This window comes from Thalassospira lucentensis (genome assembly GCF_050516545.1).
GTDB classification, from domain to species: Bacteria; Pseudomonadota; Alphaproteobacteria; order Rhodospirillales; family Thalassospiraceae; genus Thalassospira; species Thalassospira lucentensis_C.
This window is the reverse complement of the sequence record NZ_CP191544.1, coordinates 2,861,823-2,919,493: the sequence shown is the minus strand read 5'-3', so window position 1 is coordinate 2,919,493 and position 57,671 is coordinate 2,861,823. Positions and strand designations below refer to the sequence as shown.

Sequence of the window (57,671 nt, the reverse complement as noted above, 5' to 3'; positions counted from 1 at the left end):
CACCGGCGGACGACTTCAGCGGTTCGTTTGATCTCGGTGTGACGGCGCAATCTGCCGATGGTGAAGATGTTGCGACCACGACCGGTTCGATCACGGTTGATGTTGCTGGCGTTGCAGATGCGCCGACACTTGATGTCGCTGACGCTTCTGGCTCAGAAGACAGCGCGATTGCGCTCGATATCGATGCCGGCTTGACAGATTCCAGTGAGGTTCTCACTGTGACCATCTCCGGCGTTCCGGACGGTGCGACTTTGTCGGCTGGTACGGATAATGGCGATGGCACCTGGACGTTGGGGTCGGATGATCTTGAAGGTCTGACGATTACGCCGGCCGATGACTTCAGCGGATCGTTCGATCTTGGTGTTACGGCTCAGTCGGAAGACGGCGAAGATGTTGCCTCTATCAGCGATACAGTTACCGTCGATGTTGCTGGTGTTGCCGATGCGCCAACCCTTGACGTTGCAGACGCAAGTGGCAACGAAGACAGTGCCATTGCGCTCGATATCGATGCGGGCCTGGCGGATTCCAGTGAGGTTCTGACGGTTACCATCTCCGGCGTTCCGGATGGCGCAACTCTGTCTGCAGGTACGGATAATGGTGACGGCACCTGGACATTGGGGTCGGATGATCTTGAAGGTCTGACGATCACGCCGGCCGATGACTTCTCTGGGTCGTTTGATCTTGGTGTGACGGCGCAGTCTGCCGACGGTGGAGATGTTGCGACGACCTCTGGTTCGATTACCGTCGATGTTGCTGGTGTTGCCGATGCGCCAACCCTTGACGTTGCAGACGCAAGTGGCAACGAAGACAGTGCCATTGCGCTCGATATCGATGCGGGCCTGGCGGATTCCAGTGAGGTTCTGACGGTTACCATCTCCGGCGTTCCGGATGGCGCAACTCTGTCTGCAGGTACGGATAATGGTGACGGCACCTGGACATTGGGGTCGGATGATCTTGAAGGTCTGACGATCACGCCGGCCGATGACTTCTCTGGGTCGTTTGATCTTGGTGTGACGGCGCAGTCTGCCGACGGTGGAGATGTTGCGACGACCTCTGGTTCGATTACGGTTGATGTTACCGGTGTTGCCGATGCACCGACTTTGGATGTCACGGATGCCAGTGGCTCAGAAGACAGCGCGATTGCACTCGACATTGATGCTGGTCTTACCGACAGCTCGGAAGTTCTGACAGTCACGATCTCCGGTGTTCCAGATGGCGCGACTTTGTCGGCAGGTACGGATAACGGTGACGGCACTTGGACTTTGGGTTCGGATGATCTTGAAGGTCTGACGATCACCCCGGCCGATGACTTCTCTGGTTCGTTTGATCTTGGTGTGACGGCGCAGTCTGCGGATGGCGCAGATGTTGCGACGACCTCTGGTTCGATTACGGTTGATGTTACCGGTGTTGCCGATGCACCGACTTTGGATGTTGCGGATGCCAGTGGCTCAGAAGACAGCGCGATTGCACTCGACATTGATGCTGGTCTTACCGACAGCTCGGAAGTTCTGACAGTCACGATCTCCGGTGTTCCGGACGGTGCGACCCTGTCTGCCGGTACGGATAATGGTGATGGCACCTGGACTTTGGGGTCGGATGATCTTGAAGGTCTGACGATCACGCCGGCCGATGACTTCTCTGGTTCGTTTGATCTTGGCGTTACCGCTCAGTCGGCGGATGGTGAAGACATCGCCTCTGTAAGTGATACGGTTACCGTCGATGTTACGGGTGTTGCGGATGCGCCAACCCTTGACGTTGCAGACGCAAGTGGCAACGAAGACAGTGCCATTGCGCTCGATATCGATGCTGGCCTGACAGATTCCAGTGAGGTTCTGACGGTTACCATCTCTGGTGTTCCGGATGGCGCGACTTTGTCGGCTGGTACCGATAATGGCGATGGTACCTGGACGTTGGGGTCGGATGATCTTGAAGGTCTGACGATCACGCCTGCGGATGACTTTAGCGGATCGTTTGATCTGGGTGTTACCGCTCAGTCGGCTGACGGTTCAGATGTTGCGGTTACGACAGACAGCCTGACGGTTGATGTTGCGGGTGTTGCTGATGCGCCGACTTTGGATGTTGCAGACGCAAGTGGCAACGAAGACAGCGCGATTGCACTTGATATCGATGCCGGTCTGACAGATTCCAGTGAGGTTCTGACGGTTACCATCTCCGGCGTTCCGGATGGCGCAACTCTGTCTGCAGGTACGGATAATGGTGACGGCACCTGGACATTGGGGTCGGATGATCTTGAAGGTCTGACGATCACGCCTGTGGATGACTTTAGCGGATCGTTTGATCTGGGTGTTACCGCTCAGTCGGCTGACGGTTCAGATGTTGCGGTTACGACAGACAGCCTGACGGTTGATGTTGCGGGTGTTGCTGATGCGCCGACTTTGGATGTTGCAGACGCCAGCGGTAATGAAGATTCAGCGATTGCGCTGGACATTGATGCTGGTCTTACCGACAGCTCGGAAGTTCTGAGTGTGACCATCTCCGGTGTTCCGGACGGTGCAACTCTGTCGGCTGGTACCGATAATGGCGATGGCACCTGGACGCTGGGCTCGGATGACCTTGAAGGTCTGACGATCACGCCTGCTGATGACTTCAGCGGATCATTTGATCTTGGTGTGACTGCTCAGTCTGCGGACGGCGAAGATGTTGCCTCTGTAAGCGATACTGTTACCGTCGATGTTGCAGGCGTTGCTGATGCGCCGACTTTGGATGTTGCAGACGCAAGTGGCAACGAAGACAGCGCGATTGCGCTTGATATCGATGCCGGTCTGACAGATTCCAGTGAGGTTCTGACGGTTACCATCTCTGGCGTGCCGGACGGTGCGACCCTGTCTGCGGGTACGGATAATGGCGATGGTACCTGGACGCTGGGCTCGGATGACCTTGAAGGTCTGACGATTACCCCTGCCGATGACTTCTCTGGTTCGTTTGACCTGGGCGTGACGGCACAGTCGGCTGACGGTGAAGACGTTGCCGATGTTAGCGGTAACATCACAGTCGATGTTGCCGGTGTTGCCGATGCGCCGACTTTGGATGTTGTTGACGCAAGCGGGAATGAAGATTCTGCGATTGCACTCGATATTGACGCCGGTCTCACCGACAGCTCGGAAGTTCTGACGGTCACCATCTCCGGTGTTCCGGATGGTGCGACTTTGTCTGCAGGTACCGATAATGGTGACGGCACCTGGACGTTGGGCTCGGACGATCTTGAAGGTTTGACGATCACACCGGCGGACGACTTCAGCGGTTCGTTTGATCTCGGTGTGACGGCGCAATCTGCCGATGGTGAAGATGTTGCGACCACGACCGGTTCGATCACGGTTGATGTTGCTGGCGTTGCAGATGCGCCGACACTTGATGTCGCTGACGCTTCTGGCTCAGAAGACAGCGCGATTGCGCTTGATATCGATGCCGGTCTGACAGATTCCAGTGAGGTTCTGACGGTTACCATCTCTGGCGTGCCGGACGGTGCGACCCTGTCTGCGGGTACGGATAATGGCGATGGTACCTGGACGCTGGGCTCGGATGACCTTGAAGGTCTGACGATTACCCCTGCCGATGACTTCTCTGGTTCGTTTGACCTGGGCGTGACGGCACAGTCGGCTGACGGTGAAGACGTTGCCGATGTTAGCGGTAACATCACAGTCGATGTTGCCGGTGTTGCCGATGCGCCGACTTTGGATGTTGTTGACGCAAGCGGGAATGAAGATTCTGCGATTGCACTCGATATTGACGCCGGTCTCACCGACAGCTCGGAAGTTCTGACGGTCACCATCTCCGGTGTTCCGGATGGTGCGACTTTGTCTGCAGGTACCGATAATGGTGACGGCACCTGGACGTTGGGCTCGGACGATCTTGAAGGTTTGACGATCACACCGGCGGACGACTTCAGCGGTTCGTTTGATCTCGGTGTGACGGCGCAATCTGCCGATGGTGAAGATGTTGCGACCACGACCGGTTCGATCACGGTTGATGTTGCTGGCGTTGCAGATGCGCCGACACTTGATGTCGCTGACGCTTCTGGCTCAGAAGACAGTGCCATTGCGCTTGATATCGATGCCGGTCTGACAGATTCCAGTGAGGTTCTCACGGTCACCATCTCCGGCGTTCCGGATGGTGCGACTTTGTCGGCTGGTACGGATAATGGTGATGGCACCTGGACGTTGGGATCGAATGATCTTGAAGGTCTGACGATCACGCCTGCGGATGACTTTAGCGGTTCGTTTGATCTGGGCGTTACAGCTCAGTCAGCGGATGGTGAAGACATCGCCTCTGTAAGTGATACGGTTACCGTCGATGTTACGGGTGTTGCGGATGCGCCAACCCTTGACGTTGCGGATGCTTCTGGCAATGAAGATTCAGCGATTGCGCTTGATATTGATGCAGGCCTGACAGATTCCAGTGAAGTTCTGACAGTCACGATCTCCGGCGTTCCGGATGGTGCGACTTTGTCGGCTGGTACGGATAATGGGGATGGCACCTGGACGTTGGGATCGGATGATCTTGAAGGTCTGACGATTACGCCGGCGGATGACTTCTCTGGCAGCTTTGATCTTGGTGTAACGGCACAGTCGGCCGACGGCGAAGATGTTGCCTCTGTAAGTGATACGGTTACCGTCGATGTTACGGGTGTTGCGGATGCGCCAACCCTTGACGTTGCGGATGCTTCTGGCAATGAAGATTCAGCGATTGCGCTCGATATCGATGCCGGCTTGACAGATTCCAGTGAGGTTCTCACTGTGACCATCTCCGGCGTTCCGGACGGTGCGACTTTGTCGGCTGGTACGGATAATGGCGATGGCACCTGGACGTTGGGGTCGGATGATCTTGAAGGTCTGACGATTACGCCGGCCGATGACTTCAGCGGATCGTTCGATCTTGGTGTTACGGCTCAGTCGGAAGACGGCGAAGATGTTGCCTCTATCAGCGATACAGTTACCGTCGATGTTGCTGGTGTTGCCGATGCGCCAACCCTTGACGTTGCAGACGCAAGTGGCAACGAAGACAGTGCCATTGCGCTCGATATCGATGCGGGCCTGGCGGATTCCAGTGAGGTTCTGACGGTTACCATCTCCGGCGTTCCGGATGGCGCAACTCTGTCTGCAGGTACGGATAATGGTGACGGCACCTGGACATTGGGGTCGGATGATCTTGAAGGTCTGACGATCACGCCGGCCGATGACTTCTCTGGGTCGTTTGATCTTGGTGTGACGGCGCAGTCTGCCGACGGTGGAGATGTTGCGACGACCTCTGGTTCGATTACGGTTGATGTTACCGGTGTTGCCGATGCACCGACTTTGGATGTCACGGATGCCAGTGGCTCAGAAGACAGCGCGATTGCACTCGACATTGATGCTGGTCTTACCGACAGCTCGGAAGTTCTGACAGTCACGATCTCCGGTGTTCCAGATGGCGCGACTTTGTCGGCAGGTACGGATAACGGTGACGGCACTTGGACTTTGGGTTCGGATGATCTTGAAGGTCTGACGATCACCCCGGCCGATGACTTCTCTGGTTCGTTTGATCTTGGTGTGACGGCGCAGTCTGCGGATGGCGCAGATGTTGCGACGACCTCTGGTTCGATTACGGTTGATGTTACCGGTGTTGCCGATGCACCGACTTTGGATGTTGCGGATGCCAGTGGCTCAGAAGACAGCGCGATTGCACTCGACATTGATGCTGGTCTTACCGACAGCTCGGAAGTTCTGACAGTCACGATCTCCGGTGTTCCGGACGGTGCGACCCTGTCTGCCGGTACGGATAATGGTGATGGCACCTGGACTTTGGGGTCGGATGATCTTGAAGGTCTGACGATCACGCCGGCCGATGACTTCTCTGGTTCGTTTGATCTTGGCGTTACGGCGCAATCGGCAGACGGCGAAGATGTTGCGACGACGTCCGGTTCGATCACAGTTGATGTTGCGGGTGTCGCTGATGCGCCAACGCTTGAAACTTCAAATGCGTCTGGCAATGAAGACAGTGCCATTGCTCTCGATATTGATGCGGCTCTGACAGATTCCAGTGAAGTTCTCACTGTGACCATCTCCGGTGTTCCGGATGGTGCGACCCTCTCAGCTGGTACCGATAATGGCGATGGCACCTGGACGCTGGGTTCGGATGATCTTGAAGGTCTGACGATCACGCCGGCCGATGACTTCTCTGGCAGCTTTGATCTGGGCGTCACCGCTCAGTCTGCGGATGGCGAAGATGTTGCAGTTACGACCGACAGCCTGACAGTTGATGTCGCGGGTGTCGCTGATGCGCCAACGCTTGAAACTTCAAATGCGTCTGGCAATGAAGACAGTGCCATTGCACTCAATATTGATGCCGGCCTGACGGATTCCAGTGAAGTTCTGACAGTTACGATCTCTGGCGTTCCGGATGGTGCGACCTTGTCAGCGGGTACCGATAATGGCGACGGCACCTGGACGTTGGGATCGGATGACCTTGAAGGTCTGACGATTACGCCTGCCGATGACTTCAGCGGGGCGTTTGATCTGAGCGTTACCGCTCAGTCGGCGGATGGTGAAGACATCGCCTCTGTAAGTGATACGGTTACCGTCGATGTTACGGGTGTTGCGGATGCGCCAACCCTTGACGTTGCAGACGCAAGTGGCAACGAAGACAGTGCCATTGCGCTCGATATCGATGCTGGCCTGACAGATTCCAGTGAGGTTCTGACGGTTACCATCTCTGGTGTTCCGGATGGCGCGACTTTGTCGGCTGGTACCGATAATGGCGATGGTACCTGGACGTTGGGGTCGGATGATCTTGAAGGTCTGACGATTACCCCGGCGGATGACTTCTCTGGCAGCTTTGATCTGGGCGTTACCGCTCAGTCGGCAGACGGCGAGGATGTTGCGGTTACCACCGACAGCCTGACAGTTGATGTTGCCGGTGTTGCGGATGCTCCGACTTTGGATGTTGCGGATGCCAGCGGTTCCGAAGATTCGGCCATAGCGTTGGATATTGACGCCGGTCTCACTGATAGCTCGGAAGTCCTGACGGTCACCATCTCCGGTGTGCCGGACGGGGCGACTTTGTCTGCGGGTACGGACAACGGTGACGGCACCTGGACGTTGGGATCAGATGATCTTGAAGGTTTGACGATTACACCTGCCGATGACTTCAGCGGGTCGTTCGATCTGGGCGTTACTGCCCAGTCAGCTGATGGCGAAGATGTTGCGGTTACGACCGACAGCCTGACCGTTGATGTTGCTGGGGTTGCCGATGCGCCAACCCTTGAGACGTCGAACGCTTCCGGCAATGAAGATTCAGCGATCGCGCTTGATATTGATGCCGGTCTGACAGATTCCAGTGAAGTTCTAACTGTGACCATCTCTGGCGTTCCGGATGGCGCAACCTTGTCGGCTGGTATCGATAATGGCGATGGCACCTGGACGTTGGGATCGGATGACCTTGACGGTTTGACAATTACGCCAGCTGATGACTTCAGCGGATCGTTTGATCTTGGCGTGACGGCACAGTCTGCTGATGGCGAAGATGTTGCGACGACCTCTGGTTCAATCACAGTTGATGTTGCGGGTGTGGCAGATGCGCCAACCCTCGAGACGTCGAATGCTTCTGGCTCTGAAGACAGTGCGATTGCGCTGGACATTGACGCAGGCCTGACAGATTCGAGCGAAGTTCTGACGGTTACGATTAGTGGCGTGCCGGACGGCGCGACCTTGTCGGCTGGTACGGATAATGGGGATGGTACCTGGACGTTGGGATCGGATGACCTTGAAGGTCTGACAATTACACCAGCGGATGACTTCTCTGGCAGCTTTGATCTGGGTGTTACCGCTCAGTCGGCGGATGGTGAAGACGTTGCGACCACGACCGGTTCGATCACCCTTGATGTTGCGGGTGTCGCCGATGCGCCAACACTCGAAACCTCAAACGCCTCTGGCAATGAAGACAGCGCGATTGCGCTCGACGTTGATGCCGGTCTTACCGACAGCTCGGAAGTTCTGACAGTCACCATCTCTGGTGTGCCGGATGGCGCGACTTTGTCGGCTGGTACGGACAATGGTGACGGCACCTGGACGCTGGGCTCGGATGATCTTGAAGGTCTGACGATTACGCCAGCTGATGACTTCAGCGGGTCGTTTGACTTGGGTGTCACCGCTCAGTCGGCAGACGGTGAAGATATTGCCACCACGACCAGGTCGATCACGGTTGACGTTGCGGGTGTCGCTGATGCCCCGACCTTGGATGTTGCCGACGCAAGCGGTTCTGAAGACTCAGCGATTGCGCTGGATATCGGTGCCGGTCTTACCGACAGTTCAGAAGTCCTGACGGTTACGATCAGTGGTGTACCGGACGGGGCGATCTTGTCTGCTGGTACCGATAATGGTGATGGTACCTGGACGTTGGGCTCGGATGATCTTGAAGGTCTGACGATTACCCCGACGGACGATTTCAGCGGTTCGTTCGATCTGGGTGTGAGTGCTCAGTCGGCGGATGGCGAAGATGTTGCCACCACGACCGGTTCGATTACGGTTGATGTTGCCGGCGTTGCCGATGCCCCGACCTTGGATGTCGCGGACGCAAGCGGCTCCGAAGACAGCGCGATCACGCTCGATATTGACGCAGGCCTTACCGACAACTCGGAAGTTCTGACAGTCACGATCTCCGGTGTGCCGGACGGCGCGACCTTGTCGGCTGGTACGGATAATGGGGATGGCACCTGGACGTTGGGCTCGGACGATCTTGAAGGTCTGACGATTACACCTGCTGATGACTTCTCTGGCAGCTTTGATCTGGGTGTTACCGCTCAGTCGGCGGATGGCGAAGATGTTGCCACCACGACCGGTTCGATTACGGTTGATGTTGCGGGTGTTGCAGATGCCCCAACTTTGGATGTTGCGGACGCAAGTGGTTCCGAAGATTCGGCCATAGCGTTGGATATTGACGCAGGCCTAACGGACAGTTCGGAAGTTCTGACGGTTACGATCAGTGGTGTACCGGACGGTGCAACCTTGTCGGCGGGTACGGATAATGGTGACGGCACCTGGACGCTGGGCTCGGATAATCTTGAAGGTCTGACGATTACACCAGCTGATGACTTCTCTGGCAGCTTTGATCTTGGTGTTACGGCGCAGTCCGCAGATGGTGAAGATGTTGAGACCACGTCCGGTTCCATCACGGTTGATGTTGCGGGTGTTGCGGATGCACCGACTTTGGATGTTGCTGATGCCAGTGGTTCCGAAGACAGCGCGATTGCACTTGATATCGATGCTGGCCTGACAGATTCCAGTGAGGTTCTGACGGTTACCATCTCTGGTGTGCCGGACGGTGCGACCTTGTCGGCGGGTACGGATAATGGCGACGGCACCTGGACGCTGGGGTCGGATGATCTTGAAGGTCTGACGATTACCCCGGCGGATGACTTCTCTGGCAGCTTTGATCTGGGCGTTACCGCTCAGTCGGCAGACGGCGAGGATGTTGCGGTTACCACCGACAGCCTGACAGTTGATGTTGCCGGTGTTGCGGATGCTCCGACTTTGGATGTTGCGGATGCCAGCGGTTCCGAAGATTCGGCCATAGCGTTGGATATTGACGCCGGTCTCACTGATAGCTCGGAAGTCCTGACGGTCACCATCTCCGGTGTGCCGGACGGGGCGACTTTGTCTGCGGGTACGGACAACGGTGACGGCACCTGGACGTTGGGATCAGATGATCTTGAAGGTTTGACGATTACACCTGCCGATGACTTCAGCGGGTCGTTCGATCTGGGCGTTACTGCCCAGTCTGCCGATGGCGAAGATGTTGCGACGGCGTCTGGCTCCATCACAGTTGATGTTGCCGGTGTTGCGGATACGCCGACTTTAGATGTGGCGGACGCAAGCGGGAATGAAGATTCGGCCATAGCGCTCGACATCGATGCCGGTCTGACGGACAGCTCGGAAGTTCTGACAGTTACGATCAGTGGTGTTCCGGATGGGGCAACCTTGTCAGCCGGTACGGATAATGGTCACGGCACCTGGACACTGGGGTCGGATGACCTTGAAGGTCTGACGATCACCCCGGCCGATGACTTCAGCGGATCGTTCGATCTCGGTGTGACAGCGCAATCGGCTGACGGCGAAGATGTTGCCACCACGACGGGTTCGATCACGGTTGATGTTACCGGTGTTGCGGATGCCCCGACCTTGGATGTTGCGGACGCCAGCGGTTCTGAAGATTCTGCAATTGCGCTGGATATCGATGCAGGCCTTACTGACAGCTCGGAAGTTCTGACGGTCACCATCTCCGGTGTTCCGGATGGCGCGACCCTGTCGGCGGGTACGGATAATGGTGATGGCACCTGGACGCTGGGATCGGATGATCTTGAAGGTCTGACGATTACCCCGGCCGATGACTTCAGCGGGTCGTTTGACTTGGGCGTTACCGCGCAGTCTGCGGACGGTGAAGACATCGCCTCTGTAAGCGACAGCATCACGGTCGATGTTGCTGGTGTTGCGGATGCGCCAACCCTTGAGACCTCGAATGCCTCGGGTTCGGAAGACAGTGCGATTGCGCTTGATATTGATGCCGGTCTGACGGACAGCTCGGAAGTTCTGACAGTCACGATCTCCGGCGTGCCGGATGGTGCAACCCTGTCGGCGGGTACGGATAATGGTGATGGTACATGGACGCTGGGATCGGATGATCTTGAAGGTCTGACGATTACACCGGCTGATGACTTCAGCGGTTCGTTCGATCTGGGTGTTACCGCCCAGTCGGCAGATGGCGAAGATGTTGCGACGACTTCTGGTTCGATCACGGTTGACGTTGCTGGCGTTGCGGATGCGCCGACTTTGGAAACTTCAGATGCTTCTGGCAATGAAGACATCGCGATTGCACTTGATATCGATGCTGGTCTGACAGATTCCAGCGAAGTTCTTACTGTGACCATCTCCGGTGTTCCGGACGGAGCGACTTTGTCTGCGGGGACCGATAACGGTGATGGTACCTGGACGCTGGTCTCGGATGATCTTGAAGGTCTGACGATTACACCGGCCGATGACTTTAGCGGTTCGTTCGATCTGGGCGTGACCGCCCAGTCGGCTGATGGTGAAGATGTCGCCATGACTTCGGGTTCGATCACGGTTGACGTTGCGGGTGTGGCCGATGCGCCGACGCTCGAAACCTCAAATGCCAGTGGTTCGGAAGACAGCGCGATTGCGCTTGATATTGATGCCGGTCTTACCGACAGCTCGGAAGTTCTGACAGTCACGATCTCTGGTGTTCCGGATGGCGCGACTTTGTCGGCTGGTACCGATAATGGCGATGGTACCTGGACGTTGGGGTCGGATGATCTTGAAGGTCTGACGATTACCCCGGCGGATGACTTCTCTGGCAGCTTTGATCTGGGCGTTACCGCTCAGTCGGCAGACGGCGAGGATGTTGCGGTTACCACCGACAGCCTGACAGTTGATGTTGCCGGTGTTGCGGATGCTCCGACTTTGGATGTTGCGGATGCCAGCGGTTCCGAAGATTCGGCCATAGCGTTGGATATTGACGCCGGTCTCACTGATAGCTCGGAAGTCCTGACGGTCACCATCTCCGGTGTGCCGGACGGGGCGACTTTGTCTGCGGGTACGGACAACGGTGACGGCACCTGGACGTTGGGATCAGATGATCTTGAAGGTTTGACGATTACACCTGCCGATGACTTCAGCGGGTCGTTCGATCTGGGCGTTACTGCCCAGTCTGCCGATGGCGAAGATGTTGCGACGGCGTCTGGCTCCATCACAGTTGATGTTGCCGGTGTTGCGGATACGCCGACTTTAGATGTGGCGGACGCAAGCGGGAATGAAGATTCGGCCATAGCGCTCGACATCGATGCCGGTCTGACGGACAGCTCGGAAGTTCTGACAGTTACGATCAGTGGTGTTCCGGATGGGGCAACCTTGTCAGCCGGTACGGATAATGGTCACGGCACCTGGACACTGGGGTCGGATGACCTTGAAGGTCTGACGATCACCCCGGCCGATGACTTCAGCGGATCGTTCGATCTCGGTGTGACAGCGCAATCGGCTGACGGCGAAGATGTTGCCACCACGACGGGTTCGATCACGGTTGATGTTACCGGTGTTGCGGATGCCCCGACCTTGGATGTTGCGGACGCCAGCGGTTCTGAAGATTCTGCAATTGCGCTGGATATCGATGCAGGCCTTACTGACAGCTCGGAAGTTCTGACGGTCACCATCTCCGGTGTTCCGGATGGCGCGACCCTGTCGGCGGGTACGGATAATGGTGATGGCACCTGGACGCTGGGATCGGATGATCTTGAAGGTCTGACGATTACCCCGGCCGATGACTTCAGCGGGTCGTTTGACTTGGGCGTTACCGCGCAGTCTGCGGACGGTGAAGACATCGCCTCTGTAAGCGACAGCATCACGGTCGATGTTGCTGGTGTTGCGGATGCGCCGACTTTAGATGTGGCGGACGCAAGCGGGAATGAAGATTCGGCCATAGCGCTCGACATCGATGCCGGTCTGACGGACAGCTCGGAAGTTCTGACAGTTACGATCAGTGGTGTTCCGGATGGGGCAACCTTGTCAGCCGGTACGGATAATGGTCACGGCACCTGGACACTGGGGTCGGATGACCTTGAAGGTCTGACGATTACACCGGCTGATGACTTCAGCGGTTCGTTCGATCTGGGTGTTACCGCCCAGTCGGCAGATGGCGAAGATGTTGCGACGACTTCTGGTTCGATCACGGTTGACGTTGCTGGCGTTGCGGATGCGCCGACTTTGGAAACTTCAGATGCTTCTGGCAATGAAGACATCGCGATTGCACTTGATATCGATGCTGGTCTGACAGATTCCAGCGAAGTTCTTACTGTGACCATCTCCGGTGTTCCGGACGGAGCGACTTTGTCTGCGGGGACCGATAACGGTGATGGTACCTGGACGCTGGTCTCGGATGATCTTGAAGGTCTGACGATTACACCGGCCGATGACTTTAGCGGTTCGTTCGATCTGGGCGTGACCGCCCAGTCGGCTGATGGTGAAGATGTCGCCATGACTTCGGGTTCGATCACGGTTGACGTTGCGGGTGTGGCCGATGCGCCGACGCTCGAAACCTCAAATGCCAGTGGTTCGGAAGACAGCGCGATTGCGCTTGATATTGATGCCGGTCTTACCGACAGCTCGGAAGTTCTGACAGTCACGATCTCTGGCGTTCCGGATGGCGCAACCTTGTCGGCTGGTACGGATAATGGCGATGGCACCTGGACGTTGGGATCGGATGACCTTGAAGGTCTGACGATCACCCCGGCGGATGACTTCAGCGGATCGTTTGACTTGGGCGTTACCGCGCAGTCTGCGGATGGTGAAGACATTGCCTCCGTAAGCGACAGCATCACAGTTGATGTTGTCGGTGTGGCAGATGCGCCAACCCTTGAGACGTCGAATGCCTCTGGCAATGAAGACAGTGCGATTGCGCTCGACATTGATGCTGGTCTTACCGATAGCTCCGAAGTTCTTACGGTTACGATCAGTGGTGTTCCGGATGGTGCGACCCTGTCGGCTGGTACGGATAATGGTGATGGTACCTGGACGCTGGGATCGGACGATCTTGAAGGTCTGACGATTACGCCTGCTGATGACTTCTCTGGCAGCTTCGATCTCGGCGTTACTGCCCAGTCGGCCGATGGCGAAGATGTTGCGACGACTTCCGGTTCGATTACGGTTGATGTTGCGGGTGTCGCTGACGCGCCAACGCTGGAAACCTCCAATGCGTCGGGCAATGAAGACAGCGCGATTGCGCTTGATATCGATGCGGGCCTGACAGATTCCAGTGAGGTTCTCACTGTGACCATCTCCGGCGTACCGGATGGTGCAACCTTGTCGGCGGGTACGGATAATGGTGACGGCACCTGGACGCTGGGCTCGGATAATCTTGAAGGTCTGACGATTACACCAGCTGATGACTTCTCTGGCAGCTTTGATCTTGGTGTTACGGCGCAGTCCGCAGATGGTGAAGATGTTGAGACCACGTCCGGTTCCATCACGGTTGATGTTGCGGGTGTTGCGGATGCACCGACTTTGGATGTTGCTGATGCCAGTGGTTCCGAAGACAGCGCGATTGCACTTGATATCGATGCTGGCCTGACAGATTCCAGTGAGGTTCTGACGGTTACCATCTCTGGTGTGCCGGACGGTGCGACCTTGTCGGCGGGTACGGATAATGGCGACGGCACCTGGACGCTGGGGTCGGATGATCTTGAGGGTCTGACGATTACACCGGCCGATGACTTCTCTGGCAGCTTTGATCTTGGTGTGACGGCACAGTCTGCCGATGGTGAAGATGTTGCGACGACCTCTGGGTCGATCACGGTGGATGTTGCTGGTGTTGCTGATGCTCCGACGCTGGAAACCTCCAATGCCAGCGGTTCTGAAGATTCAGCGATTGCGCTTGATATTGACGCCGATCTCACTGACAGCTCCGAAGTTCTCACAGTCACGATCAGTGGTGTTCCGGATGGCGCAACCTTGTCAGCAGGTACCGATAATGGCGATGGTACCTGGACGTTGGGCTCGGATGATCTTGAAGGTTTGACGATTACACCAGCCGATGACTTCAGCGGTTCGTTTGATCTTGGTGTAACGGTGCAGTCTGCGGATGGCGAAGATATTGCGACGACGTCGGGTTCGATTACGGTTGATGTTGCCGGTGTGGCAGATGCGCCAACGCTCGAATTAACAGACGCGATGGGTGCGGAAGATTCAGCGATTGCACTCGACATTGATGCTGGTCTGACAGATTCCAGTGAGGTTCTGACAGTCACCATTTCCGGTGTTCCGGATGGCGCAACCTTGTCTGCTGGTACCGATAATGGCGATGGCACCTGGACGTTGGGGTCGGATGACCTTGAAGGTCTGACGATCACCCCGGCGGATGACTTCAGCGGTTCGTTTGACTTGGGTGTGACCGCCCAGTCTGCCGACGGTGAAGACATTGCCTCTGTAAGCGACAGCATCACGGTTGATGTTGCCGGTGTGGCAGATGCGCCAACCCTTGAGACGTCGAATGCTTCCGGCAATGAAGACAGTGCGATTGCACTCGACATCGATGCCGGTCTCACTGACAGTTCCGAAGTTCTGACGGTCACCATCTCTGGCGTTCCGGACGGTGCGACCTTGTCGGCAGGGACCGATAATGGCGACGGCACCTGGACGCTAGGATCGGACGATCTTGAAGGTCTGACGATTACGCCTGCAGATGACTTCTCTGGCAGCTTTGATCTTGGTGTTACGGCACAGTCGGCGGATGGCGAAGATGTTGCAGTTACGACCGACAGTTTGACCGTTGATGTTGCGGGCGTCGCGGATGCGCCAACATTGGAAACTTCCGATGCTTCGGGCAATGAAGACAGTGCCATCGCGCTCGACATTGATGCCGGTCTGACAGATTCCAGTGAAGTTCTGACGGTCACGATCTCCGGTGTTCCGGATGGCGCAACCTTGTCAGCAGGTACCGATAATGGTGACGGTACCTGGACGCTGGGATCGGATGACCTTGAAGGTCTGACGATTACACCGGCTGAGAATTTCAGCGGGTCGTTTGATCTTGATGTAACGGCGCAGTCAGCGGACGGCGAAGATGTTGCAGTTACGACCGACAGCCTGACGGTTGATGTTACCGGTGTTGCAGATAAACCAACACTCGAAGTGTCTGATGCTACCGGCTTTGAAGACAGTGCGATTGCGCTCGATATTGATGCGGCTCTGACAGATTCCAGTGAAGTTCTGACAGTCACGATCTCCGGTGTTCCGGATGGTGCGACCTTGTCGGCTGGTACAGACAATGGCAATGGTAAGTGGACCCTTTCAGCGGATGACCTTGAGGGCCTGACCATTACCCCGCCAGAAGATTTCAGCGGCTCATTTGATCTTCGTGTGGTGGCTCAGTCTGCCGATGGCGATGATGTTGCGACAACAGCGGAAATCGTCAGACCGACAAGAGGTTCTCTGTCGAGCGCCAATACGATTACAGTCGATGTTGTTGGGGTGGCTGACGCACCGACACTCGAATTAACAGACGCGATGGGCGCGGAAGATTCAGCAATTGCGCTCGATATCGATGCAGGCCTGACAGATTCCAGCGAAGTTCTCACGGTCACCATCTCCGGTGTTCCGGACGGTGCAACCTTGTCGGCTGGTACCGATAATGGTGATGGCACCTGGACGTTGGGGGCGGACGATCTTGAAGGTCTGACGATCATACCGGCGGATGACTTCTCTGGCAGCTTTGATCTGGGTGTGAGTGCTCAGTCTGCGGACGGTGAAGATGTTGCAGTTACCTCCGACAGTTTGACAGTTGATGTTGCCGGTGTCGCGGATGCGCCAACGCTTGAGACCTCGAACGCTTCGGGCAACGAAGACAGTGCCATCGCACTTGATATCGATGCAGGCCTGACAGATTCCAGTGAAGTTCTCACTGTGACCATCTCTGGCGTGCCGGACGGGGCGACCCTGTCTGCGGGTACGGATAATGGTGATGGTACATGGACGCTGAGTTCCGGTGATCTTGAAGGTCTGACAATTACCCCGGCGGATGACTTCAGCGGGTCGTTTGATCTGGGGGTGGCCGCCCAGTCTGCGGACGGTGAAGATGTTGCCACCACGACCGGTTCGATTACGGTTGATGTTGCCGGTGTGGCCGATGCGCCGACGCTCGAAACCTCGAATGCTTCGGGCTCTGAAGACAGTGCGATTGCACTCGACATCGACGCAGGCCTCACTGACAGCTCGGAAACCCTGACAATCACGATTGGTGGCGTGCCGGATGGTGCGACTTTGTCTGCCGGTACTGATAATGGTGATGGCACATGGTCGCTGACATCAGATGATCTTGACGGGCTTACTGTTACACCGCCTGCGGATTACAGTGGCTCTTTCGATCTGGAAATTACGGCAAGCACCCAGGACGGTGTTGATATCGCAACTGTTACTGACACCGTCATGGTGAATGTAATTGGTGAAGCGGATCTGCCGACCCTTGAAGTTTCGGATGCCTCGGGCAATGAAGAGAGTGCCATCGCGCTCGATATTGATGCCGGATTGAGCGATGCCTCGGAAGTATTGTCTGTAACGATTTCTGGTGTGCCAGAAGACGCTACATTGTCGGCAGGGATTAACAATAATGATGGTTCATGGACATTGTCGGCGGCGGATCTTGAAGGTCTGACGATCACACCGGGCGATGATTATTCCGGCTCGTTTGATCTGAGCGTGACTGTGACCTCGACCGATGGCGAAGACACAGCAAGTGTGAGCGATACGATTACGGTTGATGTTGCCGGTGTCGCAGATACGCCAACACTTGTTGTTGCCAATGCAAGCGGAGATGAAGGCAATAGCGTTGCCCTTGATATCGATGCAGGTCTGACAGATTCCAGCGAAATTTTGACTGTTACCATCGCGGGTGTGCCAGACGGTGCGGTTCTGTCTGCGGGAACCAATAACAATGATGGTACCTGGACACTGAATCCGGGTGATCTTGAAGGTCTGACGATTACGCCGGCAAATGATTATTCCGGTAGTTTTGATCTGACGGTTACAGCGACCTCAGTTGATGGGGATGACAGCGCAAGTATTGAGCAGAGCCTACGGGTCGACATCATTGATAACCCGAACGAAACAGTTATTGGAACCAGCGGCACGGATGAAATTACTACCGGCGACGGCAATGATTACATTGAAGGCCAAGGTGGTCATGACACGATCGCGTCCGGATCAGGTGACGACACTATTTATGGCGGCAGTGGCAATGATGTCATCAATAGCGGCAGCGGTGACGATACCGTCATCGGCGGCGGCGGCCGCGATACGATTAACGCCGGCGACGGTGATGATTACGTCAATGCGGGCGGATCACATGACATTGTCGATGGCGGTGCCGGCGATGATACGATCTTTGGTGGCGGCGGTAAGGATACGATTTCGGGTGGAGATGGTGACGACTATATCGATGCAGGAAATAGCAACGATACGGTAACCGGCGGTGCTGGAAATGACACCATTCTTGGTGGTGCAGGCAGGGATACCCTTGATGGCGGAGAAGGAACTGACACACTTTATGGTGGAAGTTCTGATGATATCCTGACGGGGTCAGGTGATGATCAGCTTTATGGCGATTCTGGAAACGACGAAATTCGCTATAGCGTTGATCTGTCTGCCGAAGGAACCGGACTTATTGATGGTGGTAGTAATACCGATAATCTGAAGCTGTATCTAAGTTCAGATCAACTGTCGGGCGATGGCGTCATTGATGCGTTGCAGGACCTGCAGGATCATATCGATTCGGGCCAAGAGGGAAGCCTTACACTCGATGCGTTGGGTGTTGAAGTCGACAATATTGAAAATGTCGAAATCTATGTCGACGGCGTTCTTTATGACCCGGCAGCAGAAGCACCGACTTTGTCAGTGTCGGACACAAGTGGCCGTGAAGATAATGCAATCGCTCTTGATATCGACGCCGGGCTCAGCGACAGCACAGAAATCCTTTCGATCACCATTTCCGGCGTTCCTGACGGGGCAATACTGTCTGCGGGTACGGATAATGGCGACGGTACCTGGACCTTGGGACCAGATGACCTTGACGGTCTGACGATCACGCCGGCCGATGACTACAGCGGTTCGTTTGATCTTGATGTGACGGCAATGTCCGCTGTCGGTGATGACAGTGCTTCGATCAGTGATGTTATTACAGTTGATATAGCCGGTGTTGCAGATACGCCGAGCCTTGAGGTGTCTGATGCCTCTGGCAACGAAGATGCAACCATTGCACTTGATATCGGAGCCGGGCTGAGTGACACATCGGAAGTTCTGTCGGTGACCATTTCAGGTGTTCCGGATGGCGCAACCCTGTCGGCCGGTACAGATAGTGGCGATGGCACTTGGACGCTGTCAGCAGCGGACCTTGAAGGTCTGACGATCACACCGAGCGATGATTATTCCGGATCGTTTGACCTGAGCGTTACGGTGACTTCGACCGATGGCGAGGACACTGCGAGTGTCAGTGATACGATCACGGTTGATGTAGCCGGTGTTGCCGATACACCGACCTTTGATGCATCTGATGCGTCAGGTGATGAAGATACAAGCTTCGCACTTGATGTCGATGCGAGCCTGAGTGATGCATCTGAGGTTCTGTCGGTGACCATTTCGGGTGTGCCTGATGGCGCAACGCTGTCTGCTGGCACCAACAATGGGAATGGCACCTGGACGCTGTCAGCAACGGACCTTGAAGGCCTGAGCATTACGCCACCGGATGACTATTCCGGATCGTTTGATCTGAGTGTTACGGTTACTTCGACCGACGGTGCAGACACTGCAAGTGTCAATGACACAATCACAATTGATGTTGCCGGTGTTGCCGATACACCAACCCTTGAAGTGTCCGACGCCAGCGGAGATGAAGGCAATAGCGTTGCCCTTGATATTGATGCTGCCGTTACCGATAGCAGTGAAACGCTGACGGTTACGATCAGTGGTGTACCAACCGGTGCGACCCTGTCGGCAGGGACCAACAACGGGAATGGGACCTGGACACTAGGTGCAGCCCAACTGGTCGGGCTGACGATTATGGCGGGCAGTGATTATGCTGGTACGTTTGAGCTGACCGTGTCTGTTCAGTCTCAGGATGGTGATGATACGGCCACCACCACGGCCATTCTTGAAGTCACCATAGAAGAGACCGTCGACAGCGATGAAACCCGCTGGGGATCAGATAACAATGACGAGTTCGAGACCGGGTCAGGGAATGACACTGTTGGCGCCGGTGGTGGTAATGATACGATATCGACAAATCCCGGTAATGACACCATCTGGGCCGGGAACGGTAACGACGTGATCTATGCCGGTGACGGAGATGATAGTGTTACCGGTGATGGCGGCAACGACTATATTGATGCTGGTGCCGGTAACGATACCGTTCACGGCGGGGAAGGGAACAACACCATCCTTGGCGGAACCGGCAATGATTACATTACGGCAGGAAGCGGTAACGACAGCATCTATGCCAGTGATGGAGACAACATCATCTATGCCAATGAAGGTAATAACCACATTGAAACCGGCGCGGGCAATGACAGCCTCTATGCGGGGAGTGGCGATGACACGATCCTTGGCGGAGATGGTAACAACTATGTCAATGCTGGTGAAGGGAAGAACTATATTGCGACTGGCAGCGGGGATGACAGCATCACTGTCGGCAGTGGTAATGACACGATCATTGGTGGGAGCGGCAACAATAATGTCAGCGCAGGTGAGGGGGATAACCTTGTCTGGACCGGTACGGGTAATGACAGCATCACAAGTGGTTCTGGCGACGACATTATCTATGACGAAGGTGGCAATAACACCATATCTGCTGGTGAAGGGCGCAACACCATTTGGACCGGAAGTGGTGACGACACCATTTCGACCGGCAGTGAGAATGACACCGTTTCGGCAGGTGATGGCAATGATAGTATTAATGTCGGTGATGGTAAGAACACGGTCTGGGGCGGTGGGGGAGATGACTCCATTCACGGCGCCTATGGTGATGACACCTTCCTTGGTGGCGATGGTAACGACATTCTTGTCGCTGACGGCGGGGACAACTATTTCGATGGCGGGGCGGATAACGACACCCTGACCGGCGGATGGGGCAAGGACACCTTCTATGGCGGGTCAGGCAATGACACGCTTGATAGCGGCGGTGGTGATGACAAGCTGTATGGCGACGACGGGGATGACACCCTGAGTGGTGGTGCAGGCAAGGATACACTGAGCGGCGGTGACGGTAATGACTTGCTGCTGGGGGGCGATGACAACGACACCCTGATGGGCGGGTTCGGTGATGACGCGCTGTATGGCGGCGGGGGATCCGATCTGTTCATCTTTAACATGGGTGAAGGCAATGACACTGTGGATGGTGGTGCCAATGGATGGACCACCGATACCATTGAACTTAACGGCTTGGGTGGCGGGAAAATCGACTCGAGTGACTGGACCTTGATCCTTGATGAAGGCGAGATCACCGATTCGAAAAAACACCATCTTGAACTTTCCACCGATTCGTCTGGAACAATCGTCTTTTCCGATGGTTCTGAGTTGACATTCTCCAATGTCGAACGTATCGAGTGGTGACGAATTCGCATTTCGGGTGCCGTCGGGACGAAATCCTGACGGCATTGCCGGTTTTCTGGGGGTAAGTGCCTTGTCACGAGTTGACAGCTCAGGTGTGAAGCCCTATACAGCGGACCTCGAATTTAATCGGATTACCTTATTTAGAACGGAGTAAGTGCAGTGAAGCGCACCTACCAGCCTAGCAATCTCGTACGGAAACGCCGTCACGGCTTCCGTTCCCGCAGCGCGACCGTCGGTGGACGCCGTGTGCTTACCGCACGCCGTGCCAAGGGCCGCAAGCGTCTGTCGGCCTAATGTTGTGACCATTTCGGTGGAACGCCTTAAAAAGCGTACGGAATTCCTCCGTGTTGCGGGCACCCGCCGAAAATGGGTTACACAGGGATTGATCCTTCAGGGCGCTCCGCGTCCCGGGATCAAGCCGGATACAGAATACGCCGGTGAAGACCAACTCGTACGAGTCGGATTTACCGTCACCAAGAAGGTGGGAAAGGCCGTCGTCCGCAATCGCGTTCGGCGGCGTTTGCGTGCTGTGGCAGAGCAATTGATGAGCGAACACGCATTGCCCGGTTGGGATTATGTCGTGATCGGTCGCAACCAGACCATCGACCGGCCGTTTGAAAAGCTGATTGATGATATGCGGTTTGCCCTGCGCCGTGTCCCTGATGCCAAGCCGTCTGCACCTGATACACGCCGTTCCCGCAAGGGACACGGTGGGAACCCGTCAGGCGGATCGACGAAGGCAAGAGGCCAAGCCAAATGATTTCTTCCAATCCTGCGCCCGGTCCCCTTGCCCGTCTTCTTCAAATCGCAGTTCGCGGTTACCAGCTCTTTTTATCGCCTTATATCGGGTGGTCATGCCGCTATCAGCCGACCTGTTCGGCTTTTATGATGGAAGCATTGGCTCGTCATGGGGCAATAAAAGGCGGCTGGATGGGAATTAAACGGATAATGCGTTGCCATCCATGGGGTGGTCATGGTTATGATCCCGTGCCCGGATGTGGCTGCGAACAAAACAAAGCGTCGTCGGATGGTGAAAACCGGTCCCCGGCGCTTTCGTCATGTAAATAGAATGCGGTCAGTATTTGCTGACTGAACAAAGCGGAAAGAGGCGATGAACGAACAACGTAACCTGTGGGTGGCAATTGCATCGGCAGTTGTGATTCTTATCGGGTGGCAATTCTTCTTTGCGCCCGAACCTGATATGCAGGTTCGCGAAGCGCAAGTTCGTGAACAGCTTGATGCAAACGGCAGCACTGCGCCGCAAGTATCAACCGGCGGGCCAAGTGTCCCGGGAGGGCAGCTTTCTGTCCCGACGGTCAAACGCGAAGACGCATTGGCGAAATCGCCGCGTATCGTGATCGATACTCCGCGCGTCGAAGGTTCGATTCGCCTTGTTGGTGGTGTCATTGACGATATCCAGCTTCAGGATTATCACGAGACCGAAGAACCCGACAGTCCGCTGATCCATGTTTTGAACCCGACGGGCAGCAGTGATGCCTATTTTGCCGAGTTCGGCTGGGTTGCTGGCGATAAGGGCGTTGCTCTTCCCACCAGCGAGACCCGCTGGACCGCAAGTGGCGAAACACTGACGGCCGATAGCCCGATTACCCTGACTTGGGATAATGGCGCGGGCCTGACCTTTAAACGCGAGATTGCGATTGACGAGAACTACATGTTCACCGTCAACCAGTCGGTTGTGAATAACAGCGGTGGCGACGTCACCCTGTATCCATACGGCCTGATTTCGCGCAAGAACAAGCCGGTGACGGCTGGATTTTACATCCTGCACGAAGGCCCGCTTGGTGTGATCGATGGCACCCTGACCGAGATCGACTATGACGATCTTGCCGATGACGGGGCAATCACAAAGAAAACCACCGGCGGCTGGCTTGGCATTACCGACAAGTATTGGCTGGTTGCGCTGGCACCTTCCTCGGACGAGGAAATGACCACGCGCTTTAGCCATCATGTCGCGGACAATGCCGACAAGTATCAGACCGATTACCTCGGTGCCGCCCGTACCATTGCAAATGGTAGCGAAGGCGTTGCCGAAACCCGTCTGTTTGCCGGTGCAAAGGAAGTAACCCTGCTTGATAGCTATGCAGAGGATTACGGCATCACCAACTTCGATCTCGCGATTGACTTTGGCTGGTTCTACTTCCTGACCAAACCATTCTTCCTGGTTCTGCAGTGGATGTATCATCTGGTTGGCAACTTTGGCGTTGCGATCCTGTTGATCACGGTTGCCGTTAAGGCAATCATGTTCCCGCTGGCGAACAAGTCGTACAAATCCATGAGTGCGATGAAAAAGCTGCAGCCGCAGATCACTGAAATGCGCGAGCAGTTCAAGGATGATCGTCAGCGTCAGCAACAGGAAATGATGGCTCTGTACAAGCGTGAGAAAATCAATCCGGCTTCGGGTTGCTTGCCGATCATTGTACAAATTCCGGTCTTCTTTGCGCTGTATAAAGTTCTGTTTGTCAGCATCGAAATGCGCCATGCGCCGTTCTTTGGCTGGATTCAGGATTTGTCCGCACCGGACCCGACGTCGCTGTTCAATCTGTTTGGTCTGATCCCGTTTGATCCGCCGCAGATGCTGATGATCGGTATTTGGCCGTTGATCATGGGCCTGACCATGTTCCTTCAGCAGAAACTGAACCCGGCACCGGCTGATCCGACCCAGGCAAAGATCATGATGTTCTTGCCATTGATCTTTACCTTTATGCTGGCAAGTTTCCCGGCAGGTCTTGTGATCTATTGGGCCTGGAACAACACGTTGTCGATCCTTCAGCAGCGTTACATCATGTACAAGATGGGGATGTAAATCCCCATCTACCCTTCACGGGTTGATATTTCCTTTGGGGAATATCCCCGTGTTACGGGGAAGGAATAACGATGACAGACGAAATCTTGCCGTCGGTAACTGCGATACCGACATACGAAGCATCCGAAATCGAAGCCGGGCGGAAACTTTTTTCCCGCCCGGTTACGTTTCTTCTTGGTGTGGCTCAGCTTGAACAATTGCCGCCGGAAGACAAAACGGAAATCTGTTTTGCCGGTCGGTCCAATGTGGGCAAATCCAGCCTGATCAATGCGGTCACGGGCCGCAAGGATCTTGCGCGGACGTCCAATACGCCGGGCCGTACCCAGCAGCTTAACTATTTTGATCTTGATGGGGCTTGCCACATTGTCGATTTGCCGGGTTATGGCTTTGCACAAGCGCCCAAAGACATCGTTGAAACGTGGCAAAACCTGATCAAGCAGTATCTGCGTGGACGGGTAACCTTGCGGCGTGTCTTTGTGCTGATCGATTCGAGACATGGCTTTATGAAGGCCGATCTTGAAATGATGAAGGTGCTTGATGAAAGTGCCGTGACCTATCAGGTTGTGCTGACCAAAGCAGATAAGCTAAAAAAGGGACAGCTCGAAAAACGTATCAAGGAAGTGGTTAAAGCACTGGTGAAACATCCAGCCGCCTTGCCAAAAATCTTTGCAACGTCGAGCGAAAAGAATACTGGACTGGGCGAATTGCGCGCCGAGATATCGTCGCTGCTGTAAAATTGCCTGCCTGATGCGTCAATATGGGGAAATAGGATGAACGAAGAAATCCGTTCTGAAGAAGACCAGTCGGAATCCAGCGCGTACCGGACGTTGGCACGCGCAAAAGTTTTGTCCGAGGCGCTTCCCTATATGCGACGATTTAACGGTCAGAAGATCGTGATCAAGTATGGCGGGCATGCGATGGGTGATCCCGAACTGGCGCGTTTGTTTGCTCAGGATGTGGTTCTTTTGAAGCAGGTCGGTATGAACCCGATTGTGGTGCATGGCGGTGGGCCGCAGATTGGCCTGATGCTTAAGCAACTTAACATCCAGTCTGAATTTGTGGATGGCCTTCGGGTGACCGATCAGCAGACCATCGATGTCGTCGAAATGGTGCTGGCGGGCAAAATCAACAAGGAAATCGTTTCGAACATCAATGCGGCTGGTGGTATTGCTGTTGGTCTGTGCGGTAAGGATGCCAATCTTATCACCGCACGCAAGCTGACACGTACCAAACGGGACCCGGAAAGTAATATCGAGAAGGTTCTTGATCTTGGTTTTGTTGGCGAGCCGGTAAACGTCAATCCGCATGTTCTTGATTGCTTTGCGAATACCGACATTATTCCGGTTATTTCGCCAATTGGTGTTGGCGAAGACGGTCAGACATACAATATCAATGCTGATACGGCCGCGGGTGCCATTGCAAAAGCGGTTGGCGCGCGCCGCCTTTATATGCTGACCGACGTAAAAGGTATCCTTGATGCGGACAAGAACCTTGTACGGGATGCTGACACTGACCACATAAATGCAATGATCGCCGATGGTACAATTCAAGGTGGCATGATTCCGAAGACCGAAACCTGTATGGATGCGGTTCAGAACGGGGTTGAAGCTGCTGTTATTGTCGACGGGCGTGCCCCACATGCCGTCTTGCTCGAACTGTTTACCGAGCGCGGTGCCGGGACCATGATTCGCGGAAGCTGATCGTCGAGGACGAACCACCACTTTAGTATAGTTTAGTATGGCGTATATCTGGTTCCGTAAGATAAATTGAGATATGTTGATGCCAATTATAACGCAAAAATCGCGTAATACATTGACTTAACGATCACATTACCAGTTGGAGCACCCGTTGTGACCACGACGGAACAACAGATATCTCGCCATTGGGACTATGCGAACGCTACTCTTAAGGCGTTGCGTGATCGAGGCTTACGTCCGACTCCCGAGCTTTACCATGTGTGGTTCGTCTATTTCGCCGAAGAAAATCCCGAGATATTGCGCGTAATCGATGCCGTACAGGCCAGTGGTGACCACTTGCCTGAAGACACACTTCTGCAGCTTTACTACCGCTATATTTTCGACCGTCAGGCGGCTGATTTCCTTCAGCGCGGTATGGAAGATTTTTCCGAGCTTGTCGAAAATAGCGACGACTGTCTGACCACAGCGCGATCAGGGATGAAAGAGTATGCCGAGTTGCTTGGCCGGTCGTTAAAGACCCTCAAAAAACATGAAAACGTCGGCCCGGTTCTGAGCGAAGTGCTCGAACAGACTGACGAGATGAAGCAGACGATTGAAAACCTGCATAAGCGTCTTGATAGCTATTTGAACCGCGTCACATTGCTACAGCGTGAGCTGGATGAAACCCGTGAACGGTCTTATACGGACGGCCTGACACGTGTATCGAACCGCATGTATTTTGAAGAACAGCTTTCCCTGCTTGCAGCGGAATATGATTCTTCAGAAACGCCGGAAGTGTTCTGCGTGATGATGGTTGATCTTGATCAGTTCAAAGCTGTCAACGATCAGTTTGGTCATCGCATCGGCGATGAAATCCTCGTTCTGATTGCCTCCATGCTCAAAGCCAATATCAAGGGACGCGACATTGTCGCCCGGTATGGTGGCGATGAGTTTGCAATCTTGTTGCCGCAAACACCGCTTTTGGATGCGATGAATCTGGCTGCCGATATGAGCAAGCGTATCGCTGCACGTGAGATCAAAGCAAAAAGCTCTGGTACGTCTTATGGTCAGATGACCATATCTGTTGGTGCTGCCGAATATGTTGCCAATGAAGGCGGGGCCAAATTGATTGACCGTGCCGACAGTGCGCTTTATCGGGCCAAGAAAGACGGTCGCAACCGTCATTTCGCTGCCGAGTAACAGTTGTTTCTACCGCCAATACCGGCAGGTGACATTGTTTTCGCGTCCAATGCATGCGTGCCATGACGGTGCCGGACTTGCATTGAAACGTTCAAAAGCGTATGTAACCAGCGCCCGGCACGGTCACTGACTTTGCCGGGCATTCCGCTCTTGCTGCACCGGAATGCGGGGCGCAGGTGGAATGTTTCCCAAATCCAAGATTGATCGCAGAATGCCGAGCATGAAAGAGCCGCGCGTCGTTACATTTGGTTGTCGCCTTAACACCTATGAATCCGAGGTGATGCGCGATCATGCCAAAAATGCAGGCCTTGATGATGCGATCATTATTAATACCTGTGCGGTTACGACCGAGGCCGAACGTCAGGCACGGCAAAGCATTCGCCGCCTGCGCCGTGAGAACCCGGATGCCAAGATTTTCGTGACCGGCTGTGCGGTGCAGGTCAATCCCGACAAATTCGCCAAAATGGGCGAAATTGATCGCATCTTTGGCAACGATGCCAAGATGAAGGCCGAAACGTTCCTGATGCCGGATCATGAACGTGTTGTCGTCAATGACATCATGTCGGTCGAAGAAACGGCAAGTCATCTTGTTTCCGGGTTTGAGGGCCGTGCGCGCGCCTTTGTTCAGGTTCAGAACGGCTGTGACCATCGCTGTACTTTTTGCATCATCCCGTTTGGTCGCGGCAATTCGCGCAGTGTTCCGATGGGCGAGATCGTTGACCAGGTTCGCGAACTGGTTGCCAATGGCTATGGCGAGGTTGTTCTGACCGGGGTTGATATCACATCCTACGGCCATGATTTGCCGGGCAAGCCGACATTGGGCCAGATGTCGCGCCGGTTGCTTGCACAGGTGCCAGAACTGCCGCGTTTGCGCATTTCATCAATCGATCCGGTTGAAGTCGACGAAGATCTGTTCCGGTTGATTGAAACCGAACCACGTTTGATGCCGCATATGCATATCAGTCTGCAGGCAGGGGATGACATGGTGCTTAAGCGCATGAAGCGCCGCCATTTGCGTCAGGACGTAATTGATTTTTGTAAAAAAGTCCGCGATCTACGCCCCGATGTGACGTTTGGTGCGGATATCATTGCCGGTTTCCCGACGGAAACCGATGAGATGGCCGACAATACCTTGCGTCTGGTTGATGAATGCGGGCTGATTTATTTGCATGTTTTCCCGTATTCTTCCCGTCCGGGAACGCCCGCGGCACGGATGCCACAGGTGCGCAAGGATTTGCGTAAGGAACGCGCATCGGCCCTTCGTGCGGCCGGTGATGTTCAGTTGACCGGTTTCCTTAAATCACGCATCGGCATGACCGAGAATGTGTTGGTTGAAAAGGAAAATACTGGTCATACGGAGCATTTTGCTCCCGTTATGCTTGATCGCGTGATAGAACCGGGCACGATAGCGAAAGCCAAGGTCGTCGGCCTTGAAGATGGAAAACTGATAGCGGAGCTTGTGGGATGAGTGAAGAGGGGAAAACGAGCTGGTTTGCCCGGTTGAAAAACGGGCTGAAACGCTCCTCCTCAAAGCTAACCACCGGGATTGCAGATATCTTCACCAAGCGCCGTCTTGATGACGATGCGCTTGAAGAATTCGAAGATCTTCTTATTACATCGGATTTGGGTGTTACGACTGCTGCTAAACTTAGCGCGGAACTGGCGAAAACCCGCTTCGACAAAGAAGTCGATACGGCGGAAATTCAGGAATTCATTTCTGAAGAAGTCGCCAAAATCCTTGAGCCAGTCGCAAAGCCGCTTGTCATTGATGCAGGCAAGAAACCCCATGTGATTTTGGTGGTAGGTGTCAATGGATCGGGGAAAACCACGACAATTGGCAAACTTGCAAAAACATACAAAGATCAAGGCCTTAAGGTCATGATGGCGGCAGGTGATACGTTCCGTGCCGCAGCGGTCGAACAATTGAAAGTCTGGGGCGATCGTACCGGTTGTCCCGTGATGTCCCGTGATACCGGTGCAGACGCGGCTGGTCTTGCCTTCGATGCAATTGATCAGGCCCAGCGCGAAGGGTATGACCTTTTGCTGATCGATACTGCTGGTCGTTTGCAGAACAAAGCCCATCTGATGGACGAGTTGAAAAAGATCGTTCGGGTGATCAAGAAGCGCGATGAAACGGCACCGCATGACACGCTTTTGGTCCTTGATGCGACCACCGGCCAAAATGCCCATTCACAGGTCGAAACCTTTAGTCAGGCGACGGATGTTTCCGGCCTGATCGTGACCAAGCTTGATGGTACGGCGAAGGGCGGCGTTGTTGTGGCCTTGGCAGAGAAATTTGGCAAACCGGTTCACGCAATCGGGGTTGGTGAGGCGGCAGAAGATTTACGTCCGTTTGACGCCAAATCCTTTGCGCGCAGCTTGGCGGGTCTTGAAGGATAAGACCGCCAAGCCGATTTTGTGTTAAAGATAGTGCGGTCTTGCCGTCTATTGAAGATTATCTAAAATGGACGAGGGCGATTTCCGTCAACGAGAGATCGCCCTTCTATGCGGTTTAAATTTGTGCGTAGCCGCCATCGACGAAGATTTCACTTCCCGTCATGAAGCTGCTGTCGTCAGAGGCGAGAAAAGCAGCAACCGCGGCCGTTTCGGTTGGGTCGCCAACGCGACCAAGCGGGGCACCATTTGCAAGACCTTCTAGAATTTCCGGGTTAAGAAGATCCATCACCTTGTCGGTTTTTGTCGCGCCGGGGCTAAGAACGTTTACCCGGATCGTGGTTCCACGAAGGTCCTGCGCCCAACTGCGGGCCAAATTGCGCACAGCCGCCTTTGAGGCGCTATAAACACTCATCATCGGGGTGCCCATGACGCCGACGGTTGAACCTGTCAGAATGACGGAACTGCCCGGTTTAAGTAGCGGTAGGGCCTTCTGAACCGTGAACAATGTGCCTTTGACGTTGATATCAAAGGTGTAGTCAAAGTGTTTGGATGAAATCTCGCCAAGAGGGACAAGTTCACCAACGCCGGCATTTGCAAACAAGATGTCAAGGTGGCCCTTCTCCGACTTTATCACCGAAAACAGGCGGTCGAGATCATCCTGACTGGTGATGTCAGCCTGAATGCCACGCACATTTGCGCCAATCTCTGCGACTGCTGCATCAATGACGTCTTTGCGACGTCCGGATATGTAAACAAAGGCACCTTCTGCGACGAAACGTTTTGCAGATGCAAGGCCAATGCCGCTTGCGCCACCCGTAATGAGGGCGATCTTTCCTGTAAGTTTGGTCATTTCATTGATCTCCTGAATTGGGGTTGACCAACGATATGTTTGTGCATACTTTTTGACAAGTATGCACCTTTTGGTAAGTAGGGTTATGGCAACATTGAACTCCCCTGTTTCGCCTTTTATCTGCGGTCTTGATGCAGCACTTCGTGTGGTTTCGGGAAAGTGGAAGCCGTTGATATTGTTCTTTCTTGCCAAGGATCCCAAGCGCTATGGCGAGCTTAAGCGGTGTGTGCAGGGGGTGAGCGATAAAATGCTTATTCAGCAGCTCAAAGAACTGGAGTCCGACGGAATTGTGACGCGAATCGACTTTAAGGAAATTCCACCAAGAGTCGTTTACGAGTTGTCACCATTTGGTCTTACGCTGGCCTCGGCATTGGTCCCGCTATGCGAATGGGGGACTGAGCATTCTGATAATATTGAGAAAATTCTCATGCGCCGGGCATAAAGCGCATAGTCTGGATTTTGATTGGCGGGATGAGACACAAAGGCAGCCTCAACCGGCTGCCTTTATGATTTAGAGATCGCCAAGAATGTCGCCAAGCTTTCCCTTGATCCGGGCAATTTCCTGATGAAGGGCGGTCAAGTGGGCCTTGATGTCTTTTGGCAGTGGCTCTGCCGGAATATCGCTTAACTGATCAGCAAGCTGCCCCGCACGGGTTTTGAGGCCGTTTGCAAGGCATATATCGGCATCTTGCAGGAGCCATCCGATCACGCGGTCGCGCAATTCTTCCAGACTGTGCAGGTCAGGATCAGGTGATGCGGCAAGAATCCCGTATGGATGAAGGTCCTGTTCGAGTTGGCGATAGATGTTGCGTAAGGCGCGTGTTCCGTCATGGCACAATGATTTGAGTTCACTATGTTGTGCGACAGGATAAGTGGCCTGCAGCCGTAAAGCGAGGTCAAGCGTACCACGCATGACATCGTTGATCTCGTTTGCATGAACAAGCGTGGCTGTGTGTTCTTCGCCTTGGGTCTGATCCGGTAGGCCGACAAAGCTGTTCGGCGCAAACACCGCCAAGGCACCGGCGCGAATGGAAAATTTGGCGGGAAGTTTGCTGATGATTTCACCATCGGCAAGGATCGGTGCGCCATCTTCGCCGTTAATTGTGATCGCATCACATTCCATGGTCATGGCAAATTCACTGTCATCAACCGATCCAAACAAAAGTTCGGCCGCAACATCAAGCCCGCTTAGCGTATCGACACTGTCGCGAATGGCGAACATATGTAAAAGCCCATCTTCGGGACTTTTCCGTTCACTGGGGCGCAGCCCACCGCCAAAGTAGCGACCGTTGGTTATGGTTAACTGCCGTAGTTTAAGGTTCTGCGGGCTGTTGGTGCCGCATGTGATCGAAAGGTCCATTGGTGCCATTTCATGCCAGCTTTGCCAATTGGCAACGGCATAGCTGATGGCACCAAGATTGCGTTTCAGATCCGGGTTAATGCGTTTACGGGCATCTGCAGGGACGCCGATGCTTGCGGCATTGATAAAGCTTTGATCATTGGCATAGCCGACATCCAGCATCCTGATCTGACCATGAATGGACGCACGTGCTGCATCTATTAAATCATCAGGCAGGGTCAATGTACGGGCAAAGTCATTAGCCGTGCCAAGCGGAATGGGGATCAAGACAGCCTGCTTGGATATCACCGCATCAAGAATGGCATTAATGGTGCCATCACCGCCACCAACGGCGACAATGTCGCCGGGTTTGCTATTGTTTGTGATCTGCTCGCGAATGGTGTTGGGATCATCACACAGGGTGAGTTCCGTTCGATACCCGGCATCCTCAAACACGTCGCGCAATGCCTGTGCGCCATTCTGGCGCCATTCATCAGGCAGCTTTGCCTTGGTCAAAAGCAGACGGACATTACCAGTCAGATCAGAACTTTTCACGGCGTGTACCTTTAAATGAATGAAGGAAGATGGTTTGAACCGGCGCCTGATGGCACCGGTTCAACAAACGGTCCTGGTTATGAAATGGTGGCGCGAAGCATCCATGCGGCTTCTTCGTGCACCCCAATTCGTTCGGTCAGAAGGTCGGCGGTTTTCACGTCATCGACTTCCTCGGCGGCAGAGACACCTTCACGGATCAGGCGGGCCATTTTTTCATGATCTTCGACAAGTTCCTTGATCATATCATTGGCCGGAAGAAGTTTTTCCTGATCAGAAATCACGGAATTTTCCATCATCTCTTTTAGGCCAGTTGGTGCCGCAAAACCGATGGCCCGAATACGTTCTGCCATATCATCGATGGCAACATTAAGGTCTTCATATTCCTCTTCGGTCATTTTGTGCAGGGAATAGAAGGCCGGGCCAACCACGTTCCAGTGAACGCCACGGACTTTGGCATAGAGTACGTGCGAGGATCCAATGATCTGTGTCAGCATCTTGGCCAGTTCGCGGCGATCCTTGCGGTCCATGCCGGTTTCGACGGGAAATTCCTGCGCAACGGTCTGCATATTGCTATGTGCCATGAGTAAACTCCTTTGGTTTTGGTGCGTCTCCAACATGGGCGGCACGTATGTGTCGTGCGGCCTTTTATTTTGTTAGATGGACGCTTTCCCCCGATAACGCCGGTATTCATCAAAAGTTCCACTAAATAAAATGAACACATTTGGAACATTCTTTTGCTGCATCCGTTGTGGATAGTAAGCAGCGTGCAAGTAATTGTACCGCTTTTTGACAAACTAGGAGGTTGTGATGTTGAGCAAGAAGATGTTGATGATTGGTACTGTTGTTGTGTCTATGGTTGGGGCCGTACCGGCCTATGCCGGATCGGCGACGCCAACCGATGCATCCGGCACAATGGCAACCGATGATACGATGAAGTCTGATACGGACAAAATGGGCAATAAAATTTCCGTCCAGTATGAAGAAGCCAAGGACTTCACGTTCGAGCAGAAAGAAGATTTTCTGGCATGGGTTGATGAAAAATCCAGCCAGCTTGGCGAAAAATATGACGAAGTTTCCGCACGTGTCGGAAGTGATAGCGAAGAAGCTGTTGAAGATTTGGCAAGTGCCTGGAATCGCGCAAGCGACGAGCTGAGTATGGCATTCGATAATGCAAAAGATGCATCTGCCGATACTTGGGAAGATGTCAAAGCCAATACAGTGAATGCGCTTGAAGATGCGCAGAAGGCTATCTCGGACAGCGAAACCGTCGAGTAAGACGTCACAACCTGAACTCGGCGGCGTGACGTCCGGGGAAAGCAGCCCGCCCAAAATGGCGGGCTGTTTTTGTTTTACATGCCTGTGATTTACCGTGCACCGGCACAGATAAGCGGAGGAAGAATGACGCAGCAAAGCGTGCCGAAAGGATCGCGTGTGAAGCGGGCTTTGAAAAGTATCCAGGAACGATTGGCGGGACTTGCTGCCGGGCGGCGAGGACTTAGTGGGATTACGGTCGCATCCTTTTTGGAAACCACAATCATCCCAGTGCCAATTGAAATCATCATTGCTCCGATTATGGCTGCTTCGCGGGCGCGGGGCTTCATCATTGCAACAGTTACCTTGATCGGAAGTGTTGCCGGTGCGCTGTCACTTTATCTGCTGGCGTGGACATTATTTGACGATCTTGCACAGCCCTTGATTGATGTGATGGGCTGGCAGGGGAAATTTGATAGTCTGGAAGCGAAATTCGAAGAAGGTGGTTTCTGGGTGGTGTTTGCCATCAGTATTACACCGGTTCCGATGCAGATCGCGGCCCTTGCTGCCGGGGCAGCATCCTATCCGGTTTGGTTGTTCCTGATTGCGATAATGCTTTCCCGGGCGCTGCGATATTACGGATTATGGTTGCTGGTTCTTGGCTTTGGTGCGGGGATTTCGCGAATCTTTGCCGGTGAAAAACCAAAATTAAATCCTGATACACCCCGTTGATGTTCTGATTTTTCGATCAAAAAGACAAAAGGCCCGGCAAATCTGCCGGGCCTTTTGTTTGGTTGTGTGTGGTTTTATTCCGACTCAACCCGGAAATCAGTCGTGCTTTTGCCTTCGGTATCAGGCTCTGCGACGTCTTCGGACACCAAACCGCGGCGGATCAGTTCGCGGATTGCGGCCGCGCGGGTTGGCATACGATGCTCAAAACGCCAATCATCAATAAGCTTCAGCTCCTCATCATCAAGCATGATCTGGAGCTTTTCTGTTCTTTTCGGCGTTACCACGTGGGGATTCCTGTCAATTTCAGGTGTTATTAAAACCGTCTGAAGCCATTGAAAATCAATGCGTTCAAAAATTTTAGAGTAACTTACGTTACCGCCATTTCCTCCATAAAACAACCATCTTGCTCTACTGGTGTATCCGCAGTCTGTGATGGAAGTACTGTAAAGTAATTATAGAATGTACTTAATGTAGAGTGTTGATGTTATCTACAATGTGTCAGATGTGTGTCTTGATAATGTTAAGTATGTTCTGTTTGTTCACTGTATTACCTTAGTTAATCATGCGATTTTACTTTCAATTATATTTTGTTTTGTTACGGTTGGGACATCCGAACAAGGAGGTTGTGATGTCTAAACAAGTGATGAACGAAATCGAAGACCATGTACCCGCGTTGCGCCGCCACGCTTATCGTCTGGCTGGTAGCATGGATCGGGCACAGGATCTGGTTCAGGACACATTGTTGAAAGCCATCAGCAAGAAGGATCAGTTTGAAGAGGGCACCAGCCTTAAAGCTTGGTTGCACCGTATTCTGTTCAACACGTTCATTTCAGGAAAGCGCCGCGAAAAAACACGCGGCCCGCAAGTCGACTGGGATGATTTGGGTGACGTGTATGGTCATGGAAGCAACCAGATGGCGCGTCTGCAGCTTCGTGATGCCGACCGTGTTCTGGATGAACTGCCTGAGCAGGAGCGCCAAGCGATTATGCTGACTGCTGTTGAAGAAGTGTCCTATCAGGATGCGGCGGATCAGATGTCGGTTGAGATCGGTACAGTTAAGTCCCGCGTTGGCCGCGCACGCCGTAAACTGCGTGAATCAGTCGGTCGAATCGAAGCACGGGAGCATGCATCACGTTTCATGTCGGAGGCAGCCTGATATGACCCTTGTTCTTGCAGTATATGGCAAGGAGGACATTCTTTGTTATGTGCGCGGAACACTTGAAGATGACGCAGAAAAACAGGAAATCGAAAGCCTTGTCGAAAGTGACCCGCGTGCTGCCAGTATTGTCTGTAAATTACATTCTATCGAGTTAGGTGACGCATGGGCATTTGATGGCCGCGCCCGGTGCCGACTGGAAAGATTGCAAAGAATTGCCGAAAAATCAGGTGTATTAGCGCAAGCTATGCATTGAGAGAATACAAGATACGCATCAAATAATATTGACTTTGATGACCGGTGGTCAGATACTTGCCTATATCAGGGTTGATCGTCTTTTCCCTCAACGTCTAAGGCCCTTCCCTGAAATTGCCGAAACCGTCCCCCGGTTTCGGCACTTTTTTTGTCTAAATTCCATCGCAGTTGCACTGTGTTAGCTCTCAGTGTTCTTTTGCTGGGACGATGGTTATGGGCAGCATGTCAAAACTGTCATTTTGAATTTTTGAAAATAAATCCGACATATAAGATGTAACCATCTGAAACCGACAGAAAATTGGGCTTGAGGGTCGCATTCATGTTTTTGCATGAACGGGTTTTCACCTTCAGATTGAGAAATTCTGAAAATTTTTCGGTTGTCAGATGGCGGGCGGGCGGTGATAAATCTCTCGCTCCAAGGGCTTTTGTTATTGATCGGGCGCGATTTCGCGCACCTGGATCAGATGAAAGAACCCAAACAACAATAACAAAAAGGAGCATCTATTATGGTTTCAGGAGTCCACGGATCGGTCCGCGATCTGTTTGAATTCACCGATGCTGAACAGGCAATTGCGCGCATCAAAGATATTTATGTGACCGGTGCCCAATCTGTCCAAGAAGCCTTTGAGCGTTTTGGCAAAGGTCAGCAATCATCCCCTGTGCGCGCCTACTACCCGTATCTTGGGATCGAAGTGCCGCCAGAAAAGTTGCATGTCGAAAGCACCTTGTCATTTGGCGCGCCGCGCGACCCGGGTGTGTATGGCACAACACTGACCCGTCCAGACCTGTTTGAAGAATATTACCGTGAGCAAATCCAGCTTTTGCTTAAAAACCATGACGTTCCGGTCGTGGTTGGCGTATCGGACCGTCCGATTCCATTGCCGTTTCTGGTTGAATCGGCAACCGATAGCATTGGGCCTACCGATATACGTCCAATGCAGTTGATCTTTGATATGCCCGATTTGGCACGGACCGATGATGATGTCGCCAATGGTGTTCATTATGGTCACAATGCCAGCCCCGGGCCAAAGCCGCTGTCGCTGTTTTCGGGCGAACGGGTGGATTATTCGTTGGCACGCTTGCGGCATTATACCGCGACAGCGCCGGAACATTTCCAGAAGTTCGTGCTGTTCACCAACTATCAGCGTTACGTCGATGAGTTTATCGAATTCGCCAAAGAACAGCTGGAAGATCCCAAAAGCCCCTATATCGCGTTTGTCGAACCGGGGCCAAAGGTGCATGTCCGTAAAAATCCCCCCAAAGGGTGGAAGAAAATGGGCGAGGCGGTCAAACAACTGCCCCAGATGCCGTCCTATCATTTGATCCGCGAAGACGGCCTTGGTGTGACGCTGGTGAATATTGGTGTTGGCCCGTCAAATGCGAAAACGGCGACGGACCATATAGCCGTGATGCGCCCGCATTGTTGGTTGATGCTGGGCCACTGTGCCGGGCTTCGCCGCAGTCAGCTTCTGGGTGATTATGTTCTGGCCCACGGTTATGTGCGTGATGATCATGTGCTCGATTCCGATCTGCCGTTATGGATACCGGTCCCGCCGATTGCTGAAGTACAGGTTGCCTTGGCTGATTCGGTTGCAAAGATCACCGGTCTTAAAGGCCGCGAGATGAAAGCACGCATGCGGACAGGGACGGTGGCGACCACGGATAACCGGAACTGGGAACTGCGCTATAGCGAATTGTTTGTCCGGCTTAACCAGTCACGGGCGATTGCCGTTGATATGGAAAGTGCGACGATTGCTGCGAACGGTTTCAGGTTCCGTGTGCCTTACGGAACGCTTTTGTGCGTATCGGACAAACCGGTCCATGGGGAGTTGAAGCTGCCGGGCATGGCGAATAACTTCTACCGTCAGCGCATCGGTCAGCATCTTCAGGTTGGTCTCGATACGATTGACACCCTGCGTCAGGACGTCAATCAGCTCCATTCCCGTAAATTGCGTTCTTTGGACGAGCCTGCTTTCCGTTAAATGCATGTCCCGTTTTCGGGCGGGATTTGGCGATATCTTTGCCCCTTGCCATTGGTTGATCACGATGGCAGGGGTTTTGTTATGGTTTAATGACGAATATTTATCCGGTCCGGTTTTGCCTTTGTGCCCATAGTTTGTTTGCGTATGGTCAGAAAAATTGACGCATGCCATCTGATCAAAAGGCCATAAACCGCAATGTCCAACCCGATAAAAACGAACCAATCCGTGACAGATCAGGGCCTCGCGTCTGCGCCGGGTGTGGGTGTCGGGTTGTGGCAAATCTTTTTGATTTTCCTGCGTCTTGGCCTGACCAGTTTTGGCGGGCCGGTTGCCCATATCAGTTATTTCCGCGAAGAATTTGTCGCACGCCGTAAATGGCTCAGCGATGCGCGCTATGCCGATCTGGTCGCCCTGTGTCAGTTCGTGCCGGGTCCCGCCAGTTCACAGGTTGGCATGGGGATTGGGATGGCGCTGGGTGGTGTGCGCGGATCTCTTGTTGCGTGGTTTGGGTTCACCATGCCATCGGCCATCGTTTTGGCCATCCTTGGCATGGCCTTTGTCAGCGTTGATCTGGCAGCGGTTGATGGCGTCATTCGTGGACTGAAACTGATTGCCGTCGGGGTGGTTGCCCATGCGCTTTTGGGGATGGCCCGCACCCTTTGCCCGGATATCCCGCGTATTCTTTTTGCAATATTTGCTGCGGTCATCATGATTGCCAGTGACACCGTGCTTGCCCAGTTTATCGTCATTCTTGGCGGAATGGTCGCGGGGTTTACCCTTTTAAGGCACAAGGTAACTGATGATGACGGCGAACATCCTGTGGCGCGTTCGGCAAAGGGGGCTGTTCTTGCACTTGGTGTTTTCTTTGGCCTATTGATCATTTTGCCGATTGCGGCCGGGCTTGATCCAAGCGGTCTTTTTGCGGTGATTGACGGGTTTTATCGCAGCGGGGCCTTGGTGTTTGGCGGCGGGCATGTTGTTTTGCCCTTGCTACAAAATGCGGTGGTTGATCCGGGGTGGGTTGATCCTGAAACCTTCCTTGCCGGATATGGGGCGACACAGGCGGTGCCGGGGCCCATCTTTACCTTTGCCGCCTATCTCGGTGCGGCCCTTCATACCGGGGCAGGTCAGACTGGCATTTTAACCAGTGCGATTACGGCTTGCGTGACGCTGATTGCGATCTTTTTACCGGCATGGTTGTTGGTGATCGGATTGCTGCCGTTCTGGGATCGTGTCCGCCATATTTCATTCATGCGGGCCGGTTTGATGGGGGTGAATGCCGCGGTTGTCGGATTGCTGGCGGCTGTTTTATATGACCCGATCTGGACCGGGGCCATTCATGATGTCTTTGACATTGGCTGTGTGATTTTGGCCTTTGCCATTTTGCAATGGCGGGTCATACCGGTTTGGGCCTTGGTCGGCCTTGGGGCGTTGGTGGGATATCTGGCCGGTCTTATTTAACGTCGTCTGCCGATGCGTTTTCAGTATCATCACCATCAATGATCTCGCCATCGGCTTCATCCGGCATATCAGGGAAAACGGCACTGATATCCGAGATGAATTTACGCAGGCTAAAGGCGTCTCTTTTGCGGGTCACACCCAAACGAACAATAACCAGTTCCTTTGACGGGATGATCGTCATGGATTGACCATCATGGCCAAGCGCAAAAAACGCATCGTCGGGAAGTGTGGGCACATCACGGCGCGGATTGCCGTCATCATCACGCCCCCCCGGCAGATCAAGCCACCAATGCGCACCATAAATCCCGTCAGGGTCATTTTCGGCAGGGCTGGTTGAATATTTCACCCATCCTTCAGGCAGAAGGCGGGTTTCCTCCCACACACCGTCCTGCAGGAATAACTGGCCGATTTTGGCCCAGTCGCGTGCGGTGGCATGCATAAAGCTTGATGGAATAAAATAGCCATCCGGGTCGGTTTCAATCACGGCATTGTCGATGCCAAGCGGGCGAAACAAAAGATCGGTCGGGCGGACAAGATAGGTTGATCGTGATCCGCTTAGATTGCGAACGGCCGCCGACAGGATATTGGTCGCCCCGGAATTATATGAAAAAACTTCACCCGGTGTGTTTTCCAATGGCATTGAAACGGCATAACCCGCCGCAGCCTGTTCGATAAACAGCATCTGCACCACATCGGAAAGCGGGTTCCAGTAGCTTTCATCAAATTCAAGACCGCTTCGCATATGCAAAAGATCATCATAGGTAATCAGCGCACGCGGATCGTTGGTTTGGGCCTGCCATTCATTGATCAAAACCGGGCTTTTGACATCTGGCATCATGCCTTCGTTGCGCATCCGGCCCAGCACTGCGTTCCAGACACTTTTGGTCATTGACCAACCGGGCAGGGGCGTTTGCGACGAGATGCCATCCGCATAGCGTTCGGCAACGACCTTGCCTTGATGAAGGATTAAAACCGCACGGGTGCGGCGTTCGGGCTGAGGACCGGGTTCATCCATCACATCAAACAGGATGTTGTTCAACGCACGGCGATCAACATTCCCCGGCAAGCTGGTTGTCAGAAGCGATTTTGCGGCAACTTGGCGGATGATCGGGGTGGAGTTACGCAGCTGTGTGATGTGGGCCTGATCATTGGCCAGCGTGCATCCAAGGTTCGGGCGATACACCGCAAAGCGTTTGCGAAATCCAAACGCATGCGCACTGACAGTCTGGTTGCGTAAATCAACATTGGTGGTGATCAGCGATAACAGGGGGCTGTTATCGGCCAGAACGTCTTCGGCCCGTGCCCGGCTTGATGTCAGACCGTTCACAAAGATGGCCGAACACATGATCTTTGCGCCATAAGCCGCACCGACTGGTGCCAGCCAGATAAAGAAAGCAGATACAACAGAAAGGCCAATCAATATCAGTCCGATAAAGATGGCCTTGATCAACTGCATTCCACGTCCCTGCCTTGCGTTTATATCGCTCCTCAAAACTTAAGGAAATGGAGGGTCGCCTGCTTCGCGGGATAGGTCAAGTCATCGTATCGTATAGGTTGGGCTGAGGTCAGTGGCAGCTTAGGTCGCGAAACGCCTGAATGGTGACTTGCCAACTGAAATCAGGAAACCTGCAAAATAGAAACCGCCAAGGATACCGGCCGCCCCCGTCCATCCGTTCCAGTCAATCATCGCCCCCGTTATCGGCGGGACAATAACAACGAAGATTTCGGCAAACTGGGCGAGCATCCCTTGCAGGGCAGGCATCGAAAGGCCGCCCTTGGCAATGCCCGGAAGCATGGCAAAGCATGTGCCCGCAACGGCACCCTGACCAATGTTGAAAATGATCAGGCAGGTGATGCTCAGCATGATGTTTGTGCTTGAAAACAGGGCTGCAATCGCAATCGCCATCATCGGCAGGAAGGTCATCAGAATTGCCCGGCCTTGCACGTCACGTCCAAGCACCATGCCCGCGCCAATGCTGCCGATAACATTGCCCGCGATGGCTGTCACGCCAATGATCCCGGCTGCCAAGGCAATACCGATATCCAGGTTATCGGCCAGCATGGCGGGCATAAAGGCAAGGGCGGCCGACGTCGCACCGGCAAAGGCAGAAAATGTCAGGGCAACCTGAAGGGCCGAACGGGATTTTAAAACCCCCATTACCCCGACCTTTAAGGATTTGCGCACCGTACTGGTGGCGGGTTTCCCGATAAAGGCCAGAAATGGCAACAGGATCACGACCGGCAATGTGCAGGCGGCAACGGCCAGTCGCCAGTCAAGCCAGACCACCATCGCCGCACTGACCCAGTTGCCCATGGCGATCCCGACGGGAATAAACGTGCCCCAGATGCTCATGGCCATGGCGACCAGTTTCGGGTTGTTAAACCCGGCCATCCAGCTTGGTGCGCCGACAACAATCAGCAAATAGCCAATACTGGTCACAATCCGCCCGACATATAACAGGGCGGCCACTTGCGCGGTTGCAAAGATCAAAGCACCAATGATCATCATCACGCAGCCAAGGACAAGTGACTTGCGCAAACCCGCCCGTGCTGCCCAAACCCCGGTCGGGATGGCGCAAAGCGCCCCGGCTGCCGTGATCAAAGACGCGACAAGGCCAAATTCCGCCTGACTTAATCCGAACCCTGCCCGCAAATCAGGGGCGATGGGGCCGACCAGACCAACCTGCATCGAGGCGGTTAATCCAAGTCCGTAAAGGATACTGATGGCAAAGATCGGCGGCATGGGGCGGTTCCGTCACTGGGCGTTTTTTGTGATATGGGGCGATTTTTAGAATGGCTGCACTGCGCATGGAAACGACAGCAAAGCGGACTTCATGTTTAACTGAAATCCGCTGGCGTTTTCCACGAATGAAATATGCGCAGGGGGGATGCAAAGGGTTTTAGATGTGCAAAGGCGCCTGATCATATCCGGTGGTCAGTCGAACGGCGGTGCCATCAGACAAAAAGAACCGTTCCCAAAGGATGTAACTATCAACGATGCGCATCGGCGCGCCGTCCCGTTGGGACGTCTTAAACGTTAAATGATCAGCCTGATCTTCGTGCCAGCCAAGGTCATGCAGGCTTTTTTCAGCAACAGCGATTTCTGGCGTGGCAAACCGCCACAGTGACGTTCCCAGAAGGGGCGTGCTATCGCGCTGCCATTCCTGTTCGCGAACCGTCGATGCACACAAAAGCCGATGTGATCTGTCTTCGATCAGGTGAACACGCTGGTTTGAATGGGTAACCAGCCGCTTGACCGCATGATCCAGACGGAAATTGCGTTTGCGCGTCATCATTTGATGGATCAGATCGTATTGCAGCGGGGCAGGGCGCTGTGTTGCGTTTTCCCAACGTGACACGGTTGCCTGTGTCACGCCCAGAATGTCGGCCAGACGCGCCTGTTTGATGTCGCTTGTGCGGCGCCATTGGCGCAACAGGCGACCGAATTCTTTATCTGGTGCAGTCTGGGACAGGGCTTTCATCGCAACCAACCGTTCTTGGATTGGATAAAACGGTACCATAAAATCGGCATCAAGGCAGCAGGTTGGTGTGAATGGCTGATCTGCGAGATCTAGATGCTGAGACGGCCAATATCAATCTGACAGCGGCCATATTTGCGGGTGTCACACAAGTCAAACCCGTCAACCGTGATTTCCGGGTCGCGCGGATCGCGTTCGGCAATGATCAGGGTGTTACCATTGATCCAGCCCGCAGCGGCAAGGGCGGTGATGCTGGAATCCAGCAATTCCTTGCCATAGGGCGGATCAAGAAAAATCATGCTGGCCGGTTCGGTTGCACGCGGTGGTTTGGTGGCATCGGCCCGTTGGGCGCGGGCCTGTTCTGTGACGCGAAGATCGGCAATGTTCTGGTTGACGATCGCGACCGCAACGCGGTCTGTATCAAAGAACACAGCCTTTGACGCCCCGCGTGAGATGGCTTCTAACCCAAGGGCGCCAGACCCGGCATAGGCATCCAGAATGATGCCGTCATACAGCGGATGGAAATCATCGTCATACCAACGTGATGCGTGTGACAGGATGCTAAACAGCGCCTCTCGCACACGATCAAGGGTCGGGCGTGTGTCACGCCCTTCCGGTGCGTTCAAAAGACGCCCACGATGACTTCCGCCGACAATACGCATGACGGATTAGTCCTTTCTTGCCTTGGGACGGTTGCCTGCGGGCTTGCGGCCCGGTGTGCTGGTGCCAGCATTGCCCGAACGGCCACCTGATGACTGGCGCAATGGCTTGTTGCGTGCGTTGCTAAAACCGGAACCGTCGCGTTTGTTGCTATCACGCCCGCTGTCACGACCACTGCCGCCACGCCCGCTATCGCGTCCGGTGTCGCGGCCACTGAAGTCACGTCCGCCATCACGACCACTGCTGCCACGTCCGCTGTCACGTCCGCCATCACGACCACTACCGCCGCCGCTGCGGCCTTCTGTGTCGCGGCCACCGGCATTTCGGCTACGTGGTCCGCCGGTCGATCCACCGGGTTTACCACCTGTTGTGCCGCCCGATTTACCTTCGGCGCTGTAACGGCCACGGCCCTTGTTGGTTGGGCGGGCATTGCCACCGCTGCGCTCGTCACGGTCTTCACGCTCGAACCGATCATCGCGGGTGGCCGGTTTGCTGCGCATATTGGCACGCGGGGCTGCGCCAATCCGTGGTTTGCCGGAATTTGCCGAGCCGGAACGCGCAGAATCAGGCCGCGCAGTGCCACCTGACCGTGGGCGGCTATCGCGCGGTTCTTCGGCGTCATTCGTGGTCTGAGGATTTGCACCCGGACCACCTTGCTGGCGTTTGCGCTGTGCCGGTTGACCAAAAACAGTGCGCGGTGCCTTCGGGCGGGCGGTGCCGCCACGGGCAACGGATTTCTTTTCGGAAACCTTGCTGTAGTCACCTTTAAAGAACGCAGCAAGCTGTTCTTTCATCACTTTGCCGGTGATTTCTTCGCAATCGCCCGGTGCCAGACTTCCAAGCTGGAAGGGGCCATAGGACACACGCATCAAGCGCGTTACCGGCCAGCCAAGATGTTCCATTACACGACGGATTTCACGGTTTTTGCCTTCGCGCAGGGTGACAGTCATCCAGGCGTTGGAATCTTTTTGAACATCGACTTCGGCGTGGATTGAACCGTATTGGATGCCATCAACGGTCACACCGTCTTCAAGCTGTTTAAGTTTTTCCGGCTCAATGCGGCCATGAACGCGCACGCGATAACGTCGTGCCCAACCGGTTGCCGGCAATTCCAGATAACGGGCAAGTTCGCCGTCATTGGTCAGCAGCAGCAAACCTTCGGAATTCAAATCAAGTCGGCCAACCGAAATCACGCGCGGGACATAACTTGGCAGATGTTCAAATACCGTATCGCGGCCCTGTTCATCACGGTGGCTGGTGACCAGCCCGCGTTTTTTAAATAGACGCCAAAGACGCGGTTTTTCTTTTTCCGGCAATGGTTTGCCATTGACGTAAATCTCGTCTTCGTCGGTCACGGTCACGGCAGGTGTGTCAAGCACCTTGCCATTCAGTTTGACCAGTCCTTCTTCGATCATGCGTTCGGCATCACGCCGTGAACACACGCCTGATCGCGCAATGCGCTTGGCAATGCGTTCTGGTTTGGCTTCGTCAGGGGTCGGGTTCTTGTCGCTCATTTGCGGGCCTCGGAAATCAGGGCGTCGAAAATCTTCGCATCACCCGAACTGATATGAAATTCGGGATGCCACTGGACCCCGAGACAATAACGGTATTTCGGATGTTCAATTCCCTCAATCACGCCATCTGGCGCATAGGAATTAATGATGACATCCGGGCCAACCCCATCAACCGCCTGATGGTGGGCGGAATTGACCGAAAGCGTTTTGACATCGCCAACAATTTTCGCAAGTAGCGTTCCGGCCTCGACCGTCACATCGTGGCCTGCTTCATCGCGTGGGTTTGGCTGTTCGTGCGGCAGACAGTTTTCAACACTATCTGGGATATGCTGAATCAACGAACCGCCAAGGATAACGTTCAAAAGTTGCTGTCCACCACAAATCCCCAAAACCGGCATGTCACGCGCAAGCGCACCTTCTGCCATTGCCCATTCAAATTTGGTGCGGCGATCCTTGGTGACAACCGTGTCGTGGATTTCGTCGACCCCAAACAGGGATGGCGAAACGTCAAAGGCACCACCGGTCACAACCAGCCCGTCAATCAGATCAAGCAGATCCGGGATAAGGTCAACTTCGTGGGGCAGGGGCATGGGAATGCCGCCCGCTTTGGTTACCGCACCGGCATAATTTTCACGCAGCGCATACCACGGAAATTTGGAATAACCGCCCGCTTCTTCTGAATCGAGTGTAATGCCAATGATCGGCTTGCGCGTGGTCATGACGGATGGAACCCTGATGCTGGTGACGAGATGGCGAATTAATGTTGGCGGAAACTACCTTTGTAACCGGTTTAGGGCAACGGCAATTCACGCCGATAGTCTATGCGTTCTGTGCAGGCTGCCAATGATCTTGATCAGATGAAGGTGTGGCGATCATGGCTTGACCGAACTTCTGCGAAATAGCACTCTGATATGGCAATGACATGACCATAGGTCCAGACCCTATGCTATGGGTCCTAAAATCAAGTAAAAACGAACTGGTGCGACAAATCATGTCACTTGTCCACGATACCAGCGGGATGGAAAATCATGAGTGCAGATAGCTATATGGACATGGCCCTTGAAGAAGCCCGCGCAGCAGCCCGCCGTGGCGAAGTGCCGGTTGGCGCTGTTCTTGTGGATGCCGATACCGGCGAAGTTCTGGCACGTGCCGGAAATCTGACCGAAGAAATGAACGATCCAACCGCACATGCCGAAATTCTTGTGATCCGTGCTGCTGCCGGGGCCAAGGGCGAACCACGTCTGCCCAATTGTGATTTGTATGTCACGCTTGAACCCTGCCCGATGTGCGCAACGGCGATTTCCTTTGCCCGCCTGCGCCGGGTCTATTTTGGGGCCTATGATCCCAAGGGCGGTGGGGTTGACCATGGCCCGCGTGTGTTTGAAAGCTCATCCTGTCATCACCGCCCCGAAGTCTATGGCGGGATTGGCGAGGTTGAAGCAGGCAAACTGTTGAAGGATTTCTTTGTCAGTCTGCGCTGATTTAGTGCCCGGTGCCTGTATGGGCCTTTTTGGCGCTGTCACTTTGTCGATAATTATCCGGCGTCAGGCCAAGTTCCTTTAGGCGCACTTCAAAATCATCGGCAAGATCGGCCATGGTCACAGACGATAACGCATGCAGGAATGTTTCTGATGCGGCCGCAAGGGCGGCTGCCGTTGCCGCATTGGCCGCCTGTTCCATCAAACATTCAGACGTGTCGTTGCTGTATCCCAGCGCAAAAAGCTTGGGCGCGCCCAGTGCATTATAAATCCCGGCAAGTGTAATTTCCGATAGCGGCTTTGCCAGAAGCCAGCCGCCGCCATGCCCCTTGGTCGATGTTACAAACCCCTGATCGCGCAATCCCGCCATGGTCCGGCGCACGACAGCCGGATTGGTATTGAGCATCCCGGCAAGCTGATCGGATGTGGCGGGGCCATCCATCTGATCAAGATGCAAAAGCGCATGCAGAACGCGTGGCATACGATTGTCTTGTCGCATCGGGAAGGCTCCTGTTGTGGCTTCAAGTTCTGGCTATTTCTATCACATGCAACATCCAAAGATACATGAAATTGACAGGTATGCTAAATCATGTAACTTTTAATGTAACGTGATTCGCTTTGCGACCTCACACCACAATTGAAAGAGATATCTGATGAAGGTTGATCCGAACATGGACCCGGTTGATTTTTGGCAACAGCATTATGAAAAAGCATCCCCGGAAACCAGTGGGCGGCCATCTGCTGTGTTAGAGCGCTTTGTCAAAGATCGTGCGCCGGGCACTGCACTGGAGCTTGGATGTGGCAAGGGTGATGATGCGGTCTGGTTGGTCAAACGGGACTGGCAGGTAACCGCAATTGATCTTTCCGAAACGGCACTGGATTACGCGCGGGCCAATGCAGCGCGCAATGGCGTTGCCGACAAGATCACGTTTGCCGCCCATGACTTAATGACAGGCTTTCCAGACGGAAATTTTGATCTGATCACGGCGCAGTTTCTGGAATCCCCCGTGGTGTTTGAACGCGATGCGATTTTGCACATGGCGGCAAACCGGGTTTTGCCCGGCGGGATGCTTTTGATTGCATCGCACGGCTCGGTCCCGTCCTGGTCGTGGGACTATCCAGACAAGGTTTATCCCACTCCTCAAGAAGCGTTTGATAGTCTGAACCTTGATGCATCGGACTGGAATCGGGTTTGTGTTGATAATATCGACCGCATGGCAACCGGCCCCAAAGGCGAAAAAGGCACGGTGACAGATACCGTCATCGCCCTTGAACGCAAAGCTTAGGCATTCAGACCGTTATGAAACGCAAACGGACCGGCATCTTGTGAATGCCGGTCCGTGATGGTTCGGTTTGTCGTGAATGCGGGCTTAACCTTGGCGTTGGTTATCAAGTCCCGGCAGATGCTGGAACATCCAGGTTTCACTTAAGGGGGTATCATCAAGTTTCAAATACATCCGAAGATCAACCGGGTCGGTACCGGTTGCCTTAAGGTCAAACACCGCCCGCCAGATCCGGGTATCCATGATCGGTTCGATCTTGGTGCGGACAATGTCACCGCGCGATGTCGAGACGACCACTTCGGGAAACTCGCCATATTCAAGTGTTCCCAAAATCTCGCCTTCAAACTCGACGGAGAATTTAATTTCGTCCTTCGGTCGGACGGTGCCGGGCTCTCCGCCACGTCCCATGCGGGTCGCGGTTGCCTTCGCAAGATCGGCAACCGGGAACGGATTTTGGGCCTGCCAATACAGACGGTATTTGAACTGATAACTATTGCCCGCCTTGGCGGGTTCTTCGGGGACCCAGAACGATACGATATTGTCGTGAATCTCGTCATCGGTCGGGATTTCGATCAACTGGACCGCACCCCTGTTCCAGCTTTCAAGCGGTTCGACCCAAAGGCTGGGGCGGCGGTGATATCGTACACCATCAAGATAGTGACTGACGTCACGGTCACGTTGTATCAAGCCAAATCCGCGCGGATTATTATCGCCAAAGGCCGACGCACGAATGACTTCGGGATTGTTAAGCTGTCGCCAGATGCGTTCCCCGCCACCGGTCCAAAGTTCCAGCCCGTCGGAATCGTGGACTTCCGGGCGCCAGTCAAACCGGAATGATTTGTTCTGTTCGGAATACCAGAACATGCTGGTCAGCGGCGCAATGCCAAGCCGTTCGATGTCCTTGCGGATAAACAGGTGCTTTTCGATATCCATCGTCACACCATCCCCGCGATAGAGCAGGAATTTATACGCACCAGCGATGCTTGGCCCATCAAGTAGGGCATAGATAATGACCGGGTCTTCAGCCGATTTGGCCGGCTGGATATAGAATTCACGGAAATCGGGGAATTCTTCGGGAAGCGACGTTGCGGTATTAACCGTGATCCCGCGCGCAGAAAGGCCGTACTGGCCTTCATCGCCAATTGCGCGGAAATAGGATGCGCCAAGGAAGGCTGCCCAATCCTGTGTTTTCCAGTCATCGCGTTCAAGGTTTTCATGCAGGCGGAAACCGGCAAAGCCACTGTTGTCAGGAAGCTTTCGCGCAATGCTGTCTTCGGGCATGTCGAAATAATCGGGACGATAGATCACTTCGCGGGCAGCACCATCTTCAAGCAAGTACATGTGCACCGGCTTGGCAAAATACATACCCAGATGGAAGAAGGTCGCCGGATAGGTGCCTGAACCGTCTGCAAAGGGCGAATGATCGCGCTTATAGTGCAACTTGCCATGGGTGTCGTAATCGATCTTGCCGACGGTTTCGGGATCAGGGGAAATCGGTGCGACATAATCATTGCCGGCCATGGTCCGGGCACGATCAATCAGGGCGGCAAAGTCAAAACTTTGCGCATCCCCAAGTTCAAGCGTGTCATTTGCCGCAAGGGCACTGCCAAACATCGACATGCCCGGCAGGATCACGCCTGCTGCGGCCACGGATTTCAGAAAACGTCTGCGTTCCAAAGAAGTCGTCATTCACCAAGTCCCGTTAATCAAAGGTGCCTGAATAATATCAAACAGTGTGGAGGTAATCGGGATCAAAGATGGCGAATTCAAGGTGCAACCATTGCATTTTCTGCATGGCGACGTGCAGTGAATGAGTTTGGACCCTAGTTGCCGTTGTTTTCGCGAAACATGACCATTCCGCCATGATAAAGCACATCATTTTCGAAATAGCCATCGGCGGTAAATCCGGTATCATCCTGATAGGTGATGTAGCTGCCTGATACCTGATAGTCCCCCTGATAGGCAGACTGGCGCGTACCCCGTGCTTCGTCATAGCGCCCGTCAGCACGGAGCTCCTGACGGATATGACCATCTTCGGTCACCCACATCCCGACATAAGGGTGCGGGGCGGTTTTCGACATGGTGTTCATTTCTGCCTCCTGCGGGAAGGCTGCTGATGGTGCGAACACCATCAGCAGGACGGTTAATCTTGATAAAAAAAACGGGGCGTTTCATGATCGGATCCCGCGTTTTGGGTCGAGTTAGAATGTTGATGCAGTTGGGCGAACGATGACTTCGTTCACGTCAACGTCTGCGGGCTGATCAAGTGCATAAAGAACCGCACGCGCAATGGCATCCGGGGAGAGGGCGATTTGGCGGAACTGGGTCAGCAATTCCTTGCTGGTTTTATCTGTGATGTCGTGACCAAGTTCGGTTTCGACAACACCCGGTGAAATTGTCGTTACGCGGACGTTGTCGCTTTCCTGACGCAGCCCTTCGGAAATGGCCCAAACGGCATATTTGGTTGCGCAGTAAACAGCACCACTTGGCACAACGACATGGGCACCAATTGACGCGGTGTTGATCACGTGCCCGCTGCCCTGTTCCTTAAAGATCGGAAGGACCGCAGCAATGCCATTCAAAACACCGCGAATATTGACATTGATCATGTTGTCCCATTCGTCGGTTTTAAGTTCCGACATCGGCGCAAGCGGCATGACACCGGCATTGTTAAAGATCGCATCAACCCGGCCAAACATGTTTTGCGCATGATAGGCAAGGGCTTCAACGCTTTCGCCGTCCGTGACATCAGCCGCACGGGCCATGGCCGTGCCGCCTGTTGCTTCGATCTCGGTGGCAATCTGATCAAGGCGTTCGGTGCGACGTGCGCCCAGAACAACTTTGGCACCGCGTTGGGCAAGCAATTTTGCCGTGGCTTCACCGATGCCGCTGCTGGCACCTGTGATGATGATGGTTTTGTTTTCGACATGATTGATCGGATTCGACATGACATCCTCCTTGGGTTTGGGTCATGGCGCTTACTGTGTCGTTTCAAACCGGTTTGATGAATACACAGAACTCGACATCGATTGCCTAATCCTCCAAATGCGCGAAGTGATGCTTTTCGTTGGTCCCTGCGCATGTATACTGCATGCTAGGAAATCAAAGGGTTTTGGTGATGGATAACTATCAAAAGCTATGTCATCTGATTGACAAATACTGCGATGTGAATGGTGCTGTACGGACAGACGTCGAACCTGTCTGGATGTATCGGTCAACTGGCCCGACCTTAAAAGTGCCAACGATTTACAAGCCGTGCCTGTGTCTGATCATTTCCGGGTCAAAGGAAGTGACCCTTGGGCAGGATGTCTATCGCTATGCGCCGGGGCAGTTGCTTGTGGCGTCGGTGGATTTACCGTTGGTCGGGCATGTGACGACCGCAACCGAAGATGCCCCTTATCGCAGCCTGTCGCTTGATCTCGATGCACAGGTTCTCGGTGATCTGGTTTCACGGATGGACATCAATCTGGCGGGGGATGGTGACAGTGTCCGTGGATTGTTTGTGGAACAGACAAGCGACAATTTGGTCGATGCTGTCTTGCGTGTGGTGGAGTTGCTTGAATGCCCCGATGAAATACCGGTGATGCTGCCGCTTTTGATGCGTGAAGTGCATTATCGGTTGTTGCGCACAGGCAAGGGGGCATTGATCGCTAGGCTTGCGATGGGCGGCAGCAACATGCAGCGGATTTCGGCTGTGTTGCGCTTGATGAAGGATAATTTCCACAAACCGCTTAGTGTCGATGATCTGGCAAGTCATGCGAATATGAGCCCGTCTTCCTTCCACCATCATTTCAAGCAGGTCACAGCCATGAGCCCGCTTCAATATCAAAAACGTCTGCGCCTTACGACGGCACGGCAAATCATGTTGGCTGAAATGAAGGATGCGGCAAGTGCGGCTTATGAAGTCGGCTATGAAAGTACATCCCAGTTCAGCCGTGAATATGCCCGGATGTTTGGCGCACCGCCGATGCGTGACATCACGGCAATTCTGAACAATCCCAATCATTCGTTACCTGTGAGTACCTGATTGAAAGCCTGCTGCACCCGTAACGCAGGGTAATTCACTTGACGGGTATGGATGGCTGTGTGACATCCTTATCTGTGTCGGTATCCAAATTTGGATAAAGGGAATTCGACGTGGTCACGCGGAATGTGTGACTGCCAACCGAAGCTGCCCCCGCAACTGTAGGCGGTGAGCCTTTTTCTGAACGAAGCCACTGGGTGAGCCCGGGAAGGCCAGAAAAAGCAATGACCCGTGAGCCAGGAGACCTGCCGACACGAAGACGACAGACCGGGCGGGGTGCCTCGGAGAATGTCGGCATGTGTCCGCGGCTCCGACAGCTTTTTGAACGGCTTGTCCCTGTTCCGTATCTGACGCCTTCCGCCATTTCCAGATGCTTTAGCCAGTCTCTTGACCGTAGCCAGGTATTTGTTATGTTATAACATAACAAATACGATTGTGTTGGCCGGTTGTGCATTTCGCATGTGCTGCCGGTCTATCCGAGAAAGGACAGCAACGTGATCGCTTTGATCAAACGGAATAAACATGCATTTGCGGCCGGGGTGATTGCCGCCAGCATGGTGTCACAGGCATCTGTCGCAACCGCGACGGAATATCCACTGACCATCGAAAATTGCGGACGAAGCGTTACTTTTGACAAGGCACCGGAACGGGTTGTTTCGCTTGGGCAAAGTAATACCGAAATTCTCTATATGCTGGGCCTGGCCGACAAGGTTGTTGGAACAGCAGTCTGGTTTAATCCGGTGTTGGAGCAATACAGCACTGCCAACGAAGCCATCCCGCGTCTTGCCGACAATGATCCAAGTTTTGAAAGTGTCGTTGGTCAGAAGCCGGATCTGGTGACTAACCAGTATCAGTGGCATGTCGGACCGAACGGCGCGGTTGGAACCATTAAGCAGTTCTCCGAACTTTCCATTCCGGTCTATACCGCACCGGCCGATTGTGTTGGCAAAGACAACAGCACGGGCGGCGACGGGACGCGGATTGACGCATTTTCGATGGATCTGATCTATCAGGCGATTACGGAAATGGCGGCAATCTTTGATGTCGAAGATCGCGGCGCAACATTGGTTGCTGACATCAAAAACCGCGAAAAGACTGCACGCGACCGTGTAAGCGCGGTGGATGGCAGCGGAATTTCAACCTTGTTCTGGTTTTCCAGTGCCGAGATCGATGTTGATCCCTTTGTTGCCGGTCAAAAAGGTGCGCCTGCCTATATCGCCAATGTGCTGGGTGTGAAGAATGTCGTTCAAAGCGACGATGAATGGCCCAAAGTCGGTTGGGAAACCATTGCGCGCGCCAACCCTGATATCATTGCGATTGGTAAAATGGATCGTCGCCGGTTCCCGGCCGATGACTGGGAACTCAAAATGAAGTTCCTGCAAACCGATCCGGTGACAAGCCAGATGGAAGCGGTCAAAAGCGGTAATATCATCGTCCTTGATGCGCTGTCGATGAACCCGACGATCCGTACCGTTGATGGCATTGAAAAACTGGCCGATGCCGTTGAAGCATTTCAGGCGGATCACAGCAATTGATCAGTTTGCTTTCATCAGCATTTGAAAACCGTATCAGCGCGACAATTGTCGCGTTGGTACTTTTATGTCTGGTGCTGGCATTTGCGGCATCGGTGGGTGAAACCGCCATTCCGGTGAAAACCGTGTTTGATACGATTGCCAATCATGTCTGGAATGCCGGGTATGAGGTTGATCCGATTGATGCCGGAATTATCTGGAATTACCGTCTGAGCCGGGCGGTGGTTGCCACGTCATGTGGTGCTGCACTGGCACTTTCCGGGGCGGTTTTACAGGCGCTTTTGCGCAACAGTCTTGCCGATCCCTATTTGTTGGGGATTTCGGCCGGGGCATCGACCGGTGCGGTAAGTGTTGCGATCCTTGGCGTCGGGGCCGGGATGTTTGGATTATCCGTTGGCGCCTTTATCGGATCGGTCGTTGCGTTTGCGTTTGTGGCATTGCTTTCATTGCAGGCGGGCCGGGGAACCAGCGCGATTATTCTGGCCGGGATTGCCGGGGCGCAACTGTTCAATGCTGTGACATCCTTTATCGTCACGAAATCGGCAAGTGCCGAGGAAGCGCGCGGGATCATGTTCTGGTTGCTCGGCAATCTAAGCGGGGTGCGCTGGCCCGATGTGTGGCTTGCTTTACCCATCACCCTTTTTGGTCTTGTGGTGTGCCTTTGGCATGCGCGTTCTTTGGATGCCTTTACCTTTGGCCGGGATTCGGCGGCTTCATTGGGTGTGCCCGTGCGCCGGGCCTATGTCGTTTTGATCGGTGTTTCCGCATTAATGACTGCTGTGATGGTCAGCATTGTCGGGTCGATCGGATTTGTCGGATTGGTGATCCCGCATGCGGCGCGCTTTTTTGTCGGGACACGGCATGGTGTTTTGCTGCCGTTATCGGCATTGATCGGGGCGTTGTTCCTTGTCGGGGCGGATGTATTGTCGCGCGTCATTGTTCCGGGACAGGTTTTGCCGATTGGTGTGATTACCGCCCTTGTCGGTGCCCCGGCCTTTGCCCTGATCCTGTGTCATGGAAGGGTTCTGCGATGAGCCTTGAATTGCGAAATGTCGGCTGGTCCGCCGGATTTAAAAAGATCATCGAAGATGTATCAATATCGGTGATGCCGGGCGAATTTCTTGGCCTGATTGGCCCTAACGGGTCGGGCAAAACCAGTATGATGTCGGTTCTTTCGGGCATTCGGCCACCGTCGACCGGGCAGGCCTTTCTGGATGGCAAGGAAATGAAAAAGGTCGGGCGGCGCAATCTTGCGCGTCAGATCGGGTTTGTTGAACAACAGGCCGACACGATTGACCGGATTACGGTGGGCGAAGCCGTTTCGCTTGGCCGGACTCCCTATCTTAGCCTTTTAACACCCTGGTCCACCAACGATGATCGCATTATCGAAGATGCCCTGATCGCGGTGGATATGGCCGAGTTGAAAGACCGGATGTGGCATACCTTGTCAGGTGGGGAAAAACAGCGCGTTCATATCGCCCGTGCCTTGGCGCAGGAGCCGACTTATTTGCTATTGGATGAGCCGACTAACCATCTTGATATCCGCCATCAGCTTGGTCTGCTTGAACTGGTCAGAAGATTGCCGTTAACCGTGGTTGCCGCCTTGCATGATTTGAACCATGCGGCGATGTTTTGTGACCGGATTGCCATGATGGCCAAGGGACGGTTGATTGCGATCGGACGTCCGGCAGATATCCTCACACCAGAAAACCTGCGGGATGTTTTCGGGGTAAGGGCCAGTGTCGATACAGATGATCAGGGGCGCTGTGCCATTCGATTCCACACATCCATCACGACGCTGGCAGACATAAAAGAAGGCCGGGTTGCGTAAACCCGGCCTTCAAATTCGGTGGTTTTATCGAAGGGTTACTTCTGTTCGCGGGCAACCGCACGCCAGCCGATATCACGGCGGCAGAAACCATCTTGCCAGTCAATCGCATCAACAGCTGCATAGGCGCGTTTTTGCGTTTCGCTAACAGTTGTACCGCGCGCGGTGACACCCAAAACACGGCCACCTGTCGCGGTCAGTTTGTCGCCGGCCAATTTGGTTCCGGCGTGAAGAACTTTGACCTTGTCCATTGCATCGGCGACATCGACATTTTTGATCTCGGTGCCTTTTTCGTATGATCCCGGATAGCCTTTGGCAGCCATAACGACCACCATTGCGGTTTCCTCATACCATTGCGGTTTGACGGTATTAAGTGTGCCGGTGGCCGCACCTTCAAGGATATCAAGCACGTCTGATTTAAGACGGGTCATCAGAACCTGACATTCCGGATCGCCAAAACGAATGTTGTATTCGATCAGTTTCGGATTGCCTGCATCGTCAATCATAAGACCGGCAAACAGAACGCCCTTGAACGGATGTCCTTCATTGGCCATGCCATTAACCGTCGGAACAATGATTTGTTCCATGACCTTGGTTTCGACATCGTTTGTGAAAACCGGGGCCGGGGAATAAGCACCCATGCCGCCGGTATTCGGGCCGGTATCGCCTTCGCCAACCGCCTTGTGGTCCTGTGCTGCGACCAGCGGGATAACGTTTTCACCGTCACAAATGGCAAAGAAGGATGCTTCTTCGCCGACAAGGAATTCTTCGATCACGATTTCAGCACCGGCATCACCGAACTTGCCGCCGACCATGCATTCGTCAATCGCAGCATAGGCTTCGTCATTTGTATGACAAATGGTTACACCCTTGCCCGCGGCAAGGCCATCGGTCTTGACCACAATCGGTGCGCCATGTTTCTCAACAAAGGCCTTGGCGTCATCCGGGGTGGTGAAACGACCATAAGCAGCCGTCGGAACACCGAACTTTGCCACCATGTCCTTCATGAAACCCTTGGAGCCTTCAAGCTGTGCTGCGGCCTTGGAGCAACCAAACGATTTGATGCCCTCAGAATCCAGTGCATCAACAAGACCAGCCACCAGCGGGGCTTCGGGGCCGACAACAACCAGATCAACCGCGTTGTCCTTTGCAAAGGCAACCAGACCATCGATATCGCCATCGGAAATCGCCACGCACTCGGCCGAATCCGCGATGCCGGCATTGCCCGGTGCGCACCAAAGTTTGGTAATGCGCGGGCTACGCGCAATCGCCCAGCACAATGCGTGTTCACGTCCGCCGCCGCCAACGACCAGAACTTTCATGACTTTATCCTTCGACTTGTCCGATTGCTTGATGGTCCATGCGCGATGAACTAGGCTAGTACCTTGTCCACCCCGCCTGATAAATTATGCGGGCTTTTAGCATAAAGTGCCCTTGATGACGCAAGATTTGTTCGACCCTTTTGCCCCGGTACCCGAAACGCCTGCGAAATCGGGAAATACACCCGAATTTTCGGTATCTGATCTGTCCAATGCGTTAAAGCGGACGGTCGAGGATGCCTTTTCCTTTGTGCGGGTACGCGGTGAAATTTCCGGATTCAAACAGGCCGGTAGTGGCCATATGTATCTGGCACTTAAGGACGATAAGGCCGTTCTTGACGGGGTGTGCTGGCGCGGGCAGGCGGGCAAGCTTGGTCTGGTGCCCGAAGACGGCATGGAAGTCATCGTTACCGGACGTCTGACGACATTTCCGGGCCGCTCGAAATATCAGATCGTCATTGAAAGCATGGAAGTCGCCGGTGAAGGCGCACTTTTAAAACTTCTTGAAGAACGCAAAAAGAAACTGGCCGCCGAAGGCCTGTTTGATCCGGATCGTAAAAAGCCGATCCCGTTTCTTCCTGATGTTATTGGCATCATCACGTCGCCCACCGGGGCCGTGATCCGCGACATCATGCACCGACTGCGCGATCGTTTTCCGCGCCGGGTATTGTTGTGGCCGGTTCTGGTTCAGGGGCAGGGTGCGGCAGAACAGGTTGCCGAAGCAGTACGCGGATTTAACGATCTTTTGCCCTATGGCCAAATTCCAAGGCCCGATGTTTTGATTGTCGCGCGTGGCGGCGGGTCGCTTGAAGATTTGTGGTCGTTTAACGAAGAAATCGTCGCCCGTGCGGTCGCGGATTCCGACATTCCGGTGATTTCGGCCGTGGGTCACGAAACCGATACCACATTGATTGATTTTGTTTCGGACTTGCGCGCCCCAACCCCTACAGGGGCGGCGGAAAAGGCCGTGCCGGTGCGGATTGATCTGATTGGTCAGGTTGAAGAAAACGGTCTGCGTCTGGCGCAGGCTGTGCGCCGTTTGGGTGTGGAAAAGAAAACCGCCCTTGAAAGTCTGGCACGTGGTCTGGGCGACCCTAAAAGGATGCTCGAAGAACGCAGTCAGATGCTTGATAACTGGGCGGATCGATTGCCGCGTGCTGCGGTTAATGTCACCCAGCAGGCGCGTGCACGTTTGAACGAAATCAGTGCCCGTCTGGTCAGTCCGCGTGAACAATTATCTGAAAAACGTGGGCGGCTGGAAAATGCGGCACTGCGTCTGGATGGCGCGATGAAGTCTGCCATGCAGATGCAGAAATCACGCCTTGATCGTGCGGCGGCCGGATTGCGTCCATCGGACGCCAAACGCGATATCGTACGTGCTGGTAAGCAGACAAATGATCTTGCCGGGCGAATGCAGGCCGCAGTTAAAAACATAACCCAACGCGAAGCCGAAGGATTGGCGCGCTATGAGCGGCTTCTGGAAAGTTATTCCTATCGAAATGTGCTGAAACGCGGCTTTGCCGTTGTGCGCGACGGCGATGGTAATCTTGTTGGAAAATCGGCTGATATCATATCTGGTCAGGGTTATGATCTTGAGATGGGGGATGGCGTAACCCGTGTGACGGCGGGGGAAGGTATTGCAACCGCTGCGCCTGCATCAGATGGCGGGGGGCAAGGGGCTGAAAATCCGAGCCGGATTTCTGCCACACCAAAGCCTGAAAAGC

General features: G+C 54.1%; 39 protein-coding genes and 1 riboswitch (2 of these 40 cut by a window edge). Of the genes, 24 read left to right on the top strand and 15 right to left on the bottom strand.

What is annotated here, in order from left to right; all coding sequences use genetic code 11:
* From ACQ0MK_RS13435 to ftsY, 10 genes are all read left to right on the top strand, one after another.
* Positions 1–21,152 carry the 3' portion of a hypothetical protein gene (locus ACQ0MK_RS13435; protein ID WP_430473048.1) on the top strand. The gene continues 7,345 nt to the left of window position 1, outside the view, so the window shows 21,152 of its 28,497 coding nt (coding positions 7,346–28,497); the start codon falls outside the window, past its left edge; it ends in the stop codon at positions 21,150–21,152.
* Positions 21,153–21,311: 159 nt separating this feature from the next.
* The gene (rpmH, locus tag ACQ0MK_RS13430; RefSeq protein WP_033369208.1) at positions 21,312–21,446 is read left to right on the top strand and encodes a 50S ribosomal protein L34; all 135 of its coding nucleotides are present in this window, start codon (positions 21,312–21,314) and stop codon (positions 21,444–21,446) included.
* Positions 21,447–21,450: 4 nt separating this feature from the next.
* Positions 21,451–21,912 (top strand): ribonuclease P protein component, encoded by a 462-nt coding sequence (rnpA, locus tag ACQ0MK_RS13425; protein WP_350042385.1) that lies wholly within the window; start codon positions 21,451–21,453, stop codon positions 21,910–21,912.
* Positions 21,909–22,220, top strand: a complete 312-nt coding sequence (gene yidD, locus ACQ0MK_RS13420) for a membrane protein insertion efficiency factor YidD (RefSeq protein ID WP_350042386.1) — start codon at positions 21,909–21,911, stop codon at positions 22,218–22,220. The genes rnpA and yidD overlap by 4 nt, the downstream gene beginning before the upstream one ends.
* A 43-nt stretch (positions 22,221–22,263) precedes the next feature.
* Complete coding sequence (gene yidC / locus ACQ0MK_RS13415; protein ID WP_350047815.1) at positions 22,264–23,976, top strand: membrane protein insertase YidC; 1,713 nt, start codon at positions 22,264–22,266, stop codon at positions 23,974–23,976.
* 71 nt (positions 23,977–24,047) lie between these two features.
* Positions 24,048–24,710, top strand: coding sequence for a ribosome biogenesis GTP-binding protein YihA/YsxC (gene yihA / locus ACQ0MK_RS13410; RefSeq protein WP_430473047.1), 663 nt, complete (start codon positions 24,048–24,050; stop codon positions 24,708–24,710).
* A 36-nt stretch (positions 24,711–24,746) separates the two neighbouring features.
* Positions 24,747–25,676 carry an acetylglutamate kinase gene (gene argB / locus ACQ0MK_RS13405; RefSeq protein WP_430473046.1) on the top strand — a complete coding sequence of 310 codons (930 nt, stop codon included), beginning with the start codon at positions 24,747–24,749 and terminating at the stop codon, positions 25,674–25,676.
* 150 nt (positions 25,677–25,826) lie between these two features.
* Positions 25,827–26,852 (top strand): GGDEF domain-containing protein, encoded by a 1,026-nt coding sequence (locus ACQ0MK_RS13400; protein WP_430473045.1) that lies wholly within the window; start codon positions 25,827–25,829, stop codon positions 26,850–26,852.
* 220 nt (positions 26,853–27,072) lie between these two features.
* Complete coding sequence (gene mtaB / locus ACQ0MK_RS13395) at positions 27,073–28,320, top strand: tRNA (N(6)-L-threonylcarbamoyladenosine(37)-C(2))-methylthiotransferase MtaB (protein ID WP_430473044.1); 1,248 nt, start codon at positions 27,073–27,075, stop codon at positions 28,318–28,320.
* Positions 28,317–29,252, top strand: coding sequence for a signal recognition particle-docking protein FtsY (gene ftsY, locus ACQ0MK_RS13390; protein WP_430473043.1), 936 nt, complete (start codon positions 28,317–28,319; stop codon positions 29,250–29,252). Before mtaB ends, ftsY begins: the two co-directional genes overlap by 4 nt.
* Before the next feature lie 112 nt (positions 29,253–29,364).
* Here ftsY and ACQ0MK_RS13385 read toward each other — a convergent pair whose 3' ends face one another.
* Positions 29,365–30,099: an SDR family NAD(P)-dependent oxidoreductase gene (locus ACQ0MK_RS13385; protein WP_430473042.1), complete on the bottom strand. Its 735-nt coding sequence runs from the start codon at positions 30,097–30,099 to the stop codon at positions 29,365–29,367.
* 85 nt (positions 30,100–30,184) lie between these two features.
* On the opposite strand from ACQ0MK_RS13385, the gene ACQ0MK_RS13380 reads away from it, so the two are divergent.
* The gene (locus ACQ0MK_RS13380) at positions 30,185–30,541 is read left to right on the top strand and encodes a winged helix-turn-helix transcriptional regulator (protein WP_430473041.1); all 357 of its coding nucleotides are present in this window, start codon (positions 30,185–30,187) and stop codon (positions 30,539–30,541) included.
* 69 nt (positions 30,542–30,610) lie between these two features.
* Here ACQ0MK_RS13380 and ACQ0MK_RS13375 read toward each other — a convergent pair whose 3' ends face one another.
* Positions 30,611–31,993, bottom strand: a complete 1,383-nt coding sequence (locus tag ACQ0MK_RS13375) for a diacylglycerol/lipid kinase family protein (RefSeq protein WP_430473040.1) — start codon at positions 31,991–31,993, stop codon at positions 30,611–30,613.
* A gap of 77 nt (positions 31,994–32,070) precedes the next feature.
* Complete coding sequence (locus ACQ0MK_RS13370; RefSeq protein WP_430473039.1) at positions 32,071–32,574, bottom strand: Dps family protein; 504 nt, start codon at positions 32,572–32,574, stop codon at positions 32,071–32,073.
* A gap of 226 nt (positions 32,575–32,800) precedes the next feature.
* Between ACQ0MK_RS13370 and ACQ0MK_RS13365 the strand changes: the two genes are divergently transcribed.
* On the top strand, positions 32,801–33,268 hold the full coding sequence (locus ACQ0MK_RS13365) for a hypothetical protein (protein WP_430473038.1): 468 nt from the start codon (positions 32,801–32,803) through the stop codon (positions 33,266–33,268).
* Positions 33,269–33,391: 123 nt separating this feature from the next.
* Complete coding sequence (locus tag ACQ0MK_RS13360) at positions 33,392–33,976, top strand: YqaA family protein (RefSeq protein ID WP_430473037.1); 585 nt, start codon at positions 33,392–33,394, stop codon at positions 33,974–33,976.
* Positions 33,977–34,050: 74 nt separating this feature from the next.
* Here the strand turns inward: ACQ0MK_RS13360 and ACQ0MK_RS13355 are convergent, their stop codons facing one another.
* Positions 34,051–34,260 (bottom strand): hypothetical protein, encoded by a 210-nt coding sequence (locus ACQ0MK_RS13355; protein WP_430473036.1) that lies wholly within the window; start codon positions 34,258–34,260, stop codon positions 34,051–34,053.
* Positions 34,261–34,604: 344 nt separating this feature from the next.
* On the opposite strand from ACQ0MK_RS13355, the gene ACQ0MK_RS13350 reads away from it, so the two are divergent.
* The 4 genes from ACQ0MK_RS13350 to chrA all read left to right on the top strand — a co-directional run bounded on the left by ACQ0MK_RS13350 (position 34,605) and on the right by chrA (position 38,830).
* The gene (locus tag ACQ0MK_RS13350) at positions 34,605–35,132 is read left to right on the top strand and encodes a sigma-70 family RNA polymerase sigma factor (RefSeq protein WP_430473035.1); all 528 of its coding nucleotides are present in this window, start codon (positions 34,605–34,607) and stop codon (positions 35,130–35,132) included.
* 1 nt (position 35,133) lies between these two features.
* On the top strand, positions 35,134–35,388 hold the full coding sequence (locus ACQ0MK_RS13345; protein ID WP_430473034.1) for a hypothetical protein: 255 nt from the start codon (positions 35,134–35,136) through the stop codon (positions 35,386–35,388).
* Between the two features lie 505 nt (positions 35,389–35,893).
* Positions 35,894–37,369 (top strand): AMP nucleosidase, encoded by a 1,476-nt coding sequence (locus ACQ0MK_RS13340; protein WP_350047838.1) that lies wholly within the window; start codon positions 35,894–35,896, stop codon positions 37,367–37,369.
* Positions 37,370–37,594: 225 nt separating this feature from the next.
* Positions 37,595–38,830: a chromate efflux transporter gene (gene chrA, locus ACQ0MK_RS13335; protein ID WP_430473033.1), complete on the top strand. Its 1,236-nt coding sequence runs from the start codon at positions 37,595–37,597 to the stop codon at positions 38,828–38,830.
* Here the strand turns inward: chrA and ACQ0MK_RS13330 are convergent.
* The 6 genes from ACQ0MK_RS13330 to ACQ0MK_RS13305 form a co-directional block, all read right to left on the bottom strand.
* Positions 38,823–40,286, bottom strand: coding sequence for a serine hydrolase domain-containing protein (locus ACQ0MK_RS13330; RefSeq protein ID WP_430473032.1), 1,464 nt, complete (start codon positions 40,284–40,286; stop codon positions 38,823–38,825). The two genes, chrA and ACQ0MK_RS13330, sit on opposite strands and share 8 nt — an antisense overlap.
* 120 nt (positions 40,287–40,406) lie before the next feature.
* Complete coding sequence (locus ACQ0MK_RS13325; RefSeq protein ID WP_430473031.1) at positions 40,407–41,573, bottom strand: CynX/NimT family MFS transporter; 1,167 nt, start codon at positions 41,571–41,573, stop codon at positions 40,407–40,409.
* Between the two features lie 157 nt (positions 41,574–41,730).
* The gene (locus tag ACQ0MK_RS13320) at positions 41,731–42,312 is read right to left on the bottom strand and encodes a helix-turn-helix domain-containing protein (protein ID WP_430473030.1); all 582 of its coding nucleotides are present in this window, start codon (positions 42,310–42,312) and stop codon (positions 41,731–41,733) included.
* Positions 42,313–42,401: 89 nt separating this feature from the next.
* The gene (rsmD, locus tag ACQ0MK_RS13315) at positions 42,402–42,971 is read right to left on the bottom strand and encodes a 16S rRNA (guanine(966)-N(2))-methyltransferase RsmD (RefSeq protein ID WP_350042405.1); all 570 of its coding nucleotides are present in this window, start codon (positions 42,969–42,971) and stop codon (positions 42,402–42,404) included.
* Positions 42,972–42,977: 6 nt separating this feature from the next.
* The gene (locus ACQ0MK_RS13310; protein ID WP_430473029.1) at positions 42,978–44,483 is read right to left on the bottom strand and encodes a pseudouridine synthase; all 1,506 of its coding nucleotides are present in this window, start codon (positions 44,481–44,483) and stop codon (positions 42,978–42,980) included.
* A complete protein-coding gene (locus ACQ0MK_RS13305; RefSeq protein WP_430473028.1) occupies positions 44,480–45,202 on the bottom strand; it encodes a gamma-glutamyl-gamma-aminobutyrate hydrolase family protein in 723 nt (240 codons plus the stop codon). Before ACQ0MK_RS13305 ends, ACQ0MK_RS13310 begins: the two co-directional genes overlap by 4 nt.
* Before the next feature lie 309 nt (positions 45,203–45,511).
* On the opposite strand from ACQ0MK_RS13305, the gene ACQ0MK_RS13300 reads away from it, so the two are divergent.
* Positions 45,512–45,964: a nucleoside deaminase gene (locus tag ACQ0MK_RS13300; RefSeq protein ID WP_350042408.1), complete on the top strand. Its 453-nt coding sequence runs from the start codon at positions 45,512–45,514 to the stop codon at positions 45,962–45,964.
* 1 nt (position 45,965) lies between these two features.
* Here the strand turns inward: ACQ0MK_RS13300 and ACQ0MK_RS13295 are convergent, their stop codons facing one another.
* Entirely contained in the window at positions 45,966–46,460 is a 495-nt protein-coding gene (locus ACQ0MK_RS13295; protein ID WP_430473027.1) for an RrF2 family transcriptional regulator, read from the bottom strand.
* Between the two features lie 154 nt (positions 46,461–46,614).
* Between ACQ0MK_RS13295 and ACQ0MK_RS13290 the strand changes: the two genes are divergently transcribed.
* A complete protein-coding gene (locus tag ACQ0MK_RS13290) occupies positions 46,615–47,247 on the top strand; it encodes a class I SAM-dependent methyltransferase (protein ID WP_430473026.1) in 633 nt (210 codons plus the stop codon).
* Between the two features lie 84 nt (positions 47,248–47,331).
* On the opposite strand, the gene ACQ0MK_RS13285 is transcribed toward ACQ0MK_RS13290, so the two are convergent.
* The 3 genes from ACQ0MK_RS13285 to ACQ0MK_RS13275 all read right to left on the bottom strand — a co-directional run bounded on the left by ACQ0MK_RS13285 (position 47,332) and on the right by ACQ0MK_RS13275 (position 50,192).
* Positions 47,332–48,933, bottom strand: coding sequence for a glucan biosynthesis protein (locus tag ACQ0MK_RS13285; RefSeq protein WP_430473025.1), 1,602 nt, complete (start codon positions 48,931–48,933; stop codon positions 47,332–47,334).
* A gap of 134 nt (positions 48,934–49,067) precedes the next feature.
* A complete protein-coding gene (locus tag ACQ0MK_RS13280) occupies positions 49,068–49,334 on the bottom strand; it encodes an Atu4866 domain-containing protein (RefSeq protein ID WP_430473024.1) in 267 nt (88 codons plus the stop codon).
* Between the two features lie 111 nt (positions 49,335–49,445).
* Positions 49,446–50,192, bottom strand: a complete 747-nt coding sequence (locus tag ACQ0MK_RS13275) for an SDR family oxidoreductase (protein WP_430473023.1) — start codon at positions 50,190–50,192, stop codon at positions 49,446–49,448.
* Between the two features lie 170 nt (positions 50,193–50,362).
* Here ACQ0MK_RS13275 and ACQ0MK_RS13270 point away from each other — a divergent pair, with 170 nt between their 5' ends.
* The 4 genes from ACQ0MK_RS13270 to ACQ0MK_RS13255 all read left to right on the top strand — a co-directional run bounded on the left by ACQ0MK_RS13270 (position 50,363) and on the right by ACQ0MK_RS13255 (position 54,631).
* Positions 50,363–51,271 carry an AraC family transcriptional regulator N-terminal domain-containing protein gene (locus ACQ0MK_RS13270; protein WP_430473022.1) on the top strand — a complete coding sequence of 303 codons (909 nt, stop codon included), beginning with the start codon at positions 50,363–50,365 and terminating at the stop codon, positions 51,269–51,271.
* A 61-nt stretch (positions 51,272–51,332) separates the two neighbouring features.
* Positions 51,333–51,535: riboswitch (cobalamin riboswitch) on the top strand.
* A 227-nt stretch (positions 51,536–51,762) separates the two neighbouring features.
* Positions 51,763–52,803 (top strand): ABC transporter substrate-binding protein, encoded by a 1,041-nt coding sequence (locus tag ACQ0MK_RS13265; RefSeq protein ID WP_430473021.1) that lies wholly within the window; start codon positions 51,763–51,765, stop codon positions 52,801–52,803.
* On the top strand, positions 52,800–53,834 hold the full coding sequence (locus ACQ0MK_RS13260; protein ID WP_430473020.1) for a FecCD family ABC transporter permease: 1,035 nt from the start codon (positions 52,800–52,802) through the stop codon (positions 53,832–53,834). The genes ACQ0MK_RS13265 and ACQ0MK_RS13260 overlap by 4 nt, the downstream gene beginning before the upstream one ends.
* Positions 53,831–54,631: an ABC transporter ATP-binding protein gene (locus ACQ0MK_RS13255; RefSeq protein ID WP_430473019.1), complete on the top strand. Its 801-nt coding sequence runs from the start codon at positions 53,831–53,833 to the stop codon at positions 54,629–54,631. Before ACQ0MK_RS13260 ends, ACQ0MK_RS13255 begins: the two co-directional genes overlap by 4 nt.
* A gap of 35 nt (positions 54,632–54,666) precedes the next feature.
* On the opposite strand, the gene purD is transcribed toward ACQ0MK_RS13255, so the two are convergent.
* The gene (purD, locus tag ACQ0MK_RS13250; protein WP_430473018.1) at positions 54,667–55,950 is read right to left on the bottom strand and encodes a phosphoribosylamine--glycine ligase; all 1,284 of its coding nucleotides are present in this window, start codon (positions 55,948–55,950) and stop codon (positions 54,667–54,669) included.
* A gap of 115 nt (positions 55,951–56,065) precedes the next feature.
* Between purD and xseA the strand changes: the two genes are divergently transcribed.
* Positions 56,066–57,671, top strand: partial view of an exodeoxyribonuclease VII large subunit gene (gene xseA, locus ACQ0MK_RS13245; protein WP_430473017.1) — the 5' portion only. Its footprint extends 74 nt past the window's final position; only the first 1,606 of its 1,680 coding nucleotides appear in the window; its start codon is at positions 56,066–56,068; its stop codon lies off the right edge, out of view.

Excerpts from the sequence above, each read along its gene's own strand:
- rsmD (WP_350042405.1), bottom strand. The coding sequence starts at position 42,971 with ATGCGTATTGTCGGCGGAAGTCATCGTGGGCGTCTTTTGAACGCACCG.
- yidC (WP_350047815.1), top strand. The coding sequence starts at position 22,264 with ATGAACGAACAACGTAACCTGTGGGTGGCAATTGCATCGGCAGTTGTG.
- yidD (WP_350042386.1), top strand. The coding sequence starts at position 21,909 with ATGATTTCTTCCAATCCTGCGCCCGGTCCCCTTGCCCGTCTTCTTCAA.
- ftsY (WP_430473043.1), top strand. The coding sequence starts at position 28,317 with ATGAGTGAAGAGGGGAAAACGAGCTGGTTTGCCCGGTTGAAAAACGGG.
- ACQ0MK_RS13340 (WP_350047838.1), top strand. The coding sequence starts at position 35,894 with ATGGTTTCAGGAGTCCACGGATCGGTCCGCGATCTGTTTGAATTCACC.
- ACQ0MK_RS13330 (WP_430473032.1), bottom strand. The coding sequence starts at position 40,286 with ATGCAGTTGATCAAGGCCATCTTTATCGGACTGATATTGATTGGCCTT.
- purD (WP_430473018.1), bottom strand. The coding sequence starts at position 55,950 with ATGAAAGTTCTGGTCGTTGGCGGCGGCGGACGTGAACACGCATTGTGC.
- ACQ0MK_RS13305 (WP_430473028.1), bottom strand. The coding sequence starts at position 45,202 with ATGACCACGCGCAAGCCGATCATTGGCATTACACTCGATTCAGAAGAA.
- ACQ0MK_RS13255 (WP_430473019.1), top strand. The coding sequence starts at position 53,831 with ATGAGCCTTGAATTGCGAAATGTCGGCTGGTCCGCCGGATTTAAAAAG.
- yihA (WP_430473047.1), top strand. The coding sequence starts at position 24,048 with ATGACAGACGAAATCTTGCCGTCGGTAACTGCGATACCGACATACGAA.
- ACQ0MK_RS13285 (WP_430473025.1), bottom strand. The coding sequence starts at position 48,933 with ATGACGACTTCTTTGGAACGCAGACGTTTTCTGAAATCCGTGGCCGCA.
- mtaB (WP_430473044.1), top strand. The coding sequence starts at position 27,073 with ATGAAAGAGCCGCGCGTCGTTACATTTGGTTGTCGCCTTAACACCTAT.
- ACQ0MK_RS13280 (WP_430473024.1), bottom strand. The coding sequence starts at position 49,334 with ATGAACACCATGTCGAAAACCGCCCCGCACCCTTATGTCGGGATGTGG.
- ACQ0MK_RS13380 (WP_430473041.1), top strand. The coding sequence starts at position 30,185 with ATGGCAACATTGAACTCCCCTGTTTCGCCTTTTATCTGCGGTCTTGAT.
- ACQ0MK_RS13290 (WP_430473026.1), top strand. The coding sequence starts at position 46,615 with ATGAAGGTTGATCCGAACATGGACCCGGTTGATTTTTGGCAACAGCAT.
- ACQ0MK_RS13360 (WP_430473037.1), top strand. The coding sequence starts at position 33,392 with ATGACGCAGCAAAGCGTGCCGAAAGGATCGCGTGTGAAGCGGGCTTTG.
- ACQ0MK_RS13370 (WP_430473039.1), bottom strand. The coding sequence starts at position 32,574 with ATGGCACATAGCAATATGCAGACCGTTGCGCAGGAATTTCCCGTCGAA.
- ACQ0MK_RS13345 (WP_430473034.1), top strand. The coding sequence starts at position 35,134 with ATGACCCTTGTTCTTGCAGTATATGGCAAGGAGGACATTCTTTGTTAT.
- ACQ0MK_RS13365 (WP_430473038.1), top strand. The coding sequence starts at position 32,801 with ATGTTGAGCAAGAAGATGTTGATGATTGGTACTGTTGTTGTGTCTATG.
- ACQ0MK_RS13350 (WP_430473035.1), top strand. The coding sequence starts at position 34,605 with ATGTCTAAACAAGTGATGAACGAAATCGAAGACCATGTACCCGCGTTG.
- ACQ0MK_RS13385 (WP_430473042.1), bottom strand. The coding sequence starts at position 30,099 with ATGACCAAACTTACAGGAAAGATCGCCCTCATTACGGGTGGCGCAAGC.
- ACQ0MK_RS13270 (WP_430473022.1), top strand. The coding sequence starts at position 50,363 with ATGGATAACTATCAAAAGCTATGTCATCTGATTGACAAATACTGCGAT.
- ACQ0MK_RS13275 (WP_430473023.1), bottom strand. The coding sequence starts at position 50,192 with ATGTCGAATCCGATCAATCATGTCGAAAACAAAACCATCATCATCACA.
- ACQ0MK_RS13325 (WP_430473031.1), bottom strand. The coding sequence starts at position 41,573 with ATGCCGCCGATCTTTGCCATCAGTATCCTTTACGGACTTGGATTAACC.
- argB (WP_430473046.1), top strand. The coding sequence starts at position 24,747 with ATGAACGAAGAAATCCGTTCTGAAGAAGACCAGTCGGAATCCAGCGCG.
- ACQ0MK_RS13320 (WP_430473030.1), bottom strand. The coding sequence starts at position 42,312 with ATGAAAGCCCTGTCCCAGACTGCACCAGATAAAGAATTCGGTCGCCTG.
- ACQ0MK_RS13310 (WP_430473029.1), bottom strand. The coding sequence starts at position 44,483 with ATGAGCGACAAGAACCCGACCCCTGACGAAGCCAAACCAGAACGCATT.
- ACQ0MK_RS13295 (WP_430473027.1), bottom strand. The coding sequence starts at position 46,460 with ATGCGACAAGACAATCGTATGCCACGCGTTCTGCATGCGCTTTTGCAT.
- ACQ0MK_RS13300 (WP_350042408.1), top strand. The coding sequence starts at position 45,512 with ATGAGTGCAGATAGCTATATGGACATGGCCCTTGAAGAAGCCCGCGCA.